We start from the raw sequence: 57,671 nt of genomic DNA, 5'->3' as shown, positions 1-57,671 counted from the left end.
CAAAAATAAAATTGTTTTTATTATGGAGACAATACCTAAAAAGTAAGTCGGAACTAACTCTGTATCACTGAATTATTATAACTTATTCGCGATTCGATATATTTGTTTATAATAATCTGGCTTTTTGATACTATGTAGTCAAACCTCATGAGGAACACGAGAAATAAAAAACCATTACATAAGGGGGTATCACATGGTGGAGAAAACTAAAAATGGGGCGGAGAAAAAAGAAACTCCGTTGTACGTGAAAATATTCATTGCATTGTTTGCAGGTATCGCGTTTGGTTACGTCTTAAATTTTATGGGCGGCGTGGAGAATGAGATCATTAACGGATATGTCCTTCCGTTCTTCCAGTTCATTGGAGATTTGTTTATCAAGTTGATCAAGATGATTGTCGTTCCGCTGGTGTTCTTCTGTATCATCGACGCGGCGCTCTCACTGGGTGATATCAAGAAACTTCGAAGCATCGGCGTTAAAACCATCATCTGGTTTTTAGCAACTGGCGGTATTTCAGCAACCATCGGTCTGATACTTGCCAATATTATCAAACCGGGACACGGCTTGCAGCTGGGAACGGCAGAGACAGCAATGGAGGTGAAAGAACTTCCGGGTATCTACCAGACACTGCTTGACTTAATCCCATCCAACCCATTCCAGGCACTGACAAGTGGCGAGATGATGCAGATTATCGTCTTCTCCCTGTTTCTTGGATTTGCCATCATCAGCATCGGCAAGGAAGCGCAGCCGTTATGTGACATCATCAGCCTTTGCTCACGGACGATGTTTAAGGTTATCGATATGATTCTTGGAATCATCCCTTACGGCGTATTCAGTTTGATGACTGTAGCACTTGCAAAATATGGCGTTGCCATCTTCGGACCGGTTCTGAAATTCATCTTAACTGACTATCTTGCCTGCATCACCATGAGTATTGTTGGATACAGCATTTTCCTTAGCGTGATTGGAAAGGTAAATCCGATGAAGTTCTGGCGCAAAGCGTTTGAACCTTGGATGATTGCATTTAGTACCTGTACTTCTTCAGCAGCTCTTCCGGTATCGATGGAAGTAGCACCGAAGAAGATGGGCGTTCCGAGAGATATTGCGAGTTTCGTACTTCCGCTTGGATGTACCGCTCAGATGAACGGAACGTGTGCATACTTTGGTATCGTTGTTCTCTTTGCCGCACAGCTGTACGGCGTAGAGTTAAGTATTCAGCAGCAGATTATGCTGGTTGTACAGGCAACCTTCTTAAGCGTTGGCTGTGCAGCAACTCCGCAGATTGGTCTGGTTATCAGCTTAACCCTGATGACCCAGATGGGACTTCCGCTGGATGCATATGCACTGGTAGCTGGAATCTATCGTATCATCGACCAGATTCACACATCTACTAACTCTGTAGGCGACCTGGTAGCATCTGTCTGCATTTCTCAGATGGAGGGCGAACTGGATCACGAGATTTTCAATCAGGAAGAAGCCAAAAAGGCAGCTTGAATTTTAGAAAGAGACATCCCGGATTCGTATGAAATGTGAAATATATCTGGGCAGTAGTTATGTATGGAACCCGGAAAGCGGGGAAACGACAAATTTGTGCAGAACGTGAATCAAAGATGGAATATGGAACACCCGGTTCTGAAAAGTCCACGTTTTCCGGATAAAAAGGAAAAAAACAGAAATAATTCCCACTTGCAAAGGTGCAAAAATTTAAGGGAACCAGACAAAACAAGAAAAGGAGATTAAAACTATGAGTGATAACAGAATTATCGAATGTATGGAACGTGCACAGTATCTTCTTGGCAACCTGATGGCTGTTAAACCGGGCGAGGAAGTTTTGATTGTCGTTGACCCTCAAACCGACGAGAGAATGACCCAGGCGATGGCAGCAGCCGCTTTAAACTGCGGCGCTGAGTACGGCGTATACATGATGCCGATTCGTGGAAAAGACAAAGCAACCATCTTCCCGAAATCCCTGGAACTTGGTATGGATGCCTGCGATGTATTTGTCGGCATGACCACTGCATCCGGTGCAGCGATTTACAATAACCACTTAAAAGAGCTCATCAACCAGAAGAAACTCCGTGAGGTTTCCATCTGCTTAAGAAGCATCGATAACTTCACAAGAGGCGGCGCGCTGGCAGACTACGAAGCAGTTTATGCAGACGGCGAGAAGCTGCAGGCAATCTGGAGAGGTCATAAGATGGCTCACATCACCACACCGGCAGGTACAGACCTTTACATGGAAATGAACCAGATGGAGCCGATCATCGAGTGTGGTATCGCAAGAAATCCGGGCGATGCAATGGCTTGGTCCGATGGCGAAGTTTCTTTAGGACCGGTTATTGATACAACCCACGGCAAACTGGTGATTGATGGACCTATCTGCTACTATGGCTGCCCGACCACACCGGTTGAGTTAAGAATCGAAAAAGGACGTATCGCAGAGGTAGTTGGCGGCGATCCGAAGATTTGTAAAGAAATCCGCCGTCAGATCGCAGAAGTTAAAGATTCCGATAACATCGCAGAGATCGGACTTGGACTTAACCCGGCTTGTATGTTCAACGGAGACTTCGAGGAAGAGAAGAAGGCAAGAGGAACCTGCCACATCGCAATGGGCAACGGATTCTACTATGGACAGCCTGCACGTTCGACCGTACATATCGACATGGTACAGTACAATCCGACCGTTATCTTCGACGAGGGAACACCAGAAGAAGTTCTGATCGTAAAAGACGGCAAGGTTGTTTGTTTGGGCGACAAATAATATGGCTATATATTAAGAAATATCAAGAACGAATTGTCAATGAAAGACTGCATGAATTGCGGCTGTGATTTCCCCTTGAGCAGCCGCAATATAAAACATCAGGAATTTGTAAAAGCTTAGGAATTGAATAAACCTCCATATTAAAAATGGAAGCTGTGGACGCAGGTTAGCTGCCTTAGATGTGCAGAGCGCAGGTGTTCGCAGCTTCTTTTGAGTGCTGATTCACGCACCTGGAAGTTTTGTAAAATAAGCTGGATTCTGCCTGAAAACGGACGGAAAATACAGTTTATTTGTTTACAGATATAGAAATCTTATGATAAAATAATAACAATAAAAAATAACTGTTAGATATGGCGGTTATATTCGTTTATAGCAGATTTTAGCATAGAGATATGGGAAAGCGGATCAGCCATATTTAAGTGTAGAGCCATGGCAAAATTTGTTATGGGTCATGTGTGCAAGAACCGTAACATCATTTAAGCAAAGCAGGATGGAAAATGGACAGGGGGAATTGACAAATGCTGAATGAAATGAAGTACGTGTATGAGGTTTACAAAGAAAAGAGTTTTTCCAAAGCGGCGAAGAAGCTTTTTATCAGCCAGCCAGCACTCAGCAACATGGTGCGGAAGGCAGAGAAAGAGATGGGAGCGCCGATTTTTGATCGCAGTACGATTCCGCTGACGGTGACGAAGGAGGGCGCGTATTACATCCGTACCGTTGAAAAGATTCTTTTTCTGGAACGGAATTTGGAACGGTATTTTCAAGATATTGCGGGGCTTCAGGGCGGCACGCTGGCGCTCGGCGGTGCATCTTATTTCTGCTCGTTTGTGTATCCGGATCTGATTGCCCGTTTTCAGACAAAATATCCGCAGGTTACGATTGACCTAACAGAAGGAAATACGCGGGAGCTGAAAGCGGGGTTGGAAAATGAGTCGCTGGATCTGGTGTTGGAGACGGCGATGGAGAAGGACGATACTTCGATCAAACGGTATTTATTCCGGAAGGAAAATCTGATTCTGGCAGTTCCGGAAAGTTTTCCGGTTAACCGGAAGCTGCAGCCATACCGACTGTCCAGGCAGGAGATTCTGTCCAAGTCCTTTTTAAAACCGGAGGTGGAGGCAGTTCCGTTAAAGGAATTTAAGGATGTGCCGTTTATCACGATGAAACCGGGCAATGATATGTATAAACGAGGCGCGAAAATGTGCCGCAACAGCGGTTTTACGATGAAAACTGTGATGATGGTGGATCAGGTGCTGACTTCTTTAAATATCGTCTCCAATGGGGTTGGAGCGATGTTTGTGCGTTCTGATATTGTACAGTGGCGTCCGGAGGACCCGAGGCTGGTCTATTATAAGATAGACGACCCGTTGTCTGAGCGGGAGATCACATTTTCGGTCAAGCGGGGGCGTTATGTGACGGCGGCGATGCGTGAGTTTATGCGTCTGGCAGGCATCCGGTCGGATGATCCGGACGCCGATCCGGCTGCCGGGAGGCAAAAGGAGTAACGGCAATTTCCGAAGACAGGGACTGAATGCGGCGTAAATTCCGGAATGTGGTTGCAAAATCAGTTAATCGTGTAAATTTTATATAATTTTACGTCGATTTAGACTTTACCAGCAGTCTAAAGTATGATAGACTATAACAATGAGGGTAAATGAGTTGCCGATTAAAGGCGGAAGAATTTCTATTCTGGAGAATTCGCGGGATGCTATGAGAGACAGGAGCAAAGGTGGATTTTATGAAGGAGACAGAGGGGATTTATTTATCCAAGACGATGAGGAATAGGAGGAATAGCGGGCAGGAACATGGAAATCACAGTTGCGAAGACGGCTGGCTTCTGCTTTGGCGTGAAGCGGGCAGTCGAGAAGGTATATGATCAGATAGCGACGGGGAAGAAGCCGATCTATACCTACGGTCCCATCATCCACAATGAAGAGGTGGTGCGGGATCTGGAAGAGAAGGGCGTACAGGTCATCCATTCGAAGGAGGAACTGGAAGCCCTGAAAGAAGGCGTGGTCGTCATCCGTTCCCACGGCGTAGGCAGGGAGATCTATGAACTCCTGGAACGCCAGGGACTGGAGCTTGTGGACGCGACCTGTCCATTTGTCAAAAAGATCCACAAGATTGTCCGGGAACAGTGCGAAGCCGGACGCCGCGTGATTATCGTGGGAAATGAGCACCACCCGGAGGTCGAGGGTATTAAAGGCTGGGGAAATGAGTATACTCTGGCAGTCGAGTCACTGGAGGAATTTGAAAATCTGGCACTCAGACCGGATGAAAAGCTCTGTATCGTGGCGCAGACGACATTTAACTACAATAAATTTCAAGATTTAGTTGAAAAAATTTCAAAAACGTATTATGATATACTTGTTTTAAATACGATTTGCAATGCAACACAGGAGAGACAGGTTGAGGCGAGGCAGATAGCTTCACAGGTTGATGTTATGATTGTGATTGGAGGCAAGAACAGTTCTAACACACAAAAGTTGTATGAGATTTGCCGCAGGGAATGTAAACACACTTACTACATTCAGACACTGGAAGATTTCAAGCCTGAGATAACAGGTACTGTGCGCAGCGTAGGTATTACAGCCGGGGCATCGACCCCAAATCAAATTATCGAGGAGGTTCATACTAATGTCAGAATTAAGTTTTGAACAAATGTTTGAAGAATCATCATTCAAGAGATTACGTACAGGAGAGGCTGTTACCGGTCAGGTTATCGGTGTCAAGGAAGACGAAATCATTCTCAGCATCGCTGGAAGCAAATCCGAAGGCATCATCACAAGAAGCGAATTCACCAATGAGCCGGGCGTAGATCTTAGAACCAAAGTTCAGGTCGGCGACGAACTGGAAGCAAAAGTGCTGAAAGTAAACGACGGAGAGGGCATGGCTGCTTTATCTTACAAGAGACTGGCTGCTGATAAGGGTCTGAAACGTCTGAAAGAAGCTTTCGAGAACAAGGAAGTTCTGAAAGAGAAAGTTACACAGGTTATGGAGAAAGGCCTCGTAGTAGAGGTTGAGGGAACCCGTGTATTCATTCCGGCAAGCATGGTTTCTGATACTTATGATAAAGACTTATCCAAGTATGCAGGTCAGGAGATTGAGTTCGTAGTTACCGAGTTCAATCCGAGCGGAAGAAGAAGCCGTATCATCGGCGACCGCAAGCAGATCCTGCTTGAGAAGAAAGCTGCTATGCAGAAAGAATTATTCGAGAAGATCGCTGTTGGTCAGACCGTAGAAGGTGTTGTTAAGAATGTAACTGATTTCGGTGCATTTATCGACCTTGGCGGCGCTGACGGTCTGCTTCACATCTCTGAGATGTCTTGGGGCAGAGTTGAGAACCCGAAGAAGGTTTTCAAAGTAGGCGATAAAGTAAAAGCTCTGATCAAAGATATCAACGGCGAGAAGATCGCTCTGAGCTTAAAGTTCCCGGAGAGCAATCCGTGGGCAAACGCAGCTGAGAAATATGCTGTAGGCAACGTAGTAGAAGGCAAGGTAGCACGTATGACTGATTTCGGCGCATTCGTTGAGCTGGAGCCAGGTGTAGATGCACTTCTTCACGTATCCCAGATTTCCAGAGAGCATGTTGACAAACCATCCGACGTACTGAGCGTAGGACAGGTTATCACTGCTAAGGTAGTTGATTTCAACGAGGCAGACCGCAAGATCAGCCTGAGCATGAAAGCTCTTGAGAATCAGGAAGCAGAAGAAAACTAATCAAACGGTTGACGCTAGTTTCTCATCGGGCAGATAGTGCGTCAGACGGAGGATGAAAGAATCATCAGGCTGTCACTTCCACAGGAAGAATGTGGAGGTGGCAGCCGTTTTTGTGATGGCGTGGGGCATGGTATTCTTGATCGGAATGCAGTTGGGTATTTCTGGGATTGGAAGAAAGAGCTGGCTGTTTCTGGTGCTGTAGAAAGCTATTTGGTGATTTTATCTCAGTTGAGAAGACTCCCGCCTCTTCAGGTAGTGAGTAATAGCAAATTTGTCTCAGTGGGAGTTGGGTCTCCAACTGAGATAAACGCTCCGCGAGGATGCGCAGTGATTCTGATAGGAATATGTCAGCTTTGCTGACCAGAATCACGCGCCAAGTCTCACGGATGTTCGACTTGAATAAGATAAAAATGAAAACAGGCAGTATGGCGTATGTGATGGAACATAGGTTGTACGGTCTGTTTTTTGCGTGATGAGGAGCGGGATACGGCGTGGTGAAGGGTTGTGGGAGCAGAAAGATGGATTGGAGTGAGTCATAAGGATATTTGGAAAAATATTGACAAAGAAGGTACACTGATATATAATTTAGATACAATATTATATAACATATAATATTAAACAAGAAAAAATATTATATTTTGAATTAGTGAATCTTAGGAGGGATAAGATGGTTTTTAATACAGGAGCTGCGCTTCTGGATGCGATCGTCCTTTCAGTTGTATCAAAATCTGCAGAAGGAACATATGGGTATAAGATCACGCAGGATGTCCGTCAGGCAATCGAAATATCGGAGTCTACGCTTTATCCGGTGTTGCGGCGGCTTCAGAAGGATGACTGCCTGGAAACATATGACCGGGCGATCGACGGCAGAAACCGACGGTATTACAAAATAACGGAGGCGGGACGGATTCAGCTGAATCTTTACCGGGGTGAGTGGAACGTGTATGCAGGAAAAATTTCAGAGATACTGAAAGAGGGATAAGGAGAGGCAGATCATGAAAAAAGAAGCATTTTTAGAGAGGCTGGAAGCGCTCTTGCAGGATATTCCGGAAGAAGAAAAACGGGATGCGATTGACTATTACCGCGATTATCTGGAGGAAGCGGGACCGGAGAAGGAAGAAGAGGTACTTGCAGAATTTCAGAGTCCGGAGCATATTGCCGAGGTAATCCGGATGGAGCTGCAGAGTGAATGGAGTGGCGGCGAATTTACAGACCGGGGGTACAATGACAGCCGGTTTGAAGAAAAGCGGACGACTTTATCCAGAAGCGGTGGGGCAGAACAGGGAGAACAGGGAGAACGAGAAAAAGAAGCAGGATTTCAGGCTGGAACCGAGGATGCCCCGTTCCGGGAATTTCGGGATGAGGAAACGGGAGAAAATGCGGCATCCAATGAGAATCAAAGAAGCCGTCTGAGCGAGATGCTGCATTGCTTAAAAGAAAAAATAACCGGTTCCAAGATTGGAATGGTTGTGGTAGTTCTGGTAGTGCTTGCAGTTCTTCCATTTATCTTTTCGCTGGTAACGGGAACTGTGGGAAGTGTTTTTGGGCTGGCAGTCGCACTGGCAGCGATACTGGTGGTGCTGGGACTGATGACGGTGCTGGTGTTTGTTGGCGGAATTATGCTGTTTGTTCTGGGTACGGCGAGTCTGTTTGAACATTTTGCGATGGGACTGATGTTCATCGGATTGGGTATCGCGGCAGAGGGCAGCTGTCTGCTTCTGATATGCGGCTGTATCCTGTTTTACGGTGTATTTCTGCCGTGGGCAGTCAAGGGAATCATTCAGCTTTGCCGTCAGGCGGCAGGTTATCTGTCAGCCAGGGCGTAGGAGGATAGGAAAATGAAAAAATGGATGAAAAAAATGGCAATCATAGGCGCCGGCCTCTTTGTGGGTGGAATCGGCGTGACATCGATTGGCGCTGCCATCGGAGGCGCAGCTGCCGGGCTGGATTTTCTGATCGATCAGGAAAAAAATTTTCAGGATAAATATAACTGGGGTGATTCGGAGGAAATATGGGATGATACGGAGCAGCTGCCGGATGAGATCGACGAGCCGGATGAGATGGAAGAGCAGCTGCCGGAAGAGATCGACGAGCTGGATGAGATGGAAGAGCAGCTGGACAGAGAAAAACAATACGAATAGATTTCCAGAAAATGGACATACTCTGAGTACACAAGGTGGAAAGGAGTATTTTTTATGGATGAAAATAAGGTGGATTTTGAGAAAATGACCCCGGCAGAGCGGCTGAAATATGAGGTGGCGGAAGAAATTGGGCTGGCAGACAAGGTACGGCAGTATGGCTGGAGAAGCCTGACTGCCAAGGAGAGCGGGCGGATTGGCGGTCTGATGACGAAGAAAAGGCGGGAGATGAAACAGGATAAGAAAGGCTGATAGATATTTGCTTGAAAACACCAAAAGCCCTTGAAAATAAAGGAAAAATCCAATATTTTCAAGGGCTTTCAAATCTGCCGGCTGCGGGACTTGAACCCGCACGGTGTTGCCACCAATGGATTTTGAGTCCACCTCGTCTGCCATTCCGACAAGCCGGCTGTCTATCGACGCTTTTTATCTTACCAAAATTGGAGACAGATTGCAACTGTTTTTTTGTTTGTTTTGAAATTAAGAAGCGAGGCATTCGCGGGGGCTTGCGTGTTTCATTAAAATAAGGTATGATTAGGTTTAAATGGGTTTATGAACGCGTCATGCGTGAATGATAATTCATATGGAATGACAGACTGGAAAAGGAGGTGGCGTCTGTGACCTGTCGGGAAGCGGAGCGTCTTGTGACGCCGTATATCCAGGATAAACTGAGCGGGGATGAGCTGGAAGCGTTTCTGGAGCATCTGGAACATTGCCGCAACTGTCAGGAAGAATTGGAAATTTATTTTATGGTGGATGTCGGACTGAAACAGCTGGACACCGGATCGGGTACTTTTGATATCATGGGCGCACTGCAGAAGCGGATCGCTGAGTCATATGCCCGCGTGCGCCGGATGTGGCGTTTCCGGAAAATGGAGTATGCGGTCAATACGCTGGGCGTGATGGCGGTATTGGTGACGGTGATGCTGCAGGTCAGGATTTGGCTGGCACCATAGAAAAAGCAACAAGTGATAGAACAGGAGACGGAAACAGATGGGCAAATTAGTGCTGATAGATGGTCATAGTATACTCAACCGGGCATTTTACGGGGTGCCGGAGTTGACAAATTCGAAGGGACTCCACACCAATGCAGTGTACGGATTTTTAAATATCATGTTCCGGGTGATCGAAGATGAGGGGGCAGACTATCTGGCAGTGGCATTTGACTTGAAAGAGCCGACATTCCGTCACAAAATGTATGCGGCATACAAGGGAACAAGAAAACCGATGCCGCAGGAGCTGCATGAGCAGGTTCCGGTGATGAAGGAAGTGCTGACAGCGATGGGAGTGCCGATTCTTACCAAGGCGGGGTATGAGGCAGACGATATTCTGGGAACGATCGCGAAACGCTGTGCGGCGGAGGGCGTGGAGGTTTCTATCGTATCAGGAGATCGTGACCTGCTGCAGCTTGCAGATACGCACATTAAGATTCGGATGCCGCGAACTTCGAAAGGTACGACGGAGATACGCGACTATTACCCGGAGGATGTGAAGGCGGAGTATCAGGTGACGCCGATCGAATTTATTGATGTAAAGGCGCTGATGGGCGATACTTCGGATAATATTCCGGGCGTGCCATCGATCGGTGAAAAGACTGCAACCAGCCTGATTACCATCTACGGAAGCATTGAGAATGCGTATGCACACATTGATGAGGTAAAGCCGCCGCGCGCACAGAAAGCGCTTCGGGAGCATTATGACATGGCGCAGATGAGCAAGGATCTGGCAACGATCCGCATCAATTGCGAGATTGGTTTTTCGCTGGAGGAGGCGAAGCTGGATTCGCTTTATACGCCGGAGGCATACCAGTATATGAAGCAGCTGGAATTTAAGTCCATTCTGCAGAAATTTGGTGAGGACGCCTTTGCGTCATCAGAAATAGAAAAATCTTTCCGTCTGGTAAATGATTTTGGCGAGGCACAGGTGATTTTTGACCGTGCACAGCGGGCGGAGGAGATCGGCGCGCAGCTGGTGATTGAAAAAGGAGAGGTTGTGGCACTGGCACTCTGCCTGGACGGGACATCGATCTATGCGATCCCGGCGGTTGGGTTTCTGACCGGACAGTATCTGGCGGAGGAGCTGGAACGCCTGATGGAGGTGGTTCCGTCTGTGACGGTTCTGGATCTCAAGATCCAGCTTCCATTTCTTAAAAATCACAGCCGCCGGATCGTGGACGGCATCCGGAATGCAGAAGGAAACCGTGCGGTTATGGACGCAGGCGTGGCGGCGTATCTGTTAAATCCGCTCAAGGATACCTATGGATATGATGACCTGGCGCGCGATTACCTGGATATGACCGTGCCGTCACAGGTCGATTTGCTTGGAAAAACGGCGCTGTCAGATGCATTTGAGACAATGCCGGAGAAAGCGTTGAATTGTGTCTGCTACATGGCATATACGGCGTGGAAATCGCGGGAAATCCTGCTGGGGCAGCTTCGAAGACATGGAATGCTGCATCTCTTTTATGAGATAGAGATGCCGGTTATTTACAGCCTCTACCATATGGAAGAGGAAGGTATTCAGGTGCGCCGGGAGGAATTGAAAGCCTACGGCGAACGCCTCCAGACGCAGGTAGAGAAACTGGAGCAGGAGATTTACGCCGAGACGGGCTGTGAATTTAATATTAATTCCCCGAAGCAGCTGGGTGAGGTTTTATTTGAAAAAATGTCCCTGCCGGGCGGCAAAAAGACGAAGACCGGCTATTCGACGGCGGCGGATGTGCTGGAAAAACTGGCGCCGGAGTATCCGGTTGTGCGGAAAGTATTAGACTATCGCCAGGTGGCGAAACTCAAATCGACCTATGCGGACGGGCTGGGTGCATTTATCCGGGAGGACGGACGAATCCACGGAACCTTTAACCAGACGATCACAGCGACAGGACGTATCAGCAGTACAGAGCCGAACCTGCAGAACATTCCGGTGCGTATGGAGCTGGGACGCGAGATCCGGAAGCTGTTTGTACCACGCGAGGGCTGTGTGCTGGTTGACGCTGATTATTCCCAGATTGAGCTGCGTGTGCTGGCGCATATGTCGAATGACAAGAACCTCATCCAGGCATACCGGCAGGCGGAGGACATCCACGCGATCACGGCGTCGCAGGTATTCCATGTGCCGCTTGAGGAAGTGACACCGCAGCTTCGCCGCAATGCAAAAGCAGTCAATTTCGGTATCGTATATGGTATCAGCGCGTTTGGGCTGGGCGAAGATCTCGGTATTTCCCGCAAGGAAGCGACCGAGTACATTGAGCGCTACTTTGAAACCTACCCGGATGTCAAACGTTTCCTCGATGGTCTGGTAAAAACGGGCAGGAAATACGGCGAGGTCAAGACTATGTATGGGCGTGTGAGACCGATTCCGGAGCTGAAATCCGGCAATTTTATGCAGCGTTCGTTCGGTGAGCGTGTGGCGATGAATTCCCCGATTCAGGGAACTGCAGCCGACATTATCAAGATTGCGATGATCCGCGTCGATCAACGCCTGCGCCGCGAAGGACTGCGTTCCCGCATTGTCCTCCAAGTGCACGATGAACTCCTGATTGAAACCTGGAAAGAAGAGCTGGAACAGGTGCAGTCGATTCTGGCGACGGAGATGAAACGTGCGGCGCAGCTGCAGGTGGAGCTGGAAATCGATATGAAGATGGGAAATTCGTGGTTTGAAACGAAATAATGGAAAGGTACAGATAAACATGAAGATAATCAGTATTACCGGAGGCGTTGGTTCCGGTAAGAGTGAGGTCCTGCGTGTGCTGCAGGAGGAATTTGACGCGGAAATTATTAAGGCAGATGAAGTGGCTCACCAGCTCATGGAGCCGGGTAAGAAAGGCTATCAGCATGTGGTAGAGGCGCTGGGTGATTCCTTTTTAAATAAGGACGGCAGCATTGACCGCAAAAAGCTGGCGGCGCTTATTTTCCAGAATAAAGAGGCGGTGGAGACGATGAACGCCATCATCCACCCGATGGCGTGGGAGGAGATCCGCTATGCGATCAACCATTCCGACAAGGAGATCATCGTTGTGGAGGCAGCTCTCTATGATGACGACCACAATGCGATGTTTGATGAAATCTGGTATGTATACACATCGGTGGAAAACCGCATCAAGCGTCTGATGGCAAGCCGCGGCTACAGCGAGGAAAAATGCCGGGACATCATGGCAAATCAGGCATCCGAGGACGATTACCGGAGTTTTGCGACGCGTGTGCTGGACAACAACGGCGGGATTGAGGATATTCGGAAGCAGATAGCGTCATTTTTAGGAAAAGAGGATTAGGATACATATGCGGATGGTTAGTATTGCCAGCGGCAGCAGCGGGAATTGTATTTATATAGGAAGCGACAACACCCACGTTCTGGTGGATGCGGGGATCAGCAACAAGCGTATTGAGATGGGGTTAAATGACCTGGGGCTGAATGCGCGGGAACTGGATGGAATTCTCATCACGCATGAACATTCCGACCATATCAAAGGGCTCGGCGTGCTGGCGCGCAAATATGGCACACCTATTTACAGCACAAAAGAGACATTAGAGGAAATTCAGGATTCCAAGAGTCTTGGCGAGATTCCGGAAGATCTGATGCACCCGATTACGCCGGATGTTGATTTTATGGTAGGAGATCTGGAAGTCAAACCGTTCCGGATCGACCATGATGCAGCGAATCCTGTTGCCTACCGGGTTCAGAATGAAAAAAGATCGGTGGCGGTGGCGACGGATATGGGGCATTATTCCCAGTACATCATTGACCATCTGCAGGGGCTGGATGCGATTTTGCTGGAAGCCAACCACGATGTCAAAATGCTGGAGGCAGGACCGTATCCGTATTACCTGAAGCGTCGTATCTTAGGCGATTACGGACACCTTTCCAATGAAAATGCGGGGCGGCTTTTAAGTTCCATTCTGCATGACAATTTGAAGCACATTTTCCTGGGGCATCTGAGTAAGGAAAATAATTACGAAGAGCTGGCATATGAGACGGTGCGTCTGGAGATCACAGAGGGAGATACGCCGTATAAGGCGAATGATTTCCCGATCACAGTGGCAAAACGCGATGCAGTGTCGCAGATTGTGACGGTGTAGAAGACGTAAAAGTATTAAAATTGGTTATACAAAGTCTGAAAACAAGCCAGAAGATATATTTGGGGTTATGGCTTGGAGGCATGAACAAAAGTGTGGGGTTGACAGAAATATCGTTACTGTACACGCATACGTGTCCAGTAACGGAATTTGCCGTGGCTTCGCATTTAAATACGGCAAATTCCTGCTGGCACCACGTTTTCTTACGGCACTTTCGGTTCCAAAAGTGCCTACCCGTGTACAGTAACGAAATGTCATTTTAGGTGTAAAAGTCAGCAGCCGGATGGCAGTTGAGTTTTTATAGAAATTAGTAAGTCATAAAAACATTTCCGCCATAGGACGGAGAGCACACAGGAGGATGAAAGCTATGAGTAAGATTATTATTACTATCGTTGGACAGGACCGCGTCGGTATCGTTGCAAAAACGTGTAATTATTTGGCTGACCACAACATGAACATTCTTGACATCACGCAGACGATCCTGCAGGAATATTTCAATATGATGATGATCGTGGATATTTCCGGTTCCAAGACATCCTTTGATGATATGGCGCATGAGCTGGACAAGCTGGGACAGGAGATCGGCGTAAAGATTCTCTGTCAGAGAGAAGAGATTTTTACCAGTATGCACAGAATCTAAGCAAATATTTTCAGAAAGGACGTAAAACCAATGATTAACATGCAGGAAGTTCTGGAAACTAATAACATGATCGCGCATGAAAAACTGGATGTGCGGACGATCACGATGGGTATCAGCCTCTTAGACTGTGTGGACAGTGATCTGGCGAAGATGAATGAGAAGATCTACAATAAGATTACAACTTATGCGAAAGATCTTGTATCGACCGGCGATGCCATCGGACGTGAATTTGGGGTTCCGATCGTCAATAAACGTATCTCGGTTACTCCGATCGCGCTGGTAGGTGGAAGTGCCTGCAAGAAGAGCGAGGATTTTGTAGAGATTGCGAAAACACTTGATAAGGCAGCGAAAGAAGTGGGCGTCAACTTTATCGGAGGCTATTCCGCATTGGTTTCCAAGGGAATGACACCGGCGGAAGAGCTTCTGATCCGCTCGATCCCGCAGGCACTTGCCTGCACCGACCGTGTGTGCAGCTCCATCAATGTCGGTTCTACCAAGACAGGTCTTAACATGGATGCGGTCCGTCTGATGGGCGAGATGGTTGTGGCAACCGCAGAGGCAACGAAGGACAATGATTCCCTCGGCTGTGCGAAGCTGGTTGTATTCTGCAACGCGCCGGATGATAACCCGTTCATGGCAGGTGCATTCCATGGCGTGACTGAGGCGGATGCGATCATCAACGTCGGCGTCAGCGGTCCGGGAGTTGTAAAGACGGCTCTGGAAAAGGTACGTGGCGAGAACTTTGAGGTGCTGTGTGAGACGATCAAGAAGACGGCGTTCAAGATCACCCGTGTTGGACAGCTGGTAGCACAGGAGGCATCCAAACGTCTGGGCGTTCCGTTTGGCATCATTGATCTGTCGCTGGCACCGACTCCGGCAGTCGGAGACAGTGTGGCGGAGATTCTGGAAGAGATCGGCTTAGAGCGCAGTGGTGCACCGGGTACAACAGCAGCGCTGGCAATGTTAAATGATCAGGTTAAGAAGGGCGGCATCATGGCGTCCTCCTATGTTGGCGGACTCAGCGGTGCGTTTATTCCGGTCAGCGAGGATCAGGGCATGATCGATGCAGTTTCTGAGGGTGCGCTTACGATTGAGAAGCTGGAAGCAATGACCTGTGTCTGCTCTGTAGGTCTTGATATGATTGCGATCCCAGGCGATACGAAAGCGACCACGATCGCCGGTATCATCGCGGACGAGGCGGCAATCGGCATGATCAACCAGAAGACAACGGCAGTCCGCCTGATTCCGGTCATCGGAAAAACAGTGGGCGATACGGCAGAGTTCGGCGGTCTGCTTGGCTATGCGCCGATCATTCCGGTCAACCGTTTCTCCTGCGACAACTTTGTCAAACGTACCGGACGTATCCCGGCACCAGTACACAGCTTTAAGAACTAATAGGAGTTTCATATGGATAAATCACAGGAACTGAGAGAGGTGCTTCTGCGGTATCTCGATACCGATCTGGAGCGAATCATTTTCAGCAACCCGAGAATCCTATCTGAAATTAACTGTGCGTCCTCTGCTTCTGCGGGGGGCGCTTGCTTTTCAGACGGAAGAATTTACGGAAAAACAGGCATTTCAGAAAAATAAGAACGCAGAAAAGACCGCCGAGTACCTGCTCGGAGAACTGGAAAACCGTTACCGCAATGCGGAGATCGCGTCGCTTCACGGGATTGTCAATATTCTGATCAGTAAGAAGGGGACAGTGACGATCAAAGAGAAGAAGGTAGGGGTTAAAAGGGCAGAGAATCGGACGGTATCGGTGGCAGCAGGTGATGTGCAGAAAGCTGGAAAGCAGATGTCGGCGAAGAGTCATGCAGATGTGAAAGAAAATTCGCTCGAAAAATCGGGTCAGAGTCAGTCAAGTCACGAAAACGGAAAGATGCAGAGAAGTGCTAAAATACAGGGAAATGGTAAACTGCAGAGCAATGCGAAACAGCAGAAAAATGCCGGAACAGGACTGTCGGCTGGCATGGATGCCGCAGCGTTTTCAGAACGTCTGGCTTCGTTATCCCATAACCGTACTAAAAAATACGTCCTTCAGGAAGGCGTCCCAGTCCCATTTCTAGTAGATCTCGGTGTCATGACGGCAGAAGGCAAAGTTGTAAAATCCCGCTACGACAAATTTCGCCAGATCAACCGTTTCCTGGAATTTATTGAGGATGTACTTCCGAATCTCGATCCGAACCGGACGAATACGATCATTGATTTCGGATGCGGGAAATCATATCTGACGTTTGCGATGTATTACTATCTGCATGTGCTGAAAAAATATTCGATCCGTGTCATCGGTCTGGATTTGAAAAAAGATGTCATTGCGCTCTGCAACCGCCTGAGCAAGAAGTTTGGATTTGAGAACCTGACCTTCCTGCACGGCGACATCGCCGGATATGAGGGCGTCGATCAGGTCGATATGGTCGTGACGCTGCACGCCTGTGATACAGCGACCGATTATGCGCTGGCAAAAGCGGTCAAATGGGGCGCAAAAGTCATTCTTTCCGTTCCATGCTGTCAGCATGAGATTAACAAGCAGATTCAGAACGACCTTCTGTCGCCGGTTTTACAGTACGGCCTTCTGAAAGAACGTATGTCGGCGCTTCTGACCGACGGAATCCGTGGGCAGCTCCTCGAAATGTCCGGCTACCGGACGCAGATTCTCGAATTCATCGACATGGAACACACACCGAAAAATATCATGATCCGTGCGATCTGCCAGGGCAAGAAAGCAGACGGGGCGGCACTGGAAGCGATGATGAAGAAACTGCATGTGAAGCCGACGTTGTATGGGTTGTTGGTGGGGGAAGAGGCGTAGGAAATTTAGAAAGCACTTTTATGGGGGTTGATAATGCTGGACAGTTATAGCTGATAAAACCTCTTCGCAAATTCCAAAAACACCCCGCCTTCCTCTGCCATATACTTAACCGGCGAATACACCAGATAGAGTTTCCGGAGAAAGGCAGCTTCCCCAAGCGGAAAGAGAAGCAGTTTCCCCTGCCGTGCATCTGCCTGTACAGTTGCTTTTGAGAGAATGGAGATGCCCATTCCCAGCATGATACACTGCTTGAGGGCGGCGGCATCGTCCATCACGGCAATAACATTTAAATCATCGAGTGAAAGCCCTTTATTTTTCAGGAAATGAAGGGTTTCCTGCTTTGTGCCGGAATTATCTTCCCGGAGCAGAAACGGTTCTTTTAAGAGGGCATCCAGCGGTGATGGCATAGTCTGGTAAGCCTGATAATGCGGCGTGGCGGGGGCGGCGATCACAAGCTCATCGGAGGCAAAGGGGAGAAATTCGCAGGAGGTGTCCGAGGTAGTAGTTCCGACCAGACCGATGTCGCAGATGCCGTCATCCACCTTATGTACAACGTCCAGGCTGTCTGAGCAGGAGGCATAGACACGGATATCAGGATGAACTGCGTGATAAGCGCTTAAAAGTTCCGGCAGAAAATAAAGGGACGGAACGGAGGATGCGCCGATCCGAAGCTGCGGTTTCGTCTCGTTGGCGAGTTCCACGATTGCTTTCTGCTGCAGGGTCAGAATCTCCGTGGCATAGGAATATAATTTTGTCCCGGCAGGAGTCAGGGAGAGCGATTTGGTGGTGCGCTTTAAAAGCTGGGTGTGAAATTCCTCCTCCAGACTGCGGATGTGGGCGCTGACAGTCGGCTGTGAGATGTACAGCTTCTGGGCGGCAAGCGAAAAACTCTGATATTTGACGGTGTACACGAAAGCTTCTAATTGGCGGATGTCCATATATTTAAAATCCTTTCTATAGATAAAATCAATTTTTAATGATTCTATGATAAAATCCAAAATTAAAATGAATAGTAGACAGGTGAAGACAATCTCTAAAGAAGAGTGTAGCTTTATTTATTGAAAATATCAATAAGTTTATAGCAAATATCAATATAAACGATTTTACCATAAAAATACAGGATGTTATACTTGTCTGCGGAAAGTATGGATAGATCCATGAAATGTACGCGCTTGAAATTTTTCATGTTTGATTTTGTGAGATGATTTTTTTGCCAGATGCACTCAAATTTCTGATATGTATTGATGAAATGCGAGTGTGGTGCGTGAAATCACCCACAATGACGAGTGTGAGAAAAACTTTAAGAGTACATGAAATAAAAAAGGAGGCAGGTATGAAAGTATTTGACAAGACATGGAAGCTGGCAGTGGCAGGCGCGCTTGTGGGTGTGCTGGCAGCATTGCTGGCGTATTTTGGAAATCCGGCCAATATGGCGATCTGTATTGCGTGCTTCGTACGTGATACGGCGGGCGCGCTGAAACTTCACTCAGCAGCACCGGTTCAGTATTTCCGTCCGGAGATTGTAGGATTTGCAGTGGGAGCATTTGCAATCTCACTGGTGACGAACGAGTATAAGGCGACAGCAGGTTCTTCACCGATGATCCGCTTTGTTCTGGGTGCGATCATGGTAATCGGCGCGCTGGTATTCTTAGGGTGTCCGCTGCGTATGGTTCTGCGTATGGCAGCCGGTGACCTGAATGCGTATGTAGCGCTGGTTGGATTTGCAGGCGGTATTGCAACCGGTTCGTTCTTCCTGAAAAAGGGATTTTCGCTGGGCAGAGCGTATGAGACGCAGAAATCAAGCGGATATGTGCTTCCGGTGCTCCTTCTGGCGCTTTTTATCATTGGAGCAGTAACAGGCGTATACGCAGCCAGCACGGAAGGACCGGGAAGCAAGCACGCACCGATTCTGATTTCCCTGGTTGCGGCTCTCCTGATTGGTGCACTGGCACAGAAGAGCCGTATGTGTTTTGCAGGCAGCATCCGTGATGTGATTCTGATGAAAAACTTTGATTTGCTCAGCATTATCGGCGCACTGTTTGCAGTCATGCTGATTTTTAACCTTGCAACTGGCAATTTCCATTTGAGCTTTTCCGGTCAGCCGATCGCGCACTCCCAGCATCTCTGGAATATTCTGGGTATGTATGCCGTTGGATTTGCAGCCGTTCTGGCTGGCGGATGCCCGCTGCGTCAGATCATTCTGGCAGGGCAGGGCTCCTCGGACAGTGCGGTAACCTTTCTGGGAATGCTGTTAGGTGCGGCACTTGCACACAATTTTAACCTGGTTGGTGCGGCAGCAAAAGCGGCAACCGAGACAGAGGCAGCCGTTTTGGGTGGTCCGGCGATGCCGGGCAAAATTGCCGTAATTGTATGTATTGCCCTGTTATTCGTGATTGCAGCGGCAAATATGAAACGTAGAAAGAAATAAAGAAAAGAGGAAACGGAAAATGTCAGATTTTGTTGAGGTAGATGTGCGGGGACTCTCCTGTCCGGAACCGGTTTTGATGGTGATGGATGCGATGGATGAACATCCGGGAAAACAGATCCGTGTGCTTGGCGATGAGGCACACACCCGGACGAATATTGAGCGCACGTTGAAGTATCATGGAAAAGAGGGGCACACCAAGGTGCTGGAAAACGGCTGTTTCACCATTACCTTTGAAGCGTGATGCTGCTCTGGAATATTAAATAGGTGGAAATGATGAGGCAGAAACGGGAATATCGGATTTTTACCTTTCGCACGACGGCTGCGGCGATGGAGATGGAGGCATTCTGCCGGGAACAGGGAATCAGAGGGCGCCTGGTGCCTGTCCCACGCGAACTCTCAGCAGGCTGTGGAATTGCCTGGCGGATGGAACCGGCGGAATATGAACGGTTTCAGGGAGTGATTGCGGAGAGCCAAATTGAGATCGAGCAGAGCTGTGTGGTTATGAATTAAATAAAATGTTATGTTAGAGCAGGCATCATAGAAAAAGTATATAGGAAAAAGCGGCGGTATCGGCAGTGGCGAGACATTCAAAAAAGAATGGAGCGCTGACTGTGTGATACTGCTGCTTTTTGGCGTGTAAATCGAGGTCAGAATGAGGTCATTGAGGTCAGAAATCAAATCATGACCTCGATGACCTCATTTGTGACCTCGATGATCCCAATATTTTGAAATATTATTCTTCCGCCTTCGCCTCCTCCAGCAGCCGTGCAATCTCCCCCCGCACCAGCGAGAATGCAACCTCATTCCGTCCGCTGTTTGTAACGACATCTGCATAGGCGCGGGTCGGTTCAACAAAGAGAGCATGCATCGGTTTGACGGTAGTCAGATACTGGTCGATGATGTTTTCGATATCGCGTCCGCGCTCTTTCGTGTCACGTAAGATTCAGCGGAGGATGCGCTCGTCGGCGTCGGCATCGACGAAAATGCGGATGTCGAGCAGATTGCGGAGTGCTTCGTCATAGAGAACGAGAATGCCCTCCAACAGGATAACCGGGCGCGGCTCGATGTGAATGGTCGCTTCGGCGCGGTTGTGGTTGGCGTAGTTGTAGGTTGGACAGTCGATTGCCTCCCAGTTTTTCAGTTTGTTGAGATGCTCAAGAAGCAGCTCCGTCTCAAATGCATCCGGGTGGTCGTAGTTCAGCTTTTTGCGCTGTTCAAATGGCATATCGTCGTGGGCGCGGTAGTAGTTGTCGTGGTAAAGCACGGTCACCTGATTACCAAATGCGTCTTTCAGACGGTTTGTAAAAGTGGATTTTCCTGAACCAGTTCCTCCGGCAATTCCGATGATAATAGGTGATTTTCTATTCACTGTGGTTTCCTCCATTTGTAAGTTTTATCTCAGTCGAGAAGAGTCCCACCTCTTTAGGTGGCGAGTAATAGCAAATTTGTCTCAGTGGGAGGTGGGTCTCCGACTGAGATAAACGCTCCGCGGGGATGCGCAGTGATTCTGTATGGAATATGTCAGCTTCGCTGACCAGAATCACGAGCCAAGTCTCACGGACGTTCGACTTGAAAACTGGTTCATTTTTATACAAAAACCAGTCCTTCTGTATATTCATTTTGAAATACGCCGCTGCGCTTCATCCGCACCGTCTGGTATAAATGCGAGGCGTACACCTCCTGCTCCAGCAGCGCGAGCGCCGACGGGGAGAGGTTCTGGGCGGCATCTGCCATTTTAGTGATGAGGGGGATGCTGCTTTTTTTATGCAGACAGGAGAGCAGAGGGCTGCTCTGCCTGCGAAAACCGAGAATCCGTGCATAGAGTGCATAGCCCTCGTCCTTCCACCGGGAAATATCTTCCTCGCGCATACCGAGTACCAGATGCAGAAGCGCACGGCTGACACGCGTGTAGGTAAGCTGGCGCGTCTTTAATGCCTGAATCCGTTCTTCAAAAGAGAGAGGAAAGTAAGGTGGTTTTGCAAGGCGGGCGGCAAGCTCCGGGGAGAGATCTGCGATGCGGGATATAGCCTGCGTATTGGTATCAACAGACAAAGTGCTGGAAGGCATAACGACGTTTGTGGCAGCAATGGAACCTTTCGCTGAAGATTTCTGCATCTGTAAAACAGCCATATTTAAAAGTTCTGAAAAGTCATCCGTAAAAACGGGAAGTGCACCTGCGTATGCGGGATGCGTCACGGCTGGCAGATGAGGTATTAAAATATTAAATAAAATCTCACTTTTTGAATCAGAACCCGGTTCCTGTTTTAGTGAAGCTGGACTATCTGCTGACAGATTTTCATAGCTCTTCCGAACTATCCCGCGAATTGCCGAAGCGGATGGAAACTTTGCTTCAGACAGTGCATCCTCATGATATCCGCTTCCCTCCCGCGAAATCGTATAAAATTCCATCGGGCTGTGCAGATCTTCCGCCGCCCGCAGATATTCAATCCCAAGGATATTATTAGGGGAGTTTAAAATGGAAGACCATATATGAGAGTTCGACACATCTGTATTTGCGTGAAAATCTTCTACATTTTCAACTCTTGTCCCGCCCGCCTGTGTTTCTCCCAGCGCCTTCGCCCGTGCCTGCGGATAAGTCAGTCCCGCCTTCAACCCTTTCCGCAGCCGTTCCTGAAATTCTGCCGATTCGTGGTTCAGCGCAGAAGCAGCCTGCTTAAGGAATTCAATCTGCCCGCATTCACTGCCGAACACAACGGCATCCACACCGATCGCCGACAGAAGCGCGACTCCATAGGCGGCAAATTCATGCGCCGAAGCGGTAGAAAAAGCGACCGGCATCTCAAGTACCAGGTCGGCACCGGCGAGAAGAGCGGCTTTTGTACGACGGTACTTATCAAAGATGGCGGGTTCGCCGCGCTGGACGAAGCTGCCGCTCATCAGGACGACGCAGTAGTCTGCGCCGGTCAGTTCCCTTGCCTGCTGCATATGATACAGATGTCCGGCATGGAACGGGTTATATTCGGTAATTAAACCAACGATTTTCATAAATTTCAATCCTGTTTTTTGCATTTTTGCGAGGAATTTTGTAGCAGCCTTTTATAATAAAAGTAAGAATAAAAGACTGTTGCTGTTACGGCAGAAAAATCTGTAAAAAATAGCAGCCATTTTCTGCTTCATTTACATTATATAGTGGAAGTGCGGGAGCGTAAAGGGAAAATTATAGTGCATCTTGTTAAAAATTTAATTAATCAAAAATTTGAAAATCGCTCTTGTATACAATAAACAACTGGTATATAATGTTAGCAGTAATAGACACACACTTATGAAAGGGGTTTTATAACCATGGCATTTATTGACAAGATTAAGGAAAGAGCAAAAGCAGACAAGAAAACCATCGTTCTTCCAGAGTCAATGGACAAGAGAACATACGAGGCAGCTGAGAAAATTCTGAAAGAGGGTATCGCAAATCTGATCATCATCGGTACTCCGGAAGAGATTGAGAAAAACGGCAAAGGCTTCGACATTTCCGGTGCCACCATCGTTGACCCGTACAATGATCCGAATAAGCAGAAATACATCGACAAGTTCGTTGAATTAAGAGGCAAAAAAGGTGTTACTCCGGAAGTCGCAAAAGAGCAGATGGAGAAAGACTATATGTACTATGCTTGCCTGATGTGCAAGTGCGGCGATGCTGACGGCGCTGTATCTGGTGCATGCCATTCTACCGGCAACACCATTCGTCCGGCTCTGCAGCTTCTGAAGACCAAACCGGGTATCAGCTCTGTATCTGGCTTCTTCCTGATGGAAGTTCCGGATTGCGAGTTCGGTGAGAACGGTCTGTTCGTATTCGCTGACTGTGCAGTAAACACTGACTTCGATTCCAACAAGCTGGCTGAGATCGCTGGTCTGTCCGCAGAGAGCTTCAAGATGCTGGTTGGCGCAGAGCCGAAGGTAGCTATGCTGTCCTATTCTTCTATGGGTTCCGCTAAACATGATGATGTTACCAAGGTAGCAGATGCAGTTAAGATTGCTCATGAGAAGTTCCCGGAACTGAAATTGGATGGCGAGCTTCAGCTTGATGCAGCACTGGTTCCGTCTGTAGGCGAGGCTAAGGCACCGGGCAGCACCGTAGCTGGACATGCTAACACCTTAGTATTCCCGTCCCTGGAAGCAGGCAACATTGGTTACAAACTGGTTCAGAGACTTGCAAAAGCTGGCGCTTATGGCCCGGTTCTTCAGGGTCTGTCCATGCCGGTAAACGATCTGTCCAGAGGATGCTTCGCAGACGATATCGTAGGCGTAGTAGCTATCACAGCTGTACAGGCTCAGCAGGCATAATTAATACCAATTGGAATCAAATGGATGGAGAACTGGCACCGCGTCAGAGAATCTTAAATCCGTTTAATTAAGAATTAAAAGTGATAATTACAGTTCAGCCCGGTATTCATACATAATCCTGCAGTTCACAACAGGGCAGTGCAGACGTTTTTGCAGATGCTTCCGTGTGAACCGCATATAGAGAATACCTGCGGCTGAATTGTGATGTTATAAAGAAAGGAATCTATTACCATGAATATTTTAGTTATTAACTGCGGAAGTTCTTCCTTAAAGTATCAGTTAATCAACTCTGAGACAGAGGGCGTTCTGGCTAAGGGTCTTTGCGAGAGAATCGGCATCGACGGTATGCTGACTTACCAGCCGGAGGGCGGCGAAAAAGAGAAATCTGAGATCGCTATGCCGACCCATACAGAGGCTATCAACGCAGTTCTGGCAGCCCTGACTAACGAGAAGAGTGGTGTTATCAAGAGCCTGTCTGAGGTAGGCGCAGTTGGACATCGTGTCGTACACGGCGGTGAGAAATTCACTTCTTCCTGCGTAATCAACGACGAGTCCATGAAAGCAATCGAAGAGTGCAACGATCTGGCACCGCTTCACAACCCGGCAAACCTGATCGGTATCCGTGCCTGCCAGGAACTTATGCCAGGCGTACCGATGGTAGCTGTATTTGATACCGCTTTTCATCAGACCATGCCGGGGGTTGCTTACACCTACGGTATTCCATATGAATACTATGAGAAATACAAAGTTAGACGTTACGGCTTCCACGGTACTTCCCACAGCTACGTATCTAAGAGAACCGCTGAGATCGTTGGAAAACCATATGATCAGATGAAGATCATCGTTTGCCACCTGGGTAACGGTGCCAGCATCTCCGCTGTAAACTGCGGCAAATCCGTAGACACCAGCATGGGTCTGACCCCACTGGAAGGTCTGGTTATGGGTACACGTTCTGGTGACCTCGATCCGGCTATCATTGATTTCGTAGGTAAAAAAGAAGGTCTGTCCCTGGATGAGATGAACGAAGTCCTGAATAAGAAATCCGGTATGCTCGGTATTTCCGGCGTATCCAGCGACGGACGTGATCTGGAAGCAGCAGCAGAGTCTGGCAACAAGAGAGCACAGCTGGCTCTGGATGTGTTCGATTATCGTGTAATCAAATATATCGGTGCATACGCAGCAGCTATGAACGGTGTAGATGCAATCGCATTCACCGCTGGTATCGGCGAGAACAACATCAAGATGAGAAAAGATGTTTGCAGCAGCCTGACCTACTTAGGCGTTAAACTGGATGAGGAGAAGAACAACGTAAGAGGTGAGGAGAGAATTATCTCTGCTGACGACTCCAAGGTTCAGGTTCTCCTGGTTCCGACCAACGAAGAGCTGGCTATCGCTCGCGAGACTCTTGCACTGGTAAAATAATTAAATATGAATTAAAATTTGCAAAAATATGTAAAATTAATCATTGACAAACGCGCTCGACCTTTGTATAATATCAAAGTGCGTATTAGGAGATTAGTATGCTGATTCATTTATCGGAACTTTTTAACTGCGAGGGTAGAAAGAAAGTCTATACAGTCGAGACTGCGCTGGACTCTGTCGATTTTGACGGAGAGACGTTTCAGATTGAGAAGGCTGAGCCTTTTGAACTGGAACTGACGGCTAAGACACGGCATAAGTATACGATGAGTGGTCATGCGACGCTGACGGTGGGAGGTCACTGTGCGCGTTGTCTGGAGCCAGTATCTTTCGACTGCGAACTGGATTTTGGACGAGAGTTTGAGGTGCAGGACGGTCAGGAGGAGAGTTTAGATGATGAACCCTTTATGAAGGGGTACAATCTGGATGTAGACCAGTTGGTTTGCAACGAACTGCTACTGAGCTTGCCTATGAAAGTCCTGTGCAGAGAAGACTGCAAGGGGATTTGCAATAGATGTGGTACAAATCTTAATCTTCGGACTTGTACCTGTGACACTAGGTCGCTCGATCCAAGGATGTCGGTTATCCAGGAGATATTCAATGAATTTAAGGAGGTGTAACCATGTCTATCTGTCCTAAGAACAAATCTTCCAAAGCAAGAAGAGACAGCCGCAGAGCTAACTGGAAAATGAGTGCTCCGAACTTAGTAAAGTGCAGCAAGTGCGGTGCTCTGATGATGCCTCACAGAGTGTGCAAAGCTTGCGGAAGCTACAACAAGAAAGAAATCGTTAAAGTAGAAGACTAAGATACGAGTATTGAAAAATAAGGGGTTAAGCGATTTTTGCTTAACCCATTTTTCGCATTTTAGCCCATTTTTAGCCCATTTCAAGAGGGTGTTTAACAGGTGTTTTTGGGTAGATTTTAGCAACTATAACTTATGGCTTATAAAATGTGGTCAAAAACAGGAGAGATTATTAATTTGCAATAATCTCTCCATTTTTTATATTTCGTGAATATTATCAAATCTGTGATTTTTATTAGTAAAAATGTAAAAAATGGGGATAGAAGAGCATTAAGCTCAACTATCCCTATAAGAATGTTATTTAACAAAGTATTTTATGTACTGTTATTTGTTATTTAACTTTTACTAACGAAAGTCATATATGTGCCTCCTGTAAATGAAAGTATATTTCTAATTACAGGGGCCGCTCTCGCTACTTCTGAAAAAGATCAATAGCGAGAGCGGTCGCATATTTTGACATTTTTGTCAAGTATCAATTTAAAAATATGTTAGACTCCTATAGGGGATTTAACGCTAAAGCTTAACTTACTGACATTGGTTCATGGGTAGGCACTTTTGGAACCGAAAGTGCCGTAAGAAAACGTGGTGGCAGCAGGAATTTGCCGTATTTAAATGCGAAGCCACGGCAAATTCAGTTACTGGACACGTATGTGTGTACAGTAACTGAGATACTATGTAGATGGCGGTGTTGTATGCAAAAAGGTGTACAATACCGCTATTTTTTGTTAATATAGAGAAGAAGGAAAAAAGAGGGATAATGTTTATAAAAATCACGTTAGGAGGTTTTACATATGAAAAAGGGAAAATATTTACTTTTGACCGTCACAGCCGCCGCGCTTCTGGCGGCGATCCCATTTCAGGCATTTGCGTCGAGGGATACGGAGAACCGCAGCCCGGTTGGCTCGATCGGCTTAAATGTTTCGTCCTCGATCCATGTCGGTGATGAGAGTTCAGATGTGGATGTTTCGCTCGATTTCGGTGACTGCGATATTTCCAATGTTGATGTGATCAATGAGCCGTCCGGCAAATGGGTGGACAAGGATAAGCCAAAGCTGGAGGTTACTCTGGAGGCGGACGATGATTATTATTTTAAATCCGGTTATGCGAAAAAGAATGTAACCCTGAGCGGTGACAGTGCGACGGTTACTTCTATCAAGCGCAAGGGCGATGAGGAACTCCGGGTCGTGATCACCCTGAAAGCTTTAAAAGGAACCTCCAGTGATTACAGCCTGGATGTAGATGAGGCAGAGTGGGATCAGATGGATGGCGTTGCAGAGTGGAACGGCAGTGAGGATGCGAAATACTATGAGCTGCGCGTTTACCGGGATGAGAAATTTTTAAGTACGGTAAAACCGGGAAAAGAAACGAAATACAATCTTGGACGTTATCTTACGCAGGCGGGAACCTACACGTTTGATGTGCGCGCGGTTTACAGCGATTCACGGCACGGCGAATGGCAGACATCGGATTCCTTCACAATCACGGCGGAGCAGGCGCAGGAAATTCAGAAGACGCTTGTCTTCAAGGAAGCAGGCAGCGGTCCGGCAGCCGGTGCGTGGGAACAGGATGCGCTTGGCTATAAATACCGCAATTCCGATGGAAGCTATGTGACCAATAACTGGCAGCAGATCGGCGGTGTGTGGTATTTCTTCGATGAAAATGCATATTGCAAGACGAATACCTGGGTGTTCTGGAATGGAAAATGGTATTATCTGGATGTAAACGGCGCGATGTTAGTTAATACGACGACGCCGGACGGCAAGCAGGTCGGGGAAGATGGGGCGCTTCTGTAAAATTTTTAAGAAACAATTTTGATGAAAATCCGTCAGGGAAGATGGAGACAGAATTGTAAAATAGATGTGAGAAGAGGCAGATTGCACGGAATATGCGGTCTGTCTCTTTTACATTTAAAAACAGAGAAAAATAAAGAGAATATTTGCAAACAGAACGATGGGTAGAATGAAAACACATACATGAAAAGAGTGCTGAAGAACAAGCTGCCAGTTATTTCTGATGAAATAAAAAAAATAACAAAAAGTATACTTGCATATTGTGAAATAAGTAGTAAGATAGAGATGGTATCTCATGACTGCCTATTTTTTAACAATCTAGGGGAAGAGGCGGTCTGAGAAGAGACTGCAAGGGGTTCTAAGCCAGTATGGAGGATGGCAGAAAAAGGACTGACAAAGGAGGGGCACAAAGATGGCAGCACAAATTTTGGCTGTGATTATTTTTATTGTAATGTTTGGACTTATCATCTGGGATCACATTGAGAGGCATATCGTATCGCTCGGATGCGGGCTTCTGACGCTGGTGCTGGTGTTTGGCGTCTGTATGCACAGTGAGGCGGCAGCGGCGGAGACACTGAGCCTGCAGAGCTTCATGGTTCCGAACTTCTGGTTTCAGACCGAGGCGGCGGCAGAGTCCTCGAGCGGCATCAACTGGGCGACGATTCTTTTTATTGCCGGTATGATGCTGATGGTGGAGGGCATGGAGCGCGCGGGATTTTTCCGGTGGCTGTGCCTGACAATCGCCAAGGCGGTACATTATAAGACGATCCCGATTTTTATTTCATTTATGCTGATGTCGGCGTTTCTGGCGATGTTTATCGACAGTATTACCGTTATTCTTTTTTTGGCAGCGGTCACGGTAGAGCTGGCGCATCTTCTGCATTTTGATCCGATTCCGATGATCATTTCAGAGATCTTCTGTTCGAATCTGGGCGGCTCTGCGACGATGTGCGGCGATCCGCCGAATATCATCATCGGAACCTCGCTCGGATATTCATTTAAAGATTTTATTTTAAATACAGGTATGATGGCGGGTGTTTCGCTGATTTTTATCGTGCTGTTTTTCTATTTTTCCTTTAGGAAAGAATTAAAGGCGAGTGAAAGGCATGACGAAGCGGTTACATATCCATCCCCACAGGAGGCGATCGCGGATCGGAAACGGTTTGTGGTCAGCGTGGTGATCTTTGCGGCGGCGATCGTGATGCTGGTGACGCATGCACAGACGGGACTGACAGTTGCGACGATCGGCGTATTTATCGGTGCTTTTTCGCTGCTGGCATCCGGCGGTGAGGCGCTCAGCATGATTAAGAAGCTTGATTATAAGACGCTGCTATTCTTCATTGGTCTTTTTGTCGTGGTTGGCGGCATGGAGCAGACGGGCGTCCTAAATTCTTTAGCAGGGATCATTGACGCAGTCAGTGGAAATAATGTAAAATGGGTAGTAGCGATTGTGCTGTGGCTGTCGGCGCTTGCGAGTGCATTTGTGGACAATATCCCATTTGCGGCGACGATGATCCCGGTTATCCGGAGCCTGGCGCAGGCAGGCGGCATGGATCTCTCGGTTCTGGCGTGGGCGCTTTCGATGGGTACGGATATTGGCGGCTGCGGAACTCCGATCGGAGCCTCGGCAAATGTAGTTGGTATCTCAGTGGCAGCGAAAAACGGACATTTTATCGGCTGGGGGAAATATTGCCGGTATGCAGCTCCGGCGACGGTGCTGGTAATCCTGATTTCCATGGTTTGTATATATGTGAGATACTTTTAAGGGGGCTTTTATATGGAGGAGAGGAAAAACAGAGTGATTATCTCGGTCAGCAGACAGTTTGGCAGCGGCGGACACAAGATAGCGGAAGCGCTGGCAGAGCATTTTGAACTTCCGATTTATGATCATAGGATGCTGGACAGTATTGCCAAGGAAAAGGGTGTGGATCCGCGTGTGCTGGAAAAATACGACGAGAAGCCGCTAAACCGTTTTCTGGCGCGCAATGTCAGCGGATTTTCAAGCTCTCTGGAGAACAATCTGGCGCAGATGCAGTTCAGTTACCTGAAAGACAAGGCCGATTCGGGGGAATCGTTTGTGGTAGTTGGACGGTGTGCGGAGACGGTTTTAAAGGAATATGACGGACTGATCACGATCTTTGTGCTGGGCGATGAGGGAACACGGGTGAAGAGAATCGAGCAGCTGCACGGACTTTCAGAGGACGAGGCGAAACGTCTGGTAAAGACGAAGGACTGGCGGCGGAAATCCTACCACAACTGTTACAGCCGCGGACGCTGGGGAGATTCCAGAAATTATGACCTTTCGATCAACAGCAGCCGGCTGGGAATTGAGGGAACGACGAAGATGCTGGAGGAGTATGTGCAGGCGCGGATGGACGCGATGCAGAAATAAAATAATAGGGATATCGAAGAAAAAGAGAAAGGGGAACGTGTGCATAGGCGGCGCACGTCCCCCTTTCCCTTTTTCTGCCGAGGTGTTATACTGTTATTGTTCCCGGGTGGGCACTTTTGGAACCGAAAGTGCCGTAAGAAAACGTGGTGGCAGTAGGAATTTGCCGTATTTAAATGCGAAGCCACGGCAAATTCCGTTACTGGGCACGTATGCGTGAACAGTAACGTTATACTAAAAAATATGGAATTAGATAGAAAAATCGTATTTGCTATCTGTTCGATCTTGTTTTATAGTATATAAGATATTTAATAGGAGTTTGATGATATATGACAGAGTTAAAAAAAGAAAAAAAGACCGGTCTCGTTCTGGAGGGCGGCGGGATGCGCGGTATTTACACAGCGGGCGTCCTGGATGTGTTTTTGGATCATGATATTTCATTTGACGGCGTGATCGGCGTCTCGGCGGGGGCAGTGCATGGGGCTTCGTTTGTGTCGGGGCAGAAGGAGCGGAGCATCCGTTATTATAAAAAATACTGCAATGACAAGCGTTTTATGAGCTTTAAAAACTGGCTGCGGACGGGAAATCTGGTGGACGAGCAGTTCTGCTTCCATGATATACCGGAACGGCTGGATCCGTATGATTACGAGGCATTTGACCGGGGAAATACACGGTTTTATGTGGCATGCAGCAATGTGGAGACAGGGAAAGCAGAGTATCTGGAGATTAAAGATATGTTTAAAGATGTCGAATATTTCCGTGCGACGGCATCCCTTCCGTATGTGTCCCATATGGTCGAGGTTGGTGGAATGAAGCTTCTGGACGGCGGCTGCACGGACAGCATTCCGTTGCATGCGTTCGCTAAGATGGGGTATAAAAAATGCGTCGTTGTGCTGACCCGTCCGGCGGGCTACCGCAAGAAACCGGGCAATTTCTGGCTGCCGGAGGCGGCATATCACAAATATCCGGCGTTCGTGAGGGCGCTTCGCAGCCGCTATTATTTCTATAATAAGACGGTGGAATGGATCGATCGCCTCGAACAAGAGGGAAAAATTTTTGTTATCCGTCCGAGCGTGGCGCTTCCAATCGGCAGAACCGAACATAGTGTTGAAAAATTGCAGGAGACGTATGATATCGGCAGGAAGGATGCTGCCAATCAGATGCATGCAATGGAAAATTGGTTCAAATCTTATTGATTTATAGATTGATCTCTAGTATAGTAAAGATTGATGTAATGTGGCTGTGGACAATAAAAAGCGGGACAGCTGCAGCGTGACGATGAAAGAGCGATTCGTTCGGACCACATATGCCGCAGTGGCGGAAGACAGGTTTGGTATGTGTATCGTTATAAATTATAGAAGGAGAACACGCAATGGTTAAGATAGCAGTAGATGCCATGGGGGGCGACAACGCACCGGGTGAGATCGTGGCAGGTGCCGTGATGGCAGCCCAGTCGAGGGAAGATATTCAGATTTTCCTGATCGGCAAGGAAGAAGTCGTATCAGAAGAATTAAAAAAGCATACATATAAGAAAGAACAGATCGAGGTTGTCAATGCGACTGAGGTCATCGAGACGGAGGAACCGCCGGTCAATGCGATCCGCACGAAGAAAGATTCGTCTATCGTGGTCGGCATGAATATGGTCCGCAGGGGTGAGGCGGATGCATTTTGTTCCGCGGGCAGTTCCGGCGCGATTCTGGTCGGCGGACAGGTGATCGTCGGCAGAATCAAGGGCGTTGAACGTCCGCCACTGGCTCCATTGATTCCGACAGAAAAGGGCGTATCCCTGCTGATCGACTGCGGCGCCAATGTCGATGCAAGACCGTCCCATCTGGTACAGTTTGCAAAGATGGGCTCCATCTACATGGAACACGTGGTTGGCATCAAGAATCCGCGTGTGGCGATCGTCAACATCGGTGCGGAGGAAGAGAAGGGCAATGCGCTGGTGAAAGAGACATTCCCGCTCTTAAAAGAATGTAAGGACATCAATTTCATTGGCAGCATCGAGGCACGCGAGATTCCGCACGGCGGCGCGGATGTCATCGTTTCTGAGGCATTTGTCGGAAATGTCATCCTGAAACTCTATGAAGGTGTTGGTGCAACCCTGATTTCCATGGTAAAACAGGGCATGATGACGAGCCTGCGCTCAAAGATCGGCGCATTGCTTGTAAAACCGGCGTTGAAGACGACGCTCAAAGCATTCGATGCGAGCCAGTACGGCGGCGCACCGCTTCTGGGATTGAAGGGGCTGGTTGTCAAGACGCACGGAAATTCCAAGCGCATCGAGGTGTGCAATTCGATTCTTCAGTGTGTGACCTTTAAAGAGCAGGCGATTAATGAAAAGATCAAGGAAAGTCTGTGAAACTTTCGTGAAATTATAAAATGTAGCGAAAAAACGATATGTTTTTAATCAATCTAGAATTCTAAATATTTTAAAATAAGTTCATAGAAAGGAAGAAAATTATGGAATTTGAAAAATTACAGAACATTATCGCGGAGGTACTGAATGTTGAAGCAGATGAAATTACGTTAAATACGACGTTTGTGGATGATCTGGGCGCTGATTCGCTGGATATTTTTCAGATTATCATGGGAATCGAGGAGGCGTTTGATATCGAAATTCCGACTGAGGAGGCAGAAAAGATTGTATCTGTGGGCGATGCAGTAGAGCAGATCAAGAACGCACTGAACTAATTCAATGTTTGTTAAAAAGTTATAGAGAAGTCTGTCAGGCAAAGGGGCTGGGCGGGCTGCCGAAGGGCAGGATCGCGACAGCTCCTTTCCAAAAGGAACGGATGTTTGACTCTGGCTCACAGACACAAATAGCAATGATTGCCGGAATCAGTCAGCAGCAGGACAGGCTGGAAAGAGAGAAATATATGGAGTATACATTAAATAAATTGGAAAAACGGATTGGCTATTCGTTTCAGGACAAGAAGCTTCTGGAACACGCGATGATACACAGTTCGTACGCCAATGAGCACCATCTTGGAAAACTGGGATGCAACGAGCGTCTTGAATTTTTAGGCGACGCGGTGCTGGAAGTGGTATCGAGTGATTTTCTGTTCCGCACGTTTCCGGAGATGCCGGAGGGCGATATGACAAAGACACGTGCGAGTCTGGTCTGCGAGCCGACGCTTGCATTCTGCGCACAGGAGATCGATCTGGGTGGATTTTTGCTGCTTGGAAAAGGCGAGGATGCGACCGGCGGACGGGGGCGCGATTCGGTGGTGTCGGATGCGATGGAGGCACTGATCGGTGCGATTTATCTGGACGGTGGTTTTGCTAATGCAAAAGAGTTTATTCATCGATTTATTCTCAACGATATGGAACACAAAAAGCTCTTTTATGATAGCAAGACTATCTTGCAGGAGATTGTGCAGGGACACACAGACGAGACACTTACATACGTTCTTCTGAAAGAAGAAGGACCGGATCACAACAAGAGCTTCGAAGTGTCCGCGATGCTGGACGGTCAGGAGATCGGCCGCGGCATCGGACGGACGAAAAAATCAGCGGAACAGCGTGCGGCGTACCGTGGGATCCTCACTATCAGAAAACCGCAGGAGTAGGTATGTATTTAAAGAGTATTGAAATACAGGGTTTTAAGTCATTTGCCAATAAAATTCTGTTTGAGTTCCACAACGGAATCACGGGCATCGTCGGACCGAACGGCAGCGGCAAGAGCAATGTCGCCGATGCAGTGCGCTGGGTGCTCGGTGAGCAGAGAAGCAGGCAGCTGCGCGGCGGCACGATGCAGGACGTTATTTTTGCTGGTACGGAGCTTCGAAAACCGCAGGGATTTGCCTACGTGGCGATCACACTGGATAATGCCGATCACAAACTTCCGATTGAGTACGACGAAGTCACGGTTTCAAGACGTCTTTACCGTTCTGGTGAGAGTGAATATAAGATTAATGGAACGAGCTGCCGTCTAAAAGATATCAACGAGCTCTTTTACGATACGGGTATCGGTAAAGAGGGATATTCCATCATCGGACAGGGGCAGATTGATCAGATTTTAAGCGGGCGGCCGGAGGAACGGCGCGAGCTGTTTGACGAGGCGGCTGGAATCGTGAAATTCAAGCGGCGCAAGGCGATCGCACAGAAGAAGCTGGAAGATGAAAAACAGAACCTGATCCGCGTGACGGATATTTTGTCCGAGCTGGAAAAACAGGTAGGACCGTTGGAACGGCAGTCGGAGGAGGCGAAGGAGTATCTGCGTCTGCGGGAAGAGCTGCGCTGCCTGGACGCCAACCTGTTTTTGGCAGAATCGGAGGAATTGAAGCGCCAGATCCGGGAAGTGGAGCAGAAGGAGATGATTCTGACCGGCGATCAGGAGAGTGTGCGGGCGGAATCGGAGACACTGAAATCGGAGTACGAATTGCTCGGAACCGAGCTGGATGCGCTGGATGCGGCGATTGCCGCGGATCGTGAGGCGTGCAGCCGGGAAGACCTGGAACGCCAGGAGAAGACCGGACGGATCGGAGTTCTCAGAGAGCAGATCCGGACGGAGCAGATGAACGAAGAACATATCCGCAGCCGGATGGCGTCGATCGACGGCGAAATGCATCAGAAAGAGGAAGAACAGGCGGAATATGAGTCTGAAAAACAGGCACTAAATGCATCGGTGCAGACAATCGAGGCAAAACAGCAGGAAGCGGAGGCAGCAGTCCGTTCGATGGACGAGGCGGTCAGCCGGACGGAAACCTTGATCGAGAAGGCAAAAGCCGAGATCATGGACGCTCTGAACCAGAAAGCGGAACTTGCCGCCCGCCGTCAGCGCTATGAGACGATGCTGGAGCAGGCGGATGTGCGCCGGGCGGAAGTGACGCAGAAGCTTTTGAAATTCAAGAGCGATGAGTCGGTTCAGGAAGAGCAGAAAAAAGAAGAAGAAGCCAAATTAGGGAAGGTGCGGGAATGTCTGGAAGCGTTTTCGGCGCAGGAAAAAGAGCTGCAGGAGCAGACGCGCACGGAGGAAGAACAGGAACGCCGCCTGAACCAGAAACTTTCGAGCCTTCAGCAGGATTACCACACGAGCCGGACGAGGCTGGAATCAATGCGGAATCTGGCGGAGCGCTACGAGGGCTACGGCGGCAGTATCCGCCGCGTGATGGAAGTCAGGAACTGCGTTCCGGGTATTCATGGCGTTGTGGCGGATTTGATCAGCACGACGAAGAAATATGAGACGGCGATCGAGACGGCACTTGGCGGCAGCATCCAGAACATTGTGACGGATTCCGAGGAGACGGCGAAACGCCTGATTGAACATCTGAAAAAGAACCGGTATGGCCGTGCGACGTTTCTGCCGCTGACCAGCATGGAACGCCGCCAGAGTTTTGGACAGCCGGGGGCGCTGAAAGAAATGGGTGTTCTTGGACTGGCAAGCGAACTGGTCTCTGCGGATGAGAAATACAGCGGGCTGGTATCCTATCTGCTGGGACGCGTGGTCGTGGTGGATCAGATCGATCATGCGATTGCGCTGGCAAAGAAATACCGGTATTCTCTCCGGATCGTGACGCTGGACGGCGAGCTTTTAAGCCCTGGCGGTTCGATGACCGGTGGTGCATTCAAGAACAGCAGCAATCTGCTGGGACGACGCCGTGAGATCGAAGAACTGGAAGCTGCCTGCAAAAAGGCATTGGAACAGGTGGAAGCGGTACAGAAGGAGCTGGCAGAGACAGGGCGCAGGCTGACGGAAGCGAAGAGAACACTGGCATCCGTCCAGGAGAGGCGCCAGCAGATGCAGATCCAGCAGAATACGTTGGAACTGACGATCGGCCAGTTAGAGGCGAGACGGCAGGAGATTGCAGATTCCTCGCAGGATCTGTCTTCAGAAAATCAGGAACTCGAACTGCAGGTAGGTGATCTGCGCGGGGCGCTGCGGGAGCTGCAGACCGAAGAGACGAAGCTTGAAACGCTAAGTAATGAGAAGAACCAGTACGTGGAAGAGCAGCAGACAGGTCTTGAGGCGGCGAAAAAGCAGCGTGGGGAAGCGGCGGCAGCCCTTTCGGAGATACAGCTTGGGCATTCCCAGGCGGAGCAGAAGGGCGCGTTTATCGAGGAAAATCTGCGCCGTGTATTGCAGGAGCAGGAACGTCTCCGGGCAGAGAAAGAGAAACTTTCCGGCGGTCACGCGGACAGCAGCGAGACGATCGCTGCCAGAGAGCGAGAGATTGCAGCGCTGGAAGCCGAGATACAGGCGTCCGGGGACAAGCGGACGCAGATGGAACTGGTAATCCAGAACAAGCAGCGTGAGAAGGAAGAAAAGGCGGGGCGGCAGAAAACTTTCTTTGATAAAAAGGAAGAGCTGAACGAACGTCTCCAGCTTTTAGACCGCGAGAACTTCCGTCTCCAGAATCAGAGAGAACGCCTGAATGAGCGCCTGGAGTCGCAGGTCGATTATATGTGGAGTGAGTATGAGCTTACGTATTCGCGCGCGGAAGAGCTGCGGAAGGAAGAGCTGACCTCGATTCCAGAAATGAAGCGGTCGATCAATGAGAAAAAGATGGAGATCCGCGCCCTTGGGAATGTCAATGTCAACGCGATCGAGGACTACAAGGAGATATCCGGCCGCTACGAATTTATGAAAAACCAGCATGAAGATCTGGTAGCGGCACAGGCGGCGCTGGAAAAAATTATCGAGGAGCTCGATGAAGGAATGCGGCGTCAGTTCCGGGAAAAATTTGGTGAGATCCGCCGCGAGTTTGATAAAGTATTTAAGGAATTATTTGGAGGCGGAACGGGTACGCTGGAGCTGTCGCAGGAAGAAGATATTCTGGAGGCAGGCATCCAGATTATTTCACAGCCGCCGGGCAAAAAACTGCAGAATATGATGCAGCTCTCCGGTGGGGAGAAAGCATTGACGGCGATCGCACTGCTTTTTGCAATTCAGAACTTAAAACCGTCGCCATTCTGCCTGCTTGATGAGATTGAGGCGGCACTCGACGATTCCAACGTAGACCGGTTTGCCGGGTACCTGCATAAGCTGACGCGCTACACGCAGTTTATCGTCATCACCCACCGAAGAGGCACGATGGTGTCGGCAGACCGCCTGTACGGTATCACGATGCAGGAAAAAGGTGTGTCCACGCTGGTATCGGTCAGCCTGATCGAGGCGCAGATGGAGCGGGAAGAGGAAAAAGCAGAATTATAATTGCAAAAAAGAGTTCAGAAATAGAAAAGGAGGCGCAGCCATGGGAGATAAGAAAAAGGGTTTTTTCAGCCGTCTGGTAGAAGGGCTGACGAAAACGAGAGATTCCATTGTAGGCGGAATTGATTCCGTATTCAGCGGTTTTTCCGCGATCGATGATGATTTCTATGAGGAGATCGAAGAGACGCTTATCATGGGCGATCTAGGTATCCAGACGACGATGGCGATCGTCGAGGATCTCCGGAAAAAGGTAAAAGAAAACCACATCAAGGATCCGGCAGAGTGCAAGGATCTTCTGATTGCCAGCATCAAGGAACAGATGGATCTGGGCGAAAATGCCTACGAATTTGAAAACCGCAAGTCGGTTGTGCTGGTGATCGGCGTCAACGGCGTCGGGAAGACGACCTCGGTCGGCAAGCTGGCGGGTCAGTTAAAGGATCAGGGCAAGAAGGTCATTCTGGCGGCGGCGGATACATTCCGTGCGGCAGCGATTGAGCAGCTGACGGAGTGGGCAGGACGCGCGGGCGTTGAGCTGATCGCCCAGCAGGAAGGTTCTGATCCGGCAGCTGTTATCTACGATGCGATCGCGGCGGCAAAATCAAGAAATGCCGATGTGCTGATCTGCGACACGGCAGGTCGTCTGCACAACAAGAAAAACCTGATGGAAGAGTTAAAGAAGATCAACCGGATCATCGACAAAGAATATCCGGACGCCTACCGTGAGACATTGGTTGTCCTTGACGGAACGACCGGTCAGAACGCTCTTGCACAGGCAAAACAGTTTATGGAGGTGGCGGATATCACCGGCATCATCCTGACGAAGCTGGATGGCACGGCAAAGGGCGGTATCGCGGTTGCGATTCAGTCCGAGCTTGGTATTCCGGTTAAATACGTCGGAATCGGCGAGAAGATCGACGATTTACAGAAATTCGATGCGAATGATTTCGTCAATGCACTGTTTAAGAGAAATGAAGCATTGACAGAGAATGAATAAAGCTCTAAAAATAGCTGAGCATGCCACGGCTGAAACTGGTTTGGCGGAGAACAAATCTGCTTAAGCCGTAGATTCAGATAAACAGGACACACCCGGCAGACTGTCTGGTCAGAGAACCGACAAAAGCAGGGCGCATTCTGAGAAATACGGATAAATGGAGGAAAGACAATGAGTGAGACAATAAAGGAAGAGACAGCAGAGGCAGTACAGGCTGAGCCGCAGGGACTGACACTGGAGAAATTCGAAGAAGCAACCGAGGTTGTCAGCAAGGTTATTTCCGAGACAAAACTGGTTTACAGTGAATATTTTTCGAATTTGACCGGCAATAAAGTATATTTAAAACCGGAAAATATGCAGTATACAGGTGCTTACAAGGTAAGAGGTGCATTTTATAAGATCAGCACCCTGAGCGATGAGGAGAAACAGCGCGGTCTGATCACCGCATCGGCTGGAAACCATGCACAGGGCGTTGCATACGCGGCAAAACTGGCTGGCTGCAAGGCAACGGTTGTTATGCCGACGACCACGCCGCTCATGAAGGTAAACCGTACCAGAAGCTATGGCGCAGAGGTGGTTCTTCACGGCGATGTATTCGATGAGGCGCTGGCATATGCAAATGAGCTGGCAGCGGAGCACGGATATACCTTTATCCATCCGTTCAACGATCTGGACGTAGCCACCGGTCAGGGAACCATCGCGATGGAGATCATCAAAGAGCTTCCGACCGTTGATTATATTCTGGTTCCGATTGGCGGCGGCGGACTCTGTACCGGTGTTGCAACGCTGGCAAAACTGCTGAATCCGAAGATCAAAGTGATCGGTGTAGAACCGGCAGGCGCAAATTGTATGCAGGAATCCCTGAAAGAAGGAAAAGTAGTGACTCTCCCGAGCGTCAACACAATCGCGGATGGTACTGCCGTTAAACGCCCGGGCGATCTGCTGTTCCCGTACATCCAGATCAATGTGGATGATATCATCACCATCGAGGATTCCGAGCTGATCGTGGCATTCCTTGATATGGTAGAAAACCACAAGATGATCGTTGAGAACTCCGGTCTTCTGACTGTGGCGGCTCTGAAACACCTGAATGTGAAGAAGAAAAAAGTCGTATCCATCCTGAGCGGCGGCAACATGGATGTGATCACAATGGCATCCATCGTACAGCATGGTCTGATCCAGAGAGACCGCGTATTTACTGTATCGGTACTGCTGCCGGATAAGCCAGGCGAACTTGCAAAAGTCGCAACCCTGATGGCAGAAGAACAGGGCAATGTCATCAAATTGGAGCATAACCAGTTTGTCAGCATCAACCGCAACGCAGCAGTGGAGCTGCGGATCACCGTTGAGGCGTTTGGTACGGATCACAAGAATAAGATAGTGGAAGCGCTCAAGGAAGCAGGCTACCGTCCGAAGCTGGTAAAATCCAAAAATATCTATGATGTCTAAGGTGGAAATGAAAAGCAGTGTAGATAGAGCAGACAGGGGAGAATTGAAATGAAGCGGGAGAAATATGAGCCGGTGTTAAAAAATATTTCCTATTTTATAAAATGGGCGGAAGGCGCGATTGTGATTGGAATTGTGAGCGGCTGCATCGGCACGGCATTTGGAAAATGCGTCCTATGGGTGTCAGCATTCTTTCAGAGCCACCCGTGGATGGTCTTTCTGCTGCCGCTCACCGGTCTTCTGGTTCTGGGTGTTTATCATGTGCTGGGAGAGGATAATAACCGGGGCACAAATATGGTGATTGAATCGATCTATTCGAATACAGAGATCAGTTTTGCGACTGCCCCGGCAGTCTTTGCAGGAACGCTTCTGACGCATTTGGGCGGCGGTTCTGCCGGACGCGAGGGCGCGGCGTTGCAGATGGGAGGAAGCATCGGAACCCAGATCGGAAAATGGCTGAAATTTGATGAGAAAGATAAGAAGATTGCGGTCATGTGCGGCATGAGCGGTGTATTTGCCGCCTTGTTTGGCACACCGATGGCGGCGGCGATCTTTTCAATGGAGGTTATCAGCATCGGCGTTATGTACTATGCAGCGCTGGTTCCGTGTGTCTTTTCTGCCTTTACGGCGGCGGCGCTGGCGAGGTTCTGGGGACTGATGCCGGAGCGGTTTGCGATTGGTGCGGTTCCGACGTGGAGTATTGAAACAGCGATCGTGGCTGTCGGTCTGGCGGCTGGCTGCGCGCTGGTGTCGGAGCTTTTCTGCATCACGCTTCACACAACGGAACATCTCTACAAAAAATATCTTCCATCGCCGGTCTGGCGGATTCTATCCGGCGCGGCGATTGTGATTGTTTTGACGCTTCTGACCGGTTCGACCCGCTACAACGGAAGCGGCGTCTCCCTGATTGAAAAATGTTTCGAGGGCGAGGGACTTCCATGGGATTTCCTGATGAAAATTCTCTTTACGACGGTTACGCTGGAGGCAGGCTTCAAGGGAGGCGAGATCGTGCCGACCCTGACGATCGGCGCGGCGTTTGGCAGTTTCTTTGCATTTCTCTTTGGACAGCCAGTCGGTCTTATGACCGCCTGCGGTATGCTGGGACTCTTCGTGGGAGTCACAAACTGCCCGATCTCAACGCTTCTGCTGGGCTTTGAGCTTTTTGGCTATGAGGCGATGCCGTTTTTCGTGCTGGTGATTGCAGTCAGCTTTAGTTTCTCTGGTTATTACAGCCTGTATGCGAGTCAGAAATTTATCTACTCGAAGACGAGGACGGAGTTTATTAACCGGAAGACGAATAAATAGGTGGAAAATGCTCACCATAATTTTGATTTTTTACTTTTGAATACCACAAAAAGGGTTCCAATTTATCTTTGGAACCCTAAAATGTCATGCTTTAAAGAAATTCATGAATCTACGTGCTCTATCATGATTTATTCATGAAAATCCTGCGGTTTCTCATCACGGAAATCGAGCAGGGCGCGCGGTGCAACCTGCAGAACACCTGCAATATCAAAGAGACTCTCTAAGGAAAGACTCGTTTTCATGTTCGGTGCCTCGATGTTAGATATATGAGTCCGGCTTAAATCGGTCGCCTCTGCTAAAGCCATCTGGCTCATGCCGCGGAGTTTGCGGTAATAAGCGATGTTGAGACCTATCTGACGGTAATATTTTTCATAACGGTTTGTCTGCTGCTTGTTAATTTGTTTTTGATCGATTGCTGTCATATTTTTCAAGTGCCTCCCCGATCCGAAAGAATCATGCGTTATTGTTATTTCAGAGATAATAAATAATTACAACTGATATAACTATTGTAGCTGGAAATTGATTTTTATCAAACAATATAATGATTCAAATTTGCAATGTTATAAAATGCATATCCAATAAAACAATGCACATACATGGATTGCACCTAGGAAGGCTGTTAAATAATGCACAGAAAAAGATTGCAGAGGATAAGTGCAGATAAATAATGAGAAGCTGGGGGCAGAATGAGAGCGGCGGGAAAAGGTGAAATAGAAAAAGAAGTAAAACGGGCACTAAAATTTGGAAAAAAATGAAAAACAGGGCGAAGAATCCGTATACAGAAAGGCGTTTGGGGAAAATGATGAAAGGATGCACAGGATTTACGAAAATTCTATCGCACATTCGGTTTTTTTGTGGTAGAATATCTTTGATAAGGTGACGCGGCTTTTTACGGTCATCACAGATAAAATGTACATCAGAACGTACATATAGACAGGGAGAACCGAATTATGGAATTAAAGCGGGTATTACTGAAGCTGAGCGGAGAAGCGCTGGCAGGCGACAAGAAAACCGGGTTTGATGAAGCGACGGTCAAGGAAGTAGCCAGACAGGTTAAGACGGCGGTCGATGACGGAATCGAAGTAGGTATCGTGATCGGCGGCGGAAACTTCTGGAGAGGCCGCCAGAGCAATGCAATCGATCGGACCAAGGCGGATCAGATCGGAATGCTGGCAACGGTCATGAACTGTATTTACGTGTCGGAGATCTTCCGGAGCGAAGGCATGATGACACAGATTCTGACACCATTTGAGTGCGGCTCCATGACGAAGCTGTTTTCAAAGGACAGAGCCAATAAATATTTCTCAAAGGGTATGGTTGTATTTTTTGCAGGCGGTACAGGTCATCCGTATTTCTCAACTGATACCGGTGTAGCGCTGCGTGCAATTGAGATGGATGCAGACTGCATTCTTCTGGCTAAGGCGATCGACGGCGTCTATGACAGCGATCCGAAGATCAACCCGGATGCAAAGAAGTATGATACGATCACGATTCAGGAGGTGATCGACAAGCAGCTGGCGGTCGTAGACCTCACAGCTTCCATCATGTGTATGGAAAATCACGTTCCGATGGCAGTATTCAGCCTGAATGAAAAAGACGGAATTGTAAATGCAATGCGCGGAAAAATTAACGGTACAGTGGTTACCGCATAACTAGGAGGATTTTATGCAGGAGAGATTAAAAGTTTACGAAGAGAAGATGAATAAGTCCTATGACGCACTGCTGAATGAGTATACATCCATTCGTGCTGGACGTGCGAACCCGCATGTACTGGACAAAATCAAAGTAGATTACTACGGCGCACCGACCCCGTTACAGCAGGTGGCAAATATCTCTGTACCGGAGCCGCGTATGATTCTGATCCAGCCGTGGGAGAAGAAGCTCATTAAGGACATCGAGAAAGCGATCCTGACTTCCGATCTGGGTATCAACCCGAACAACGATGGAAGTGCAGTACGCCTGATTTTCCCGGAGCTTACTGAGGAACGCCGTAAGGATCTGGCAAAGGATGTTAAGAAAAAGGGCGAGGGCGCGAAGGTTGCAGTCCGCAATATCCGCCGTGATGCAAACGACCTGTTAAAGAAGCTGGAAAAAGGCGGCGAGATCACCGAGGACGAGCTGGCAGATGGCGAGGATCAGATCCAGAAGCTGACTGACAAGATGATCGCAAAGGTTGATAAAGCAGTAGAAGAAAAAACAGCTGAGATCATGACTGTATAAAAATACAATAGAGTTTAAATGTAAAAATCAGGCTGCCTCAAGCAGGGCTGGCCGGCATTGCAGATGCGGATGGCCGGCTGGTCCTGTTTTCTGGCTATTAAGGGAATATTATGGAGGAAAACTGGATGGAAAGGGACATCGAAAACCTGGTAATTCCGCAGCATGTCGCCCTCATTCTGGATGGCAACGGCAGATGGGCGAAGAAGAGAGGTCTTCCGAGAACCGTAGGTCATAAACAGGGGTGTGTGACGGTTGAACAGACGGTTGAGGATGCAGCGAGACTGGGAATCCGTTATCTGACGGTATATGGTTTTTCAACGGAAAACTGGAAGCGTTCTGCTGAAGAAGTAGGGGCGCTGATGCAGCTCTTCCGTTTTTATCTGAAACGGCTTTTAAAGATTGCCAAGAAAAATAATGTAAGAGTCAAAATGATCGGCGACCGCACGCGATTTGACAGCGATATCATCGAGGGCATCAACCGCCTGGAAGACGAGACGGCGGCAAACACGGGCATGACCTTTGTGATCGCAGTCAACTACGGCGGCAGAGATGAGATCACGCGCGCGGTGCGCCATATGATGATGGACTGTCAGGACGGAAAGCTGGTGCCGGAGAACGTGACAGAGCAGACCGTTGCGTCCTATTTAGATACGGCGGGCATCCCGGATCCGGATCTTCTGATCCGCACCAGCGGCGAGATCCGCCTGTCCAATTATCTGCTGTGGCAGCTTGCCTACAGTGAGATTTATATCACGGACTGCCTGTGGCCGGATTTCAACCGCGACGAGCTTATAAAGGCAATTGAGCAGTTCAATCAAAGAGACAGACGCTTTGGCGGAGTCAAGGCATAAGGAGGAGTTGCCATGTTCAGAACGAGGCTGATAAGCGGGATTGTGCTTGTAGCACTCGCGATTTTACTGGTTACAAAGGGCGGTGTCCTTCTGTACTGTGTGACCGCCGCGATCTCCCTGATCGGTATGTTTGAGCTTTACCGGGTTATGGGGATTGAGAAAAAAGCTCCGGGCATCGCCGGATATCTGGCGTGTCTGGGATATTATGGGCTGGTGTGGTTTGAAGGGCAGCATTATGTGACGTTGCTTGCGATCGCAGCCCTGATGGTGCTGATGAGCATTTACGTGTTCACGTTTCCGAAATATGGGACCGAGCAGATTACAGTAGCATTTTTCGGCATTTTTTATCTGGGAATTATGCTTTCCTACCTGTATCAGGTGCGGGCAATGGCGGACGGAAAATACCTTGTCTGGCTGATCTTTTTAAGCTCCTGGGGCTGTGACACCTGCGCATACTGCGCGGGAATGCTCCTTGGAAAACACCGTCTAGCACCGGTTTTAAGCCCGAAAAAATCGATCGAGGGCGCCGTCGGCGGTGTGGTCGGATCGGCTCTGTTAGGCTGCATTTATGCGTATTTCTTCGGTGCGAAGATGGACGAGGTCAGCAATCCGATGGTGGCATGCGCGGTGGCGTGTGCGATTGCGGCGGTCATTTCCCAGATCGGGGATCTGGCGGCGTCGGCGATCAAGCGGAACCACAATGTCAAGGATTACGGAAACCTGATTCCGGGACACGGCGGCGTGCTGGATCGGTTCGACAGCATGATTTTTACGGCACCGGCGATTTATTTTGCACTGACGTTTTTACGATAAAACGGAAGCATGTATGAAAATACAGAAACAGGAGAATAAGAAATGAAAAAAATTGCGATACTTGGATCAACCGGATCGATCGGAACACAGACATTGGAAGTGGTCCGGGCGAATAAAGATATAGAAGTAACGGCTCTGGCGGCTGGCAGCAATATTGATCTTCTGGAGAAACAGATCCGGGAGTTTTCTCCGAAGATCGCGGCGGTCTGGAACGAGGAAAAAGCAAAAGAACTGAAAGACCGTGTGCGCGATCTGGATATCCGTGTCGAGAGCGGCATGGATGGACTTCTCGCAGTGGCAACGGAGCTGGGTGCGGAGATTGTGGTGACAGCGGTAGTCGGAATGATCGGTATCCGCCCGACGATCGCAGCGATGAATGCTGGAAAAGATATTGCACTTGCAAACAAAGAGACCCTGGTAACGGCCGGGCATATCATTATGTCGCTGGCAAAGGAGAAGCATGTCCGCATTCTGCCGGTGGACAGCGAGCACAGCGCGATTTTCCAGAGTTTGAACGGTGAGACGGGAAATAAGATCCACAAGATTCTCCTGACAGCGTCCGGCGGACCGTTCCGCGGATGGACGAGAGAGCAGATGAAGGGTGTGCAGGTCGAAGATGCGCTGAAACATCCGAACTGGACGATGGGGCGCAAGATCACGATCGACAGTTCCACGATGGTAAACAAAGGTCTGGAAGTTATGGAGGCAAGATGGCTCTTTGGCGTGGAGATGGATCAGGTGCAGGTGGTTGTGCAGCCGCAGAGTGTGATTCATTCAATGGTAGAATACGAGGACGGCGCGGTGATAGCGCAGCTCGGCACGCCGGATATGAAGCTTCCGATCCAGTATGCGCTGTATTATCCGGAACGCCGCTTCCTGGCGGGCGATCGGCTGGATTTTGCAAAGCTGGCACAGATTACCTTTGAAGCACCGGATTTTGAGAATTTCCATGGACTTTCCCTGGCATACAAAGCCGGACGGCGCGGCGGCACGCTTCCGACCGTGTTCAACGCGGCAAATGAGCGGGCAGTCCAGAAATTCCTCGATCGCGAGATCGGATATCTGACCATCACTGATATGATTGAGGCGGCGATGGAACACCATACCGTGAAAGAGAATCCGACGGTCGAAGAGATTCTGGCAGCAGAACAGGAAACCTATGATTTTATAGAGAGCAGGTGGTAGATTGGTAAGTTTGCTGGCGGCACTGATTGTATTCAGTCTGATCGTGCTGTTTCACGAATTTGGACATTTTTTATTGGCAAAACGGGGCGGAATCTGCGTCGTTGAGTTTTCGCTCGGCATGGGTCCTAGACTTTTCAGTTTTGTGAAAGGCGGGACGCGGTACTCGCTGAAGCTGCTTCCGTTTGGCGGTTCTTGTATGATGCTGGGGGAAGATGAAGGGTATGATGCGCCGGGTGAGACGGAAAAAGGGAGTTCCTGCGATCAGAACCAGAGTCTGACAGATGGAAAAACGGATCGGCTCCTGCTGCCTCCGGGCGCAACGGGGACTTATTTTAATGCGGTTTCTGCCTGGACACGTTTTAAAGTCGTGGTGGCAGGACCTGTATTCAACTTCATTCTGGCATGGTTTTGCGCCTTTTTCGTGATTAGCTGTGTGGGATTTGATGCGGCGTCGGTTGTCAGTGTTGAGGACGGCTATCCGGCACAGGAGGCGGGGCTGCAGGCGGGCGATACGATCGAGCGCTTAAATGGCACACGCACCTATCTGTACCGCGATGTGCAGACGTATCTGCAGTTTCATCCGGGAAAGAGTGTCACGGTGGAGTATGTGCGGGATGGGAAATCCTACACGACGCAGATGGTTCCGCACTATTCTGAGGAAGCGGGACGCTATCTTATTGGAATCAGCGGTGGTGTTTACCAGAAACCGGCGTCCGTGATTCAGACGGCGCAGTATAGCTTCTATGAAGTGCGCTATTGGATCCGTGTGACGTTCAGCAGCCTTGGCATGATTCTGAAGCGGCAGGTCAGCTCGAACGATATCGCGGGTCCGGTGCGGATTGTGTCGATGATCGGCACGACGGTCAAGGAGAGCCAGAGCTACGGACTTATGATTGTGCTTGTCAATCTGGCCAATATGTGTATTCTGCTCAGCGCCAATCTGGGTGTCATGAATCTGCTTCCGATTCCGGCGCTGGACGGCGGACGGCTTGTATTTATCATTCTGGAGATGCTGCGCGGCAAGCCGGTTGATCCGGAAAAAGAGGGCATGGTCCATATGGCGGGCATGGCGGCGTTGATGACGCTGATGTTATTTGTATTGTTTAATGATATTAGAAATTTATTGTAATGATAATTCATTTGATTCAAAGGCATGAAAGATTCGCTCGAAAAAGGCCGGAAATTTTGTGTCGGAGAAGAACGGTTTGGGAGGAACGATATGGGATACCGGGACGAGACGAAAGTGGTGCAGATTGGAAAACGACAGATCGGCGGCGGCAATCCGATTCTGATCCAGTCGATGTGTAATACGAAAACAGAGGATGTGAAGGCGACCGTCGAGCAGATTCTGGCGCTGGAGCACGCGGGCTGCGATATTATCCGTGTGGCAGTGCCGACAATGGAGGCGGCTGCTGCCCTGACGGAGATTAAACGCCAGATACATATTCCATTGGTGGCGGATATTCATTTTGACTATCGTCTCGCGATCGCGGCGATCGAGTGCGGCGCGGACAAAATCCGTATCAATCCGGGAAATATCGGTTCCAGAGAGCGGATCCAGGCGGTGGTTGACAAGGCAAAAGAGTATGGCGTGCCGATTCGTGTCGGCGTCAACAGCGGTTCTTTGGAAAAGCCATTGGTAGAGAAATATGGCGGCGTGACAGCGGAAGGACTCGTTGAGAGTGCGCTGGATAAGGTTGCCCTGATTGAGCAGATGGGTTATGACAATCTGGTTATCAGCATCAAATCTTCGGATGTTATGATGTGTGTAAAAGCACATGAACTAATTGCAAAAAAGACTCATTATCCGCTGCATGTCGGCATCACAGAGGCGGGAACGGTGATTGCGGGCAATATCAAGTCAGCGGTCGGTCTGGGACTGATTTTGAGTCAGGGAATCGGTGATACGATCCGCGTGTCCCTGACAGGCAGCCCGCTGGAGGAGATCAAGTCGGCAAAGCTGATTTTGAAGACGCTGGGACTTCGTCGGGGTGGCGTGGAAGTTGTTTCATGTCCGACCTGCGGACGCACGCAGATCGACCTCATCGGTCTGGCAAACCAGGTGGAGACGCTGGTACAGGGATATCCGCTGGATATCAAGGTTGCCGTCATGGGCTGCGTGGTCAACGGACCGGGCGAGGCGAAGGAAGCCGATCTCGGTGTAGCCGGCGGTATCGGCGAAGGACTTCTGATACGCAAGGGCGAGATTGTGAAAAAACTGCCGGAGAGTGAACTTTTACCGGCGCTCAAAGCGGAGCTTGACCGGATGGTGGAAGAGAAAAAAGCAAAGGAATGATAGAATGAAAACATTTCTGGAGGTATTTCCAGATTTACATATTGCGGAAAATGTGCGGGGACTGCTTGAAATGGTTGGGATCGAGAAGATCTCGACGAACCGTGACCGGAGCGTGATCCGCGTCTACATCGACAGCCCGCGCCTGATGCACAAGCAGAGTATCTACGATCTGGAAAAAGGCATCAAGGAGCAGTTATTTCCGGGCAAACGGGTGACGATCAAGATTTTGGAGAAATACCATCTGTCCAGCCAGTATACGCCGGAAAAACTCATGAATGTGTATCGGGACAGTATTTTGATGGAGCTGAAAAATTACAGTATCCTTCTTTATAATATGTTCCGTAAGGCGGAGATGGATTTTGAAGAAGAAGGATACCTGAAGCTGTCGCTGGAGGACACGATGATCGTGCGCGATAAGGCACCGGAGCTGGTGCGGATTCTGGAGAAAATCTTCACCGAGCGCTGCAATGTGCCAATGGTTGTGAAGACTTCCTACCGTCCGGTTGAGAAGAAGAATACTGAGCCGGAGATCATCTACATGAAGCCGCAGGCGGCAGGCGAGAGTGGCGCGGCAGGCGGAAGCGGCGCGGCTGCCGGAGCAGCAGGTGCCAATGAGGCGTATATGGAACCGTCGGGGGCAGAACCTGCCTCTGGCGGTGTCGATCTGCCATTTGACGAGGGAAAGACGGTTTTAAAACCGGTTGGTAAGCTGAAAGCCGGGGGGAATCCGGCAGGAGGCAGAAACCAGGCAGGCAGCGCAAATGCTGGATCTGGCAAGGGCGGCGAGTACCGCCGTTCGGGCTATATGAAGAAATCCGACAATCCGGATGTGCTGTTTGGGCGCGATTTCGATGAGGAGGCGAGCCCGATCGAGGAGCTGGAAGGCGAGGTTGGGCAGGTTGTCATCCGCGGAAAGATCCTGACCTGCGAGCTAAGGGAGCTTCGCAGCGGCAACACATTGTTTATGTTTTCGGTAACGGATTTTACAGATACAATCGGCGTCAAGATCTTTGCACGGGAAGATACGCTGGATGATTTGAAGACGGCGACCAAGGCGGGACAGTTTGTCCGCATCAAGGGTGTTGCCAACATTGATAAATTTGACGGCGAGCTGACGATCGGTTCTGTTTCCGGTATCAAGAAATGCGAAGATTTCACCAGCAAGCGGATGGACAACAGTCCGGTCAAGCGCGTGGAGCTTCACTGTCACACAAAGATGAGCGATATGGACGGTGTTTCTGAGGTCAAGGATATCATCAAACGTGCCAAACAGTGGGGCATGGACGCGATCGCTGTCACCGACCACGGCTGTGTGCAGGCGTTTCCGGATGCGAACCATGCGGTCGATAAGGGCGAAAACTTCAAGATCCTCTATGGTGTTGAGGGCTATCTCGTCGATGATATGAAGGAGCTGGCGGAGAATGAGAAAGGACAGACGTTAGACCACACCTGCGTTGTATTCGATATCGAGACGACCGGTTTCAGCCCGATCAAGAACCGCATCATCGAGATCGGCGCGGTGCGTGTGACGGATGGAAAGATTGTGGACAAATTCAGCACATTTGTCAACCCGGAAGTGCCAATCCCCTATGACATTGAACAGCTGACAAGCATCAACGACGGCATGGTAATCAGCGCGCCGACGATCGAAGAGGTTCTGCCGGAGTTTCTGGCATTCTGCGAGGGTGCGGTCATGGTCGCGCACAACGCGTCGTTTGATATCAGTTTTATCAAAGAAAATGCGAGACGGCAGGGACTCACATTCCAGCCGACGGTTCTCGATACGGTTTCGCTGGCGCGTGTTCTGCTGCCGAACCTGAACCGCTTCAAGCTCGACACAGTAGCGAAAGAGCTTAAAATTTCCCTCGAAAACCATCACCGGGCGGTCGATGATGCGGGGGCGACGGCAGAGATTTTTGTCAAGTTTATCGAGATGTTAAAGGCTCGTGATATCGGAAATCTGACGCAGCTCAACGAACTCAGCAAAATGACGCCGGAAATGATCCGGAAGATGCCGACCTACCATATTATTATTCTGGCGAAGAATGATGTCGGACGAATCAACCTGTACCGGTTGATTTCCCAGTCGAACCTGACGTATTTTGCAAAACGTCCGCGGATTCCGAAGAGTCTGCTGGCGAGCCACCGCGAGGGGCTGATTCTTGGGTCGGCGTGCGAGGCGGGAGAGCTGTTTCAGGCGATCCTGCGCGGGATTCCGGAGGAAGAACTGGGAAAAATTGCAAATTTCTACGATTATCTGGAAGTGCAGCCGCTTGGAAACAACGCATTTATGCTGCGGGATGAGAAAAGTTCGGTCAACACCTGGGAGGATCTGCAGGATCTGAACCGCAAAGTGATTGAACTTGGCGAACAGTGGAACAAGCCGGTCTGCGCGACCTGCGATGTCCATTTCCTCGATCCGGAGGATGAGGTCTACCGCCGTATCATCATGGCGAGCAAGGGCTTTAAGGATGCAGACGATCAGGCACCGCTGTATTTGCGGACTACCGAGGAAATGCTGAGGGAATTTGAATATTTAGGCAGCGATAAGGCGGAGGAGATCGTTATCACAAACACGCGCAAGATCGCGGCGATGTGTGAGCGCATTTCCCCGGTACGCCCGGACAAGTGTCCGCCGGTTATTCCGAATTCGGATGATACGCTGCGTACTATCTGCTACAACCACGCGCATGATATGTACGGCGATAAGCTGCCGAAGGTGGTAGTCGATCGGTTGGAGCGTGAACTTCACTCAATCATTTCCAATGGATTCGCCGTTATGTATATCATCGCGCAGAAGCTGGTTTGGAAGTCGAATGAGGATGGATATCTGGTTGGTTCGCGAGGATCCGTTGGTTCCTCGCTGGCGGCGACGATGTCTGGTATCACGGAGGTAAATCCGCTGAGCCCGCATTATTACTGCCCGAACTGCCATTATTACGATTTTGATTCCGAAGACGTAAAAAAGTTTTCGGGTATGGCGGGCTGTGATATGCCGGATAAGATATGTCCAAAGTGTGGAAAACCGCTGAAAAAAGACGGGTTCGACATCCCGTTTGAGACGTTCCTGGGATTCAAGGGCGATAAGGAGCCGGATATCGACTTAAACTTCTCCGGCGAGTACCAGAGCCGGGCGCACAGCTATACGGAGGTCATCTTCGGAAAAGGACAGACCTTCCGTGCGGGGACGATCGGTACGCTGGCGGATAAGACAGCGTATGGTTTTGTGGCGCATTATTATGAGGATAAAGGAATCCGTAAGCGCCGGTGCGAGATTGAGCGCATCGTGTCCGGCTGCGTCGGCGTGCGGCGTACCACCGGACAGCATCCGGGCGGTATCATCGTATTGCCCCTCGGAGAGGAGATTGACACGTTTACACCGGTGCAGCACCCGGCGGACGATATGACGACACGTACCGTCACGACGCATTTCGATTACCACTCGATCGACCACAACTTGTTGAAACTCGATATTCTCGGACACGATGATCCGACCATGATTCGTATGCTGCAGGATTTGACGGGACTCGACCCGGTTAAGGATATTCCACTGGATTCGAAGGAGGTCATGAGTCTCTTCCAGAACACGGAGGCGCTCGGTGTCACGCCGGAGGATCTCGGCGGCTGTAAGCTCGGGGCGCTTGGCATTCCGGAGTTTGGTACAGACTTCGCGATGCAGATGTTGATCGATGCCAAACCGAAATATTTTTCGGATTTGGTGCGGATTTCCGGTCTGTCCCACGGTACGGATGTATGGTTAGGAAACGCGAAAGACCTTATCCTGAGCGGACAGGCGACGATTCAGACGGCGATCTGTTGTCGAGACGATATTATGATTTATCTGATTCAGAAAGGACTCGAAGAGGGACTGTCCTTTACCATCATGGAGTCTGTCCGAAAAGGAAAAGGACTGAAACCGGAGTGGATCGAGGAGATGAAAGCTCATGATGTGCCGCAGTGGTATATCGATTCCTGCCTGAAAATCAAGTATATGTTCCCGAAGGCGCACGCGGCGGCTTACGTTATGATGGCGTGGCGTGTGGCGTACTGTAAGGTATTTTACCCGCTGGCGTACTATGCGGCATATTTCAGCATCCGTGCGAGTGGATTTACCTACAAGCTGATGTGCCAGGGGCGCGATAAGCTGGAGTACCATCTGGCGGAATACAAGAGCCGGTCGGATTCTCTTTCCAAGAAAGAGCAGGACACGCTGCGCGATATGCGTATCGTACAGGAAATGTACGCGCGCGGATTTGAGTTCATGCCGATCGATATTTACCGGGCAAAAGCCCGCAATTTCCAGATCATAGACGGAAAGCTGATGCCGTCGTTAAGCAGTATCGACGGACTCGGCGAGAAAGCGGCAGACGCGATTGTTTTTGCGGCGGAGGACGGAAAGTTCTTGTCGAAAGAGGACTTTATCAACCGTACCAAGGTTACGAAAACGGTGTGCGATCTGATGGCAGAGCTGGGAATTCTGACGGGGCTGCCGGAGAGCAATCAGCTTTCGCTGTTTGATATGGTGATGTAAAAGAGCCGTACTAAAAAATAGGCTCAATTACTATATAATTATTTAAAAATAAACATATGAAGGAGAAGAAAAATGAAACGTTCAATGGAAACAACGTGCATCCAGGGCGGATGGCAGCCGAAAAATGGCGAGCCGAGAATTCTGCCGATCTACCAGAGCACGACCTTTAAGTATTCAACCAGTGAGCAGATGGGAAGACTCTTCGATCTGGAGGAAAACGGATATTTTTATACCCGTCTGGCAAACCCGACCAATGATGCAGTCGCAGATAAGATCCGTGAGCTGGAGGGCGGCGCGGCAGCAATGCTGACATCCTCCGGACAGGCGGCAAACTTTTATGCGGTATTTAATATCTGTGGCGCGGGCGATCATCTGGTCTGCTCGGCAACCGTATACGGCGGCACATCGAACCTGTTTGTCGTTACGATGAAAAAAATGGGCGTCGATGTTACGTTAGTTGACCCGGATGCGCCGGAAGAGGAGATCGAGAAGGCGATCCGCCCGAACACAAAGTGTATCTTCGGTGAGTCGATCGCAAACCCGGCTCTGGTAGTGCTGGATCTGGAAAAATTTGCCCGGATTGCACACAGAAATGGTATTCCATTTATTGTAGATAATACGTTTGCAACTCCGATCAACTGCCGTCCGTTCGAGTGGGGCGCAGATATTGTAACGCATTCTACTACAAAATATATGGATGGACATGCGATGACCGTCGGTGGCTGTATCGTGGACAGTGGCAACTTTGACTGGGAGGCACATGCAGACAAATTCCCGGGTCTGACGACGCCGGATGAGTCTTACCACGGCATTATTTACACGAAGAAATTCGGTAAGGCGGCTTATATCACCAAGGCAACCGCACAGGTAATGCGTGATCTCGGTTCCATCCCGTCCCCGCAGAATTCCTTCTTATTGAATATCGGTCTGGAGACGCTGCATCTGCGTATGCCGCGCCATTGTGAGAATGCACAGAAGGTAGCAGAGTATTTACAGAGCCGTGAAGATGTGGCTTGGATCAATTATCCGGGACTTGAAAATGATAAATACCATGCACTGGCGCAGAAATATATGCCGAACGGTACATGCGGCGTTATTTCTTTCGGCTTAAAGGGCGGTCGTCAGGCAGCGGGCGAGTTCATGGATAAGCTGAAACTGGCAGCCATCGTAACCCATGTTGCCGATGCGAGAACCTGCGTTCTGCATCCGGCAAGTCATACTCACCGTCAGCTCTCCGACGAGCAGCTCAAGGAGGCGGGCGTTGATCCGAGCCTGATCCGCCTGAGTGTCGGAATTGAGAATGCGGATGATATCATCGAGGATATCCGTCAGGCACTGGAGGACTAAAATTCCAGAAAATGGCGATATATAAGCCTTATGCGGAATATCAGTGAGATGTTTCAATGCGGTTGTTAAAATAAGCGCTTGCAATGACAGGTCAGTCGGGATGACACATAAATCTGTGTCAGTCTCTGGCTGACCTCTTGTTTTATTTGCAAAAATCTGTCATACTATGAGAGATGGCACTGTAGTTTTAAATGATATGGCAGATGCCCGATGAACAAGATAGAGAAATGGACTGGTAGAAAATGGAGAAAATACTTAAAAAATTGAAAAAACTGCTGCGTCTGATTTTCGGTCGTACCACGCTGGGAACGCTGTTTCTGCTGATACAGATTCTTGTGCTCTTTGCCGGGTTTGACTGGTTTAGAGAGTACCTGATCTATATGTATGGCGGATCTGCGATACTCAGTGCCCTGATATTGATCTATATTATCAGCGATGAAGGAAACAGCACGATCAAGTTGTCTTGGGTAGTGCCGATATTGATATTTCCGGTGTTTGGAACGCTGTTTTATCTGTTTTTGACGCTGCAGCCGGGCACGCGCCGCATTAACCGGCGGATCGAGGAGGTTGGGACAAAACTTCGTCCGTACCTTTTACAGGATCCGGAGGTGCTGGCACACTATGAGAGCATCAGCGCTAGCGGCGGCAATCTCGTCCGCTATATGAACCAGTACGGACGTTTCCCGGCGTATGAAAATACGGGGGTACGCTATTTCCCACTGGGAGATGATATGTTTCCAGTATTATTGGAAGAACTCAAAAAAGCGGAACATTTTATATTTATGGAATATTTTATCGTAGAACACGGAGTGATGTGGGATGCGATTTTACAGGTGTTAGAGACGAAGGTCGCCGAGGGCGTGGAAGTCCGGTTTATGTATGACGGCATGGGAAATCTCTTCACGTTGCCGCACGGCTATGAGAAAGCGATGCAGGAGAAGGGGATTCAGTGCAAGATTTTTGCGCCGGTGCGTCCGGCTCTCTCGAGTTACCAGAATAACCGCGATCACCGGAAAATCTGTGTGATCGATGGTCATACCGCGTTTACCGGGGGCGTGAACCTGGCAGATGAGTATATCAACCAGCGGGTGCGCTTCGGACATTGGAAGGACACGGCGGTCATGCTCAAGGGAAAAGCTGTAGACAGTTTTACAATGATGTTTTTGCAGCTCTGGGATGTGACGGAACGGGATGCGGAAGAATATCGCCGTTTTCTGTGTCCGGAGACATTTCATATGCCGGAGGGCATGGACTATGGCGGCTTTGTGATGCCATATGCGGACAGCCCGCTCGACGGGGAAAATGTCGGCGAGTCGGTGTACCTCGATATTTTAGGGCGTTCACGCCGGTATGTGCACATCACGACTCCGTATCTGATTCTCGACGATACGACGCTGGCGGCGCTCAAGTTTGCGGCAAAGCGCGGCGTGGAGGTCATTATTATCATGCCGCATATACCGGATAAGTTATATGCGTACCTGCTGGCGCGCAGCTACTACGCGGAGCTTCTGCGGGCTGGTGTTCAGATCTATGAATACACGCCGGGCTTTATCCATGCGAAGATGTTTACGAGCGACGATGAGAAGGCGGTGGTCGGAACGATCAACCTTGATTTCAGAAGCCTGTATCTGCATTTTGAGTGCGCGTCCTATTTCTTCCGCAATGCGGTTGTGATGGATGTGGAAGAAGATTTCCAGAAAACACTTGCAAAGAGCGAGCGAATCACTCTGGAAAACTGCCGGAAGTATCCGTTTATCCGGCGGTTTGCGGGGAAGGCGCTGCGGATTCTGGCGCCGCTTATGTAGAACTTCAAAACGAGAGATATGGCATAGTTATGTTTTCTTGAATGAAAAACAAGGATAAATAAGCAAAAAATGTGAGAGCAAATGACGAACAGGGAGAGATAAACGTATGGAATGGCACGATGGAAGACACCGCTGCCGCTGGGCGAATCCAAAGAATGAATTGTATATCCGTTACCACGACGAGGAGTGGGGAAAGCTGGTTCGGGATGATGCGAAGCTCTTTGAGATGCTGATCCTTGAATGCTTTCAGGCAGGGCTTTCGTGGGAGTGCATCCTCAATAAGCGGGAGGCGTTCCGCGCCGCGTTCGATGAATTTGACCTGGACAAGGTGTGCGGTTACGACGAGGCGAAGGAGGAAGCGCTCCGGACCGCCCCGGGAATTGTACATAACCGGCTGAAAATTCATGCCGCTGTCACGAATGCACGGATATTCCGGGAAATTCAGAATGAATATGGGAGTTTTGACGCGTATCTGACTCACTGGACAGGAGACGCGGTGATTCATGAGACAGGCAAGGTCAGCTCGCCGCTCTCAGATGCAGTGTCGGCAGATCTCAAAAAGCGCGGGATGAAGTTTGCCGGGACGGTGATTATTTATTCGTATCTGCAGGCGGTCGGGCGGATTGAGTCGCATGAGGATGGATGCTTTCTGGGATATAAGATGTAAAATAACAAGATGGCAGGTGCAGGGAAAAGGGCGTGCCAGGGTTTTTGCGGGAGGACGGAGCGGTGGATTCCGAGAATGCGAATAAGAGTAAGAAGAAAAAGACTTCAAACATAATACAGATCTGCATCGGCGTGCTGGCGGTTGTGCTGGCGGCACTGATTATCGTGATGATGGGAATTGTCTCCAGTATTCAGGGAACGGCGCGTGTGGTCAATTATGCGGGACTGGTGCGCGGAAAGACACAGCGTATCATTAAATTGGAAATTTCCGGTCAGCCGGAGGATGGTATGATTCAGGATATTGAGGCCTTCGTCGACGGTCTGCGGAATGGCAATGGAGAACTGGGGCTGGTGCGCCTCGATGACGGGGCGTTTCAGAGTAAGATGCAGGAGCTGGATGATTACTTTGCCGCGCTTCACGATGAAATCCTGCGTGTCCGAGAAGTCGGCTATGAGAATACAGAGATCATTGATAAGAGCGAGCGGTTCTTTGAAATCTGTGATGAGGCGACGGGACTGGCGGAGGCGTATTCCCAGAGGAAGGCATCCTCGCTGACGGTAATTGAAAAATATATCACGATTGATATTATTGTTCTGATGCTTCTGATTGGATATGAATTTATCAAGGCGGTGCGCTTTGCGGCGATGAACCGTGCGCTGCAGAAAAAGGTGTATTTGGACAAGGCGACCGGACTTCCCAATAAGAATAAATGCGAAGAATTGCTGGATGATCCGGAACCGGCGGCAGAGAATGTGGGAGTATGCAGTTTTGACCTGAATAATCTCCGCCGAATCAA

General features: G+C 49.2%; 50 protein-coding genes, 1 tRNA gene and 1 pseudogene (1 of these 52 running past the window's edge). 47 read left to right on the top strand and 5 right to left on the bottom strand.

The annotated features are described in order from the left end of the window. The first annotated feature begins 193 nt into the window (after positions 1 to 193). The 10 genes from DXD12_RS03930 (at position 194) to DXD12_RS03885 (ending at position 8,869) form a co-directional block, all read left to right on the top strand. On the top strand, positions 194 to 1,492 hold the full coding sequence (locus DXD12_RS03930) for a dicarboxylate/amino acid:cation symporter (protein ID WP_118637465.1): 1,299 nt from the start codon (positions 194 to 196) through the stop codon (positions 1,490 to 1,492). A gap of 250 nt (positions 1,493 to 1,742) precedes the next feature. After that, positions 1,743 to 2,759, top strand: coding sequence for an aminopeptidase (locus DXD12_RS03925; protein WP_118637463.1), 1,017 nt, complete (start codon positions 1,743 to 1,745; stop codon positions 2,757 to 2,759). 518 nt (positions 2,760 to 3,277) lie between these two features. After that, the gene (locus DXD12_RS03920; protein WP_106999740.1) at positions 3,278 to 4,264 is read left to right on the top strand and encodes a LysR family transcriptional regulator; all 987 of its coding nucleotides are present in this window, start codon (positions 3,278 to 3,280) and stop codon (positions 4,262 to 4,264) included. A 300-nt stretch (positions 4,265 to 4,564) separates the two neighbouring features. After that, positions 4,565 to 5,416: a 4-hydroxy-3-methylbut-2-enyl diphosphate reductase gene (gene ispH, locus DXD12_RS03915; protein WP_106999741.1), complete on the top strand. Its 852-nt coding sequence runs from the start codon at positions 4,565 to 4,567 to the stop codon at positions 5,414 to 5,416. Continuing rightward, positions 5,397 to 6,479: a 30S ribosomal protein S1 gene (gene rpsA / locus DXD12_RS03910; RefSeq protein WP_022360427.1), complete on the top strand. Its 1,083-nt coding sequence runs from the start codon at positions 5,397 to 5,399 to the stop codon at positions 6,477 to 6,479. The genes ispH and rpsA overlap by 20 nt, the downstream gene beginning before the upstream one ends. 52 nt (positions 6,480 to 6,531) lie before the next feature. Next, positions 6,532 to 6,681, top strand: a complete 150-nt coding sequence (locus tag DXD12_RS15830; protein WP_182457017.1) for a hypothetical protein — start codon at positions 6,532 to 6,534, stop codon at positions 6,679 to 6,681. Between the two features lie 465 nt (positions 6,682 to 7,146). Continuing rightward, positions 7,147 to 7,461, top strand: a complete 315-nt coding sequence (locus DXD12_RS03900; protein WP_022360428.1) for a PadR family transcriptional regulator — start codon at positions 7,147 to 7,149, stop codon at positions 7,459 to 7,461. Between the two features lie 13 nt (positions 7,462 to 7,474). Beyond that, a complete protein-coding gene (locus DXD12_RS03895) occupies positions 7,475 to 8,305 on the top strand; it encodes a DUF1700 domain-containing protein (RefSeq protein ID WP_118637461.1) in 831 nt (276 codons plus the stop codon). A gap of 12 nt (positions 8,306 to 8,317) precedes the next feature. Then, a complete protein-coding gene (locus DXD12_RS03890; protein ID WP_118637459.1) occupies positions 8,318 to 8,620 on the top strand; it encodes a hypothetical protein in 303 nt (100 codons plus the stop codon). 54 nt (positions 8,621 to 8,674) lie between these two features. Beyond that, positions 8,675 to 8,869, top strand: a complete 195-nt coding sequence (locus DXD12_RS03885; RefSeq protein ID WP_106999744.1) for a small, acid-soluble spore protein, alpha/beta type — start codon at positions 8,675 to 8,677, stop codon at positions 8,867 to 8,869. 75 nt (positions 8,870 to 8,944) lie between these two features. Here the strand turns inward: DXD12_RS03885 and DXD12_RS03880 are convergent. Beyond that, positions 8,945 to 9,027: transfer RNA gene (locus DXD12_RS03880), tRNA-Leu, on the bottom strand. 207 nt (positions 9,028 to 9,234) lie between these two features. On the opposite strand from DXD12_RS03880, the gene DXD12_RS03875 reads away from it, so the two are divergent. The 7 genes from DXD12_RS03875 to DXD12_RS03845 all read left to right on the top strand — a co-directional run bounded on the left by DXD12_RS03875 (position 9,235) and on the right by DXD12_RS03845 (position 17,138). Continuing rightward, positions 9,235 to 9,573, top strand: coding sequence for a zf-HC2 domain-containing protein (locus tag DXD12_RS03875; RefSeq protein WP_022360432.1), 339 nt, complete (start codon positions 9,235 to 9,237; stop codon positions 9,571 to 9,573). 37 nt (positions 9,574 to 9,610) lie between these two features. Further along, positions 9,611 to 12,283: a DNA polymerase I gene (gene polA, locus DXD12_RS03870; RefSeq protein WP_118637457.1), complete on the top strand. Its 2,673-nt coding sequence runs from the start codon at positions 9,611 to 9,613 to the stop codon at positions 12,281 to 12,283. Between the two features lie 19 nt (positions 12,284 to 12,302). Continuing rightward, on the top strand, positions 12,303 to 12,884 hold the full coding sequence (coaE, locus tag DXD12_RS03865; RefSeq protein ID WP_118637542.1) for a dephospho-CoA kinase: 582 nt from the start codon (positions 12,303 to 12,305) through the stop codon (positions 12,882 to 12,884). Between the two features lie 7 nt (positions 12,885 to 12,891). Next, positions 12,892 to 13,689, top strand: a complete 798-nt coding sequence (locus DXD12_RS03860) for an MBL fold metallo-hydrolase (protein ID WP_022360435.1) — start codon at positions 12,892 to 12,894, stop codon at positions 13,687 to 13,689. Between the two features lie 364 nt (positions 13,690 to 14,053). Further along, positions 14,054 to 14,326 carry an ACT domain-containing protein gene (locus tag DXD12_RS03855; RefSeq protein WP_022360436.1) on the top strand — a complete coding sequence of 91 codons (273 nt, stop codon included), beginning with the start codon at positions 14,054 to 14,056 and terminating at the stop codon, positions 14,324 to 14,326. Between the two features lie 30 nt (positions 14,327 to 14,356). Beyond that, positions 14,357 to 15,721 (top strand): PFL family protein, encoded by a 1,365-nt coding sequence (locus tag DXD12_RS03850; RefSeq protein ID WP_106999746.1) that lies wholly within the window; start codon positions 14,357 to 14,359, stop codon positions 15,719 to 15,721. A gap of 115 nt (positions 15,722 to 15,836) precedes the next feature. Next, complete coding sequence (locus tag DXD12_RS03845) at positions 15,837 to 17,138, top strand: SAM-dependent methyltransferase (protein WP_243105340.1); 1,302 nt, start codon at positions 15,837 to 15,839, stop codon at positions 17,136 to 17,138. Positions 17,139 to 17,182: 44 nt separating this feature from the next. Here DXD12_RS03845 and DXD12_RS03840 read toward each other — a convergent pair whose 3' ends face one another. Beyond that, positions 17,183 to 18,076, bottom strand: a complete 894-nt coding sequence (locus DXD12_RS03840; protein WP_118637455.1) for a selenium metabolism-associated LysR family transcriptional regulator — start codon at positions 18,074 to 18,076, stop codon at positions 17,183 to 17,185. Between the two features lie 341 nt (positions 18,077 to 18,417). Between DXD12_RS03840 and yedE the strand changes: the two genes are divergently transcribed. Genes yedE through DXD12_RS03825 form a run of 3 tightly spaced genes read left to right on the top strand, consistent with a single transcriptional unit; the run spans position 18,418 to position 20,076 of the window. Then, positions 18,418 to 19,566 carry a YedE family putative selenium transporter gene (gene yedE, locus DXD12_RS03835; RefSeq protein ID WP_347561363.1) on the top strand — a complete coding sequence of 383 codons (1,149 nt, stop codon included), beginning with the start codon at positions 18,418 to 18,420 and terminating at the stop codon, positions 19,564 to 19,566. A gap of 19 nt (positions 19,567 to 19,585) precedes the next feature. Then, positions 19,586 to 19,807 (top strand): sulfurtransferase TusA family protein, encoded by a 222-nt coding sequence (locus tag DXD12_RS03830; RefSeq protein ID WP_118637451.1) that lies wholly within the window; start codon positions 19,586 to 19,588, stop codon positions 19,805 to 19,807. 32 nt (positions 19,808 to 19,839) lie between these two features. Beyond that, positions 19,840 to 20,076, top strand: coding sequence for a DUF3343 domain-containing protein (locus tag DXD12_RS03825; RefSeq protein ID WP_118637449.1), 237 nt, complete (start codon positions 19,840 to 19,842; stop codon positions 20,074 to 20,076). 223 nt (positions 20,077 to 20,299) lie between these two features. On the opposite strand, the pseudogene udk reads toward DXD12_RS03825, so the two are convergent. After that, positions 20,300 to 20,935, bottom strand: a pseudogene (gene udk / locus DXD12_RS03820) (uridine kinase). A 218-nt stretch (positions 20,936 to 21,153) separates the two neighbouring features. Next, a complete protein-coding gene (locus tag DXD12_RS03815) occupies positions 21,154 to 22,572 on the bottom strand; it encodes a nucleotidyltransferase family protein (RefSeq protein WP_118481754.1) in 1,419 nt (472 codons plus the stop codon). Between the two features lie 297 nt (positions 22,573 to 22,869). Between DXD12_RS03815 and pta the strand changes: the two genes are divergently transcribed. From pta to DXD12_RS03740, 15 genes are all read left to right on the top strand, one after another. Then, complete coding sequence (pta, locus tag DXD12_RS03810; protein WP_117795259.1) at positions 22,870 to 23,865, top strand: phosphate acetyltransferase; 996 nt, start codon at positions 22,870 to 22,872, stop codon at positions 23,863 to 23,865. A 231-nt stretch (positions 23,866 to 24,096) separates the two neighbouring features. Continuing rightward, positions 24,097 to 25,287: an acetate kinase gene (locus DXD12_RS03805; protein ID WP_118637447.1), complete on the top strand. Its 1,191-nt coding sequence runs from the start codon at positions 24,097 to 24,099 to the stop codon at positions 25,285 to 25,287. 98 nt (positions 25,288 to 25,385) lie between these two features. Continuing rightward, the gene (locus tag DXD12_RS03800; RefSeq protein ID WP_022360443.1) at positions 25,386 to 25,904 is read left to right on the top strand and encodes a DUF177 domain-containing protein; all 519 of its coding nucleotides are present in this window, start codon (positions 25,386 to 25,388) and stop codon (positions 25,902 to 25,904) included. 2 nt (positions 25,905 to 25,906) lie between these two features. After that, complete coding sequence (gene rpmF / locus DXD12_RS03795) at positions 25,907 to 26,089, top strand: 50S ribosomal protein L32 (protein WP_003499726.1); 183 nt, start codon at positions 25,907 to 25,909, stop codon at positions 26,087 to 26,089. A 788-nt stretch (positions 26,090 to 26,877) separates the two neighbouring features. Further along, the gene (locus DXD12_RS03790; RefSeq protein WP_118481757.1) at positions 26,878 to 27,879 is read left to right on the top strand and encodes a hypothetical protein; all 1,002 of its coding nucleotides are present in this window, start codon (positions 26,878 to 26,880) and stop codon (positions 27,877 to 27,879) included. A 409-nt stretch (positions 27,880 to 28,288) separates the two neighbouring features. Continuing rightward, positions 28,289 to 29,641 carry an SLC13 family permease gene (locus tag DXD12_RS03785; protein WP_118637445.1) on the top strand — a complete coding sequence of 451 codons (1,353 nt, stop codon included), beginning with the start codon at positions 28,289 to 28,291 and terminating at the stop codon, positions 29,639 to 29,641. Between the two features lie 12 nt (positions 29,642 to 29,653). Continuing rightward, positions 29,654 to 30,268 carry a cytidylate kinase-like family protein gene (locus tag DXD12_RS03780; protein WP_118637443.1) on the top strand — a complete coding sequence of 205 codons (615 nt, stop codon included), beginning with the start codon at positions 29,654 to 29,656 and terminating at the stop codon, positions 30,266 to 30,268. 326 nt (positions 30,269 to 30,594) lie between these two features. Then, positions 30,595 to 31,461: a patatin family protein gene (locus tag DXD12_RS03775; protein ID WP_118637441.1), complete on the top strand. Its 867-nt coding sequence runs from the start codon at positions 30,595 to 30,597 to the stop codon at positions 31,459 to 31,461. A 176-nt stretch (positions 31,462 to 31,637) separates the two neighbouring features. Next, entirely contained in the window at positions 31,638 to 32,627 is a 990-nt protein-coding gene (gene plsX, locus DXD12_RS03770; protein WP_106999768.1) for a phosphate acyltransferase PlsX, read from the top strand. A 101-nt stretch (positions 32,628 to 32,728) separates the two neighbouring features. Then, positions 32,729 to 32,959 carry an acyl carrier protein gene (acpP, locus tag DXD12_RS03765; protein WP_106999769.1) on the top strand — a complete coding sequence of 77 codons (231 nt, stop codon included), beginning with the start codon at positions 32,729 to 32,731 and terminating at the stop codon, positions 32,957 to 32,959. 185 nt (positions 32,960 to 33,144) lie between these two features. Then, positions 33,145 to 33,837, top strand: coding sequence for a ribonuclease III (gene rnc, locus DXD12_RS03760; RefSeq protein WP_107000387.1), 693 nt, complete (start codon positions 33,145 to 33,147; stop codon positions 33,835 to 33,837). A gap of 2 nt (positions 33,838 to 33,839) precedes the next feature. After that, positions 33,840 to 37,421 (top strand): chromosome segregation protein SMC, encoded by a 3,582-nt coding sequence (gene smc, locus DXD12_RS03755; RefSeq protein ID WP_118637439.1) that lies wholly within the window; start codon positions 33,840 to 33,842, stop codon positions 37,419 to 37,421. 40 nt (positions 37,422 to 37,461) lie between these two features. After that, positions 37,462 to 38,412 (top strand): signal recognition particle-docking protein FtsY, encoded by a 951-nt coding sequence (gene ftsY / locus DXD12_RS03750; protein WP_117795274.1) that lies wholly within the window; start codon positions 37,462 to 37,464, stop codon positions 38,410 to 38,412. Positions 38,413 to 38,580: 168 nt separating this feature from the next. Beyond that, positions 38,581 to 39,858 carry a threonine ammonia-lyase gene (gene ilvA / locus DXD12_RS03745; RefSeq protein WP_022360456.1) on the top strand — a complete coding sequence of 426 codons (1,278 nt, stop codon included), beginning with the start codon at positions 38,581 to 38,583 and terminating at the stop codon, positions 39,856 to 39,858. Positions 39,859 to 39,906: 48 nt separating this feature from the next. Continuing rightward, complete coding sequence (locus DXD12_RS03740; RefSeq protein ID WP_117795276.1) at positions 39,907 to 41,160, top strand: chloride channel protein; 1,254 nt, start codon at positions 39,907 to 39,909, stop codon at positions 41,158 to 41,160. A 128-nt stretch (positions 41,161 to 41,288) separates the two neighbouring features. Here the strand turns inward: DXD12_RS03740 and DXD12_RS03735 are convergent, their stop codons facing one another. Then, complete coding sequence (locus DXD12_RS03735; protein ID WP_022360458.1) at positions 41,289 to 41,582, bottom strand: helix-turn-helix transcriptional regulator; 294 nt, start codon at positions 41,580 to 41,582, stop codon at positions 41,289 to 41,291. Positions 41,583 to 42,110: 528 nt separating this feature from the next. On the opposite strand from DXD12_RS03735, the gene pyrH reads away from it, so the two are divergent. The 12 genes from pyrH to DXD12_RS03675 all read left to right on the top strand — a co-directional run. Continuing rightward, complete coding sequence (gene pyrH, locus DXD12_RS03730) at positions 42,111 to 42,812, top strand: UMP kinase (protein WP_106999774.1); 702 nt, start codon at positions 42,111 to 42,113, stop codon at positions 42,810 to 42,812. A gap of 13 nt (positions 42,813 to 42,825) precedes the next feature. Further along, positions 42,826 to 43,380 (top strand): ribosome recycling factor, encoded by a 555-nt coding sequence (frr, locus tag DXD12_RS03725; RefSeq protein WP_022360460.1) that lies wholly within the window; start codon positions 42,826 to 42,828, stop codon positions 43,378 to 43,380. A gap of 125 nt (positions 43,381 to 43,505) precedes the next feature. Then, positions 43,506 to 44,231 carry an isoprenyl transferase gene (locus DXD12_RS03720; protein ID WP_117795278.1) on the top strand — a complete coding sequence of 242 codons (726 nt, stop codon included), beginning with the start codon at positions 43,506 to 43,508 and terminating at the stop codon, positions 44,229 to 44,231. A gap of 12 nt (positions 44,232 to 44,243) precedes the next feature. Beyond that, positions 44,244 to 45,044: a phosphatidate cytidylyltransferase gene (locus tag DXD12_RS03715; protein WP_106999776.1), complete on the top strand. Its 801-nt coding sequence runs from the start codon at positions 44,244 to 44,246 to the stop codon at positions 45,042 to 45,044. Between the two features lie 42 nt (positions 45,045 to 45,086). Beyond that, positions 45,087 to 46,229: a 1-deoxy-D-xylulose-5-phosphate reductoisomerase gene (locus tag DXD12_RS03710; RefSeq protein ID WP_022360463.1), complete on the top strand. Its 1,143-nt coding sequence runs from the start codon at positions 45,087 to 45,089 to the stop codon at positions 46,227 to 46,229. A 1-nt stretch (position 46,230) separates the two neighbouring features. After that, positions 46,231 to 47,358: an RIP metalloprotease RseP gene (gene rseP, locus DXD12_RS03705; RefSeq protein WP_118637437.1), complete on the top strand. Its 1,128-nt coding sequence runs from the start codon at positions 46,231 to 46,233 to the stop codon at positions 47,356 to 47,358. A gap of 90 nt (positions 47,359 to 47,448) precedes the next feature. Then, complete coding sequence (gene ispG, locus DXD12_RS03700; protein ID WP_117795284.1) at positions 47,449 to 48,525, top strand: flavodoxin-dependent (E)-4-hydroxy-3-methylbut-2-enyl-diphosphate synthase; 1,077 nt, start codon at positions 47,449 to 47,451, stop codon at positions 48,523 to 48,525. Between the two features lie 4 nt (positions 48,526 to 48,529). Then, positions 48,530 to 53,056, top strand: coding sequence for a PolC-type DNA polymerase III (locus DXD12_RS03695; RefSeq protein WP_118637435.1), 4,527 nt, complete (start codon positions 48,530 to 48,532; stop codon positions 53,054 to 53,056). A 72-nt stretch (positions 53,057 to 53,128) separates the two neighbouring features. Then, a complete protein-coding gene (locus DXD12_RS03690) occupies positions 53,129 to 54,403 on the top strand; it encodes an aminotransferase class V-fold PLP-dependent enzyme (protein ID WP_118637433.1) in 1,275 nt (424 codons plus the stop codon). A 263-nt stretch (positions 54,404 to 54,666) separates the two neighbouring features. After that, positions 54,667 to 56,208 (top strand): cardiolipin synthase, encoded by a 1,542-nt coding sequence (cls, locus tag DXD12_RS03685; protein ID WP_347561359.1) that lies wholly within the window; start codon positions 54,667 to 54,669, stop codon positions 56,206 to 56,208. A 106-nt stretch (positions 56,209 to 56,314) separates the two neighbouring features. After that, positions 56,315 to 56,875: a DNA-3-methyladenine glycosylase I gene (locus DXD12_RS03680; protein ID WP_118637429.1), complete on the top strand. Its 561-nt coding sequence runs from the start codon at positions 56,315 to 56,317 to the stop codon at positions 56,873 to 56,875. Positions 56,876 to 56,937: 62 nt separating this feature from the next. Further along, positions 56,938 to 57,671 carry the 5' end (the start) of an ATP-binding protein gene (locus DXD12_RS03675; protein WP_243105339.1) on the top strand. The gene runs 2,446 nt beyond the window's last position, so 734 of the gene's 3,180 nt are visible here — the first part of the coding sequence; its start codon is at positions 56,938 to 56,940; its stop codon lies off the right edge, out of view.

The sequence above is a fragment of the Clostridium sp. TF11-13AC genome, from assembly GCF_003481065.1.
Classification (GTDB): Bacteria; Bacillota; Clostridia; order Lachnospirales; family Lachnospiraceae; genus Otoolea; species Otoolea fessa.
This window is presented reverse-complemented; position numbering and strand designations above follow the sequence as displayed.

Coding starts and splice junctions, on each gene's coding strand:
- DXD12_RS03930 (WP_118637465.1), top strand. CDS start 194: ATGGTGGAGAAAACTAAAAATGGGGCGGAGAAAAAAGAAACTCCGTTG.
- DXD12_RS03925 (WP_118637463.1), top strand. CDS start 1,743: ATGAGTGATAACAGAATTATCGAATGTATGGAACGTGCACAGTATCTT.
- DXD12_RS03920 (WP_106999740.1), top strand. CDS start 3,278: ATGCTGAATGAAATGAAGTACGTGTATGAGGTTTACAAAGAAAAGAGT.
- ispH (WP_106999741.1), top strand. CDS start 4,565: ATGGAAATCACAGTTGCGAAGACGGCTGGCTTCTGCTTTGGCGTGAAG.
- rpsA (WP_022360427.1), top strand. CDS start 5,397: ATGTCAGAATTAAGTTTTGAACAAATGTTTGAAGAATCATCATTCAAG.
- DXD12_RS15830 (WP_182457017.1), top strand. CDS start 6,532: ATGAAAGAATCATCAGGCTGTCACTTCCACAGGAAGAATGTGGAGGTG.
- DXD12_RS03900 (WP_022360428.1), top strand. CDS start 7,147: ATGGTTTTTAATACAGGAGCTGCGCTTCTGGATGCGATCGTCCTTTCA.
- DXD12_RS03895 (WP_118637461.1), top strand. CDS start 7,475: ATGAAAAAAGAAGCATTTTTAGAGAGGCTGGAAGCGCTCTTGCAGGAT.
- DXD12_RS03890 (WP_118637459.1), top strand. CDS start 8,318: ATGAAAAAATGGATGAAAAAAATGGCAATCATAGGCGCCGGCCTCTTT.
- DXD12_RS03885 (WP_106999744.1), top strand. CDS start 8,675: ATGGATGAAAATAAGGTGGATTTTGAGAAAATGACCCCGGCAGAGCGG.
- polA (WP_118637457.1), top strand. CDS start 9,611: ATGGGCAAATTAGTGCTGATAGATGGTCATAGTATACTCAACCGGGCA.
- coaE (WP_118637542.1), top strand. CDS start 12,303: ATGAAGATAATCAGTATTACCGGAGGCGTTGGTTCCGGTAAGAGTGAG.
- DXD12_RS03860 (WP_022360435.1), top strand. CDS start 12,892: ATGCGGATGGTTAGTATTGCCAGCGGCAGCAGCGGGAATTGTATTTAT.
- DXD12_RS03855 (WP_022360436.1), top strand. CDS start 14,054: ATGAGTAAGATTATTATTACTATCGTTGGACAGGACCGCGTCGGTATC.
- DXD12_RS03850 (WP_106999746.1), top strand. CDS start 14,357: ATGATTAACATGCAGGAAGTTCTGGAAACTAATAACATGATCGCGCAT.
- DXD12_RS03840 (WP_118637455.1), bottom strand. CDS start 18,076: ATGGACATCCGCCAATTAGAAGCTTTCGTGTACACCGTCAAATATCAG.
- yedE (WP_347561363.1), top strand. CDS start 18,418: ATGACGAGTGTGAGAAAAACTTTAAGAGTACATGAAATAAAAAAGGAG.
- DXD12_RS03830 (WP_118637451.1), top strand. CDS start 19,586: ATGTCAGATTTTGTTGAGGTAGATGTGCGGGGACTCTCCTGTCCGGAA.
- DXD12_RS03825 (WP_118637449.1), top strand. CDS start 19,840: ATGAGGCAGAAACGGGAATATCGGATTTTTACCTTTCGCACGACGGCT.
- DXD12_RS03815 (WP_118481754.1), bottom strand. CDS start 22,572: ATGAAAATCGTTGGTTTAATTACCGAATATAACCCGTTCCATGCCGGA.
- pta (WP_117795259.1), top strand. CDS start 22,870: ATGGCATTTATTGACAAGATTAAGGAAAGAGCAAAAGCAGACAAGAAA.
- DXD12_RS03805 (WP_118637447.1), top strand. CDS start 24,097: ATGAATATTTTAGTTATTAACTGCGGAAGTTCTTCCTTAAAGTATCAG.
- DXD12_RS03800 (WP_022360443.1), top strand. CDS start 25,386: ATGCTGATTCATTTATCGGAACTTTTTAACTGCGAGGGTAGAAAGAAA.
- rpmF (WP_003499726.1), top strand. CDS start 25,907: ATGTCTATCTGTCCTAAGAACAAATCTTCCAAAGCAAGAAGAGACAGC.
- DXD12_RS03790 (WP_118481757.1), top strand. CDS start 26,878: ATGAAAAAGGGAAAATATTTACTTTTGACCGTCACAGCCGCCGCGCTT.
- DXD12_RS03785 (WP_118637445.1), top strand. CDS start 28,289: ATGGCAGCACAAATTTTGGCTGTGATTATTTTTATTGTAATGTTTGGA.
- DXD12_RS03780 (WP_118637443.1), top strand. CDS start 29,654: ATGGAGGAGAGGAAAAACAGAGTGATTATCTCGGTCAGCAGACAGTTT.
- DXD12_RS03775 (WP_118637441.1), top strand. CDS start 30,595: ATGACAGAGTTAAAAAAAGAAAAAAAGACCGGTCTCGTTCTGGAGGGC.
- plsX (WP_106999768.1), top strand. CDS start 31,638: ATGGTTAAGATAGCAGTAGATGCCATGGGGGGCGACAACGCACCGGGT.
- acpP (WP_106999769.1), top strand. CDS start 32,729: ATGGAATTTGAAAAATTACAGAACATTATCGCGGAGGTACTGAATGTT.
- rnc (WP_107000387.1), top strand. CDS start 33,145: ATGGAGTATACATTAAATAAATTGGAAAAACGGATTGGCTATTCGTTT.
- smc (WP_118637439.1), top strand. CDS start 33,840: ATGTATTTAAAGAGTATTGAAATACAGGGTTTTAAGTCATTTGCCAAT.
- ftsY (WP_117795274.1), top strand. CDS start 37,462: ATGGGAGATAAGAAAAAGGGTTTTTTCAGCCGTCTGGTAGAAGGGCTG.
- ilvA (WP_022360456.1), top strand. CDS start 38,581: ATGAGTGAGACAATAAAGGAAGAGACAGCAGAGGCAGTACAGGCTGAG.
- DXD12_RS03740 (WP_117795276.1), top strand. CDS start 39,907: ATGAAGCGGGAGAAATATGAGCCGGTGTTAAAAAATATTTCCTATTTT.
- DXD12_RS03735 (WP_022360458.1), bottom strand. CDS start 41,582: ATGACAGCAATCGATCAAAAACAAATTAACAAGCAGCAGACAAACCGT.
- pyrH (WP_106999774.1), top strand. CDS start 42,111: ATGGAATTAAAGCGGGTATTACTGAAGCTGAGCGGAGAAGCGCTGGCA.
- frr (WP_022360460.1), top strand. CDS start 42,826: ATGCAGGAGAGATTAAAAGTTTACGAAGAGAAGATGAATAAGTCCTAT.
- DXD12_RS03720 (WP_117795278.1), top strand. CDS start 43,506: ATGGAAAGGGACATCGAAAACCTGGTAATTCCGCAGCATGTCGCCCTC.
- DXD12_RS03715 (WP_106999776.1), top strand. CDS start 44,244: ATGTTCAGAACGAGGCTGATAAGCGGGATTGTGCTTGTAGCACTCGCG.
- DXD12_RS03710 (WP_022360463.1), top strand. CDS start 45,087: ATGAAAAAAATTGCGATACTTGGATCAACCGGATCGATCGGAACACAG.
- ispG (WP_117795284.1), top strand. CDS start 47,449: ATGGGATACCGGGACGAGACGAAAGTGGTGCAGATTGGAAAACGACAG.
- DXD12_RS03695 (WP_118637435.1), top strand. CDS start 48,530: ATGAAAACATTTCTGGAGGTATTTCCAGATTTACATATTGCGGAAAAT.
- DXD12_RS03690 (WP_118637433.1), top strand. CDS start 53,129: ATGAAACGTTCAATGGAAACAACGTGCATCCAGGGCGGATGGCAGCCG.
- DXD12_RS03680 (WP_118637429.1), top strand. CDS start 56,315: ATGGAATGGCACGATGGAAGACACCGCTGCCGCTGGGCGAATCCAAAG.